Source organism: Pseudorhodoplanes sp. (assembly GCF_059499825.1).
The window spans coordinates 114752-171831 of the sequence record NZ_JCABZI010000020.1; the positions used below are offsets into that span (position 1 = coordinate 114752).

Sequence of the window (57080 nt, forward strand, 5' to 3'; positions counted from 1 at the left end):
TCGCGGAACTCGGCATCGACCAGATCATCGTCGACGAGGCGCAGGAGTTCCGAAAGCTCTCCTTCGCCACCAACATGTCGACGCTGAAAGGCGTCGATCCCAACGGCTCACAGCGCGCCTGGGACCTTTTTGTGAAGTCCCGCTTCGTCGAGACGAAGAACCCCGGCCGGGCGCTCGTGCTGGCGTCGGGTACGCCGATCACCAACACGCTTGGCGAGATGTTTTCGGTGCAGCGCCTGATGGACCATGCCGCGCTTCGCGAGCGGGGGCTGCACGAGTTCGACGCCTGGGCCTCGACCTTTGGCGACATCACGACCGAACTCGAACTGCAGCCATCGGGCAAATACAAGCCGGTCTCGCGCTTCGCCAGCTTCGTCAACGTCCCCGAGCTCATCGCGATGTTCCGGAGTTTCGCTGACGTCGTCCTGCCTGACGATTTGCGGCGGCATGTGAAGGTGCCGGCGATCTCGACCGGCCGCCGTCAGATTTTGACTGCCAAACCGACATCGGCCTTCAGGACCTATCAGCGCCTGCTCGACGAGCGCATCAAAGCGATCGAGATGCGCGACCGGCCGCCGGAGCCCGGCGACGACATCCTGCTCTCAGTCATCACCGATGGCCGCCATGCCGCGATCGATTTGCGCATGGTCGATCCCGGCAGCGACAACGAGCCGGAGAACAAGCTCAACCTGCTGATCGGGAACGCCCTGCGCATCTGGCGCGAGACGACGGGCAACGCTTATGTCCGGCCTGACGGCAAACCCTATGAGGCGGCGGGCGCGGCGCAGATGATCTTTTCCGACCTCGGGACGATCAGCGTCGAGAAGAGCCGCGGGTTCTCGGCCTATCGCTGGATTCGCGACGAGCTGGTCCGGCGCGGTGTCCCGGCCTCCGAAATCGCCTTCATGCAGGACTTCAAGAGATCGGAGGCCAAACAGAGGCTGTTCGGCGATGTCCGCGCCGGCAGGGTTCGATTCCTGATCGGCTCGTCGGAGACGATGGGCACAGGCGTCAATGCCCAGCTTCGGCTGAAGGCGCTGCATCATCTCGACGTGCCCTGGCTGCCCTCGCAGATCGAGCAGCGCGAGGGTCGGATCGTGCGGCAGGGCAATCAGCACGACGAGATCGACATTTTCGCCTATGCCACCCAAGGCTCGCTCGACGCCACCATGTGGCAGAACAACGAGCGAAAGGCTCGCTTCATCGCTGCTGCGCTCTCGGGCGACACCTCGATCCGCCGGCTCGAGGATCTCGGCGAGGGGCAGGCCAGCCAGTTCGCGATGGCAAAGGCGATCGCGTCGGGCGATAAGCGGCTGATGCAGAAGGCCGGGCTGGAGGCCGAGATCGCCCGGCTCGAACGTCTTCGCGCCGCACATCAGGACGATCAGTTCGCCGTGCGGCGGCAGCTTCGCGATGCCGAGCGCGATATCGAGACCTCCACGCGTCGCATCGATGAGATCGACCGTGACATCAAGCGCCTACTTCCGACCGCTGGCGACGCATTTGCGATGACCGTGACCGGCAAATCCTATGGCGAGCGCAAGGATACCGGTCGCGCTCTGCTCCGGGAAATCCTAACGCTCGTGCAGATGCGGCAGGAGGGCAAGGTGACCGTAGCAACGATCCGCGGGTTCGACCTGGAATTCATCGGGGAGCGCGCCGGGCGCGACGGCTATCGCTATGAGACGATGTTGCTTCGCAGCGGGGCTGAACACGAGATCGATCTGCCAGTCACGGTGACGCCGCTTGGCGCGGTGTCGCGGCTCGAACACGCGCTCGGGGATTTTGAATGCGAGCGGCAGCGGTATCGTCATCGGCTCCCTGAGGCGCAGCGGCGGCTGGCGGCGTATCGGTCGCGCGAGGCCGGGGAGTTCACCTTTAGCGAGGAGCTGGCCGAGAAGCGAAGGCAGTTGGTCGAGATCGCGACGGCGCTGGCAAGCGATGTCGGCGGCGCGGCCACGGCCAACGCGGCTTAAAGGTGCCTTCGGGCGACCTTCCGGGCAATGGGCGGTCTTTGGACCGAGTCCTCTAAAGTTCGCGATCGGAGGGCGATCATGTTGACAGGCGCTTCTCGTCGTCGATCAGCACAAGACGCGATGGACCCGATCCGGCCCAAGTCCATAGAACCAGATTGAGGTCGTCTGCGCTCGCGCCCGGCGCAAAGCTTCTGACGAGCATGCCACTATAGCCTGTCGCCTTCAGCCGGCGCGAAAAGGCTTGCGTCCTGGCCTCGCCCTGGTTCTTCATCTGATCACGCCAGGACGCGTCTGCGAGCCCGGCTGGGTCCATCGTCTCCGCCGCCAGCGCAGTCTCGTCGCGACAATCGAAGATCGTTTCGATCTCGGCCTCATAGGAGACGAGCGTCGTCGGCTGAAGACTGCCGGCCCGATTGGCTTCGCGCAGCGCTGTCATGATCGAGAGCGACGCATAGAGCGCCGGCATTCCCTTCGGATTGAACCGGCCACCATGGAGCTCGGCGCCACGCCCTGACAAAGGCTCGCGCGCATAGACCGGGTTCAACGCCCGATAGAGTTTGCCTCGGTAGCGGATCGGCACGGCTCAGGCGTGAACGCCAACGTCGATCGCGTCGATATAGTCGAGCACCTCGTCGGTCCGCCCTGCACGCACGAGCTGCATCGCCGTCTGGCCCGAAAAACCCGACAGCGGTTCGGACCGATACCAGGCGTATGCCATCATCGCCGATCCGAACCGCGGCTCGACCTTGTTGATGACTTCGATCATTTCGCGCAGGCGCCGCTGGGTCTTGTCGGACACGACCCTGTCCTTCCGCTGGATCGCGTCCTTGCCCAGCCCGGCCGTTCGGGCAATTTCTTCGCTGGTCGTCCGGAAGGCATCCGCGACGCGGCGCGGAGCGATCAGCCCGTTATCGGCATATTGGGCGAGGCCCATGTCGCGATCCCCTTAATCGCCATTTATTCTGACGCAAAATAGCGTCAGATGGAGAGAAGCACAAGGGGAGGCGAATGAAGAACATCTTGCTCGCCGATCGGCCATTCCGGTGGTGCTGGCGCTCAACCGCCGCCGTCGCGATCCCGGCCCATCGTCCTTCGCAGGGCTTGCGCCCCGCTTGGCCATCCGGGCCGAGATGCTCGACCGCAGTTGCACCGGCCTGTCCGCTCCGCGGGCTTGGGAGGGGTCTTCGGGAAGAAGACTGAACCGGACAGGTCGAGGCCTTGGTCCGGCTACCTCTGAAGGAGCAGTCCCATGCATCTCATGAAAGTCGATCCGCGCGCGCTGAAGGAGAATTCCGATCGCTCGCGCCAGACCAAATCCACTCCGCAGGCCGACGCATTGCTGCTGGCGACGATCAAGGCGGTCGGGCTGGTCCAGCCGCCGGTGATCGCGCCGGAGATCGATGGCGGCAATGGCTACATCATCGATTCCGGGCATCGCCGGGTGAAGCAGGCGATCGCGGCCGGTCTGGAAGAAATCGAAGTGCTCGTCGTCGATGCCGCCAACGACAATGGCGCGATGCGCAGCATGGTCGAGAACATCGCCCGCGAGCCGTTGAACCCGGTCGATCAGTGGCGGGCGATCGAGCGGCTCGTCGCGCTCGGCTGGACGGGAGAAGCGATCGGCATCGCGCTTGCCTTGCCGGTGCGCCAGATCAAGAAGCTCAGGCTGCTGGCGAATGTGTTGCCTGCGATGCTCGATCACATGGCCAAGGGCGACATGCCCAATGAGCAGCAGTTGCGCGCGATCGCATCCGCCAATCTCGACGAACAGCGCGAAGTCTGGAAGGCGCAGAAGCCCGGGAAGGCCGACCCGCAGGTGTCGTGGTGGAGCGTGGCGAATGCTCTCTCGAAGAAGCGCATGTATGCGCGCGACGCAAGCTTCGGCGACGATCTGGCCCAGGCCTATGGCATTGCATGGGTCGAGGATCTGTTCGCGCCGGCCGACGAGGACAGCCGCTACACCACCGATGTCGAAGGGTTTCTTGGCGCGCAACAGGAATGGATGACCATCCACCTGCCCAAGCGCGGCGTCATCACCGACGTCAACAATTATGGCCAGGTCGTGCTGCCGCCGAAGGCCGAACGCGTCTACGGCAAGCCGGGCAAAAGCGACCGCACCGCGATGTATCTCGACCGTGACGGCAAGGTGCAGAGCGTAAACTTTCGGCTGCCGGAGCAGAAGAAGAGCAAAGCCGCCGACGAGGCGGAGGGCATTGAGGCGATCGTCATGGCCAAGCCCCGTCCGGACGTGACCCGCAGGGGCGTCGAGATGATCGGCGATCTGCGAACCGATGCGCTGCACGAGGCGCTGGCGCGGGCGCCGATCGAGGACGACACGCTGATGGCGCTGCTCGTGCTCGCACTCGCGGGCCGCAACATCTCGGTTCAGTCGGGGGCGTCAGACGACGTCTACGGATTTGCCCGGATGGAGCGTCATGCCGTGCAACTGGTCGATGGCGACGGGAAACTCGTCTTCGACCGGGACACGCTGCGCGTCGCGGCCCGGTCCGCCCTGATCGACGTCCTCTCGGCCCGCGAAAACCGGACGAACAGCGGCATCGTCGCTCGCCTTGCCGGCGACGCGATCGGTGCGGACGGGTTCCTGCCCACCATGGGCACGGAAGAGTTCCTGTCCTGCCTGTCGCGCCAGGCGCTGGAGCGCTCCTGCAAGGATACTCCCGTGCTTCCTCGCGCCCGGGTGAAGGACACGCGCGCCGCGCTCGTCGAGCACTTCAAGGAGCAGCGCTTGGTCCATCCGTCGGCGGCGTTCGCGCCGGCCGCAGCCGAGGTCGCGACCTGGCGCTCGAAGAGCGCGGTCGGCATGGATGACGACGCCGACGTCACGGCGGACGATGCCGATATAGGGTCCGGCGATGCCGCTGCATTCGACGACGTCGATCCTGAAACGATCGACGAAGCCTACCGGGTCGCTGCGGAATAGTTACGACCTCCTCACTCACGTCCGATCGACATCCCGCCGCCGGCCTCGTGCCGGCGGCGGTTTCGTTTCCAAGCAGCGCCATCACGGAGGACGAACATGTCCGCGCACGCAATTTATGATCATGCACCCATCGGCTCGACCATTATCTGGTCCGACGGCACGCCGCGGCCGCCGGAGCGCTTCACCAGGAAACTCGCGGCCTGGCTGACCAACAACGGCACGGGCCGCCTGATCCGAAAGCTGCCTGGCAGGAGCATGGGCACTCTCAGCCTGTCGGCCAGCTTCACCCTGCATGAGGCTGATTTCGGCGCCGGCGTCGTCGTCGCGATCCGGGTCCATCGCGCCTTCTCGCTGGACTCGACCCTCGACTTCAGCGTTGTCGAGCGCCTGGCGATCGGGTCCGTGCGTGTTTTCGATCGTGCAGGCGAGGGTGCCGAACTGGTCCATCTCGCGCCGCATCGGCCAGCAGCGGAGGAATGGCTCTCCCGCCATAGCTATCCTCAAGCAGTGCTCGAAGAGATCACAGCGGACGAGGTTGGCGCTGCCGTCATCGAGGGGCGGGCGGCATGAGCGACGTACATTCTTGTGAAGCTACCGCTGCGACGCCTGGAACCCCGGAGATCGAGTTCGGCCGATCGGCAGATAACCTCCCTGTCGCACGGGTGGCTGAGACGGCTTTCGCCATGCTGCCGGCGCGCGACGGTCATCATTATCTCGCTACGGGCTGGCGCATTCCGCGCCCACTCACCGAATGGCGTCGGTCCTACTTTTACGGCCATGCCGGCAGCCTGGATAATGAGGCCGCGTTTCACGCCAAGGTCCGGGAGTACGCAGAGCATCAGTGCGAAAAGAGGGCGCTCGGTCGCAAGGAAATCCGCAGCAGGGCGCAGACGCCATGGGGCATGTCGCAGGGCATGACTGTCTACGCCGAGGGCGTCGAATCCTATTCGACCGCCGGACATGGCGGCTACAAGCTCTCGACCGAGCGCAACGGACAGGTGCATCCGCTCCTGCGCGCGGAAGACGGATGGTACGAAGAAGACTGCGCCTGGGCGATCGTCGCGATCACCTTCCCTGACCTCTTCACCGGTTTCGAGCGGCGCTGCGCCGAACGCTCGGTCAAGGATAGCTGGCCCGACGCATGGGAGACGATCTTCGGCGTCTTGCTCGGACCAGGCGAATCCTATGAGAAGGACCGGCGGGCTTTTCATGATGCACATGCCGGCGACTGGATCGTGGTTTCGGCGATCACGTCCGAGCATCAAAAGGGGTTTGTCGAATGCGTCGCCACGCTCGGCGACCGGCGCGGCACCGGGACCGAAGAGCGCCGCTTTCTCGTTCCAGCGGACGAGTATGCGGTCGGCCGGTTCGGCTTCGTCATCGATCCGAGCCGTCATGCTGTCTATGGCGGTCCTTCCAGCTTCCTCGGCTGGCAGCGCGGAGCGTTGTCGTGATCATCGCGCCCGAGGCATTGGCGCAGCTCTCCCGCATGGAGGAGGCGCGCCGTCAGGTCCAGCGCCAGCTCGAGCTGATCGACCGGCAGATTACGCGCCGGGCGATCACGTTGGTCCCGCAGCAGCGCAAACGCCATGGCGATCGTCGAGGCAACTCGTCCGGCATGTGCACGGTGCTGGAATGTTATCGCTCGACGCTTGCCGCGCTGACAGCCGAGCGCCAGCCGGAGATCGAGGCGCTGTCGCGCAAGCTCGCGCGGCAGGACCGGGCCATCGCCGCCCATTGCGAACGTCATCGGATGTTTGCTCCGGGCGCGGCGTGACCGGGCGATGTGGGGGTCGGCCGTTGTAGGTCCGTCAGATCCGAGGCGATCGGCGGCGCATGGCTGCGAGGCCCAAATGTCCGTTTCGTTTACGTCGCTGACGCAAGGCCGGGCTGGCCCTCGTCCTCTCGGGTTTGCCGCGGTCTGAACCGTCGGCCAGGCGCTTCAAGGCCGCGTTCCGCGCCGCGTGGCGGCCGGCCTTTGGCGATCTCGCAGACGAGGCGCAGCGTCCTTCGCAAGGGCAATCGCCCTGCTTGGCCGCAGGCCTCGTCCGCTCGCCTGGCATAGGCCGGGCCCTGATGCGCCAGGGCTTTCGACGGTCCGGATCGACCGCACCCGAGGGGACGACGGCCAGGCGCCGATCCGGCTCCGAGGGCGCAACCGAAGAAAGGACTTTTCCCATGGCCAAGACCGTACATTCACCCCGGCAGACCGCCCGCGTCGTGCCGTTCCGCAAGAGCACGACCATCGAAATGACCCGGCTCGCCTGCCCCGACACGCAGCAGGCGCTCCTCATCTCCGAGAGTTTTGGGCTCCCTGTCCTCGATGGCGAGGGCATCCGCGACATGCACGAGCGGCTGATCGTGGAGACGGCCACCAGCCTGCAGGATGGGCTCGGTGAGCGGGCGATGCAGATCCACCTGCAACGCATCGTCGGCGCGTATGTCGGCTCGGCCCATGGCGCCGGACAGTTCTACTCCCGCGCGGTCACCGAGGCCCGCGACGCCACTGCCAAATCGGCCTGCGACGCTCGCAATGAGGATGTCGATGGGCCGGTCGGCTTCGACGGCCCCGCTCAGCGAAAGCGAGAATTCGCCGCCGACATGGGCGTCCAGGCGCACGCTCTGCTGATGGCGGCCGAGGGCGCAGTCACCGCCTACGAGCAGGTCATCGGCGAACGGTGGAAGCCCTTCGAGCGAGCCGCCGAGACGACCGGCCCATCCGTTGACCGCAAGGCGGCCGCGGCCCAGATGGCGGCGTTCGGCTGAGCCGGCGTGAGCGGGGCGCCATCCCCGCTCACTATCTCATTGGCCAGTGCGACCGGTCATTGTTCAACGCGCTCTTTTCCCGGCAGGCCTAAGCGGAAACCGGTCCGGGTCATCGTTCCACGGATCGAACACCACCGCGCCTGTCGCGCTAACGACTTTGGTGTTGCGCGTCACGAGATAGAGTTCGTGCTCGATCGCGGTCGCCGCCAGCATCGTGTCGATCACCGTCGGCGGATGACCGCTCGCCCGCCTGATCTCTCCGGACAACCGCCCCCAGGCCAGCACGACCGGGTTGCCAACCCCGAGCATTCGGTCCTTGAAGCGCATCGCCAGAGCATCGCGGGCGGCCTTGTATCTCGGCCGGTCGGGATGGTCGGGAGCCAGATTGTGGATCCCCTTGTCGTATTCGGCCAGCGTCAGGACGCTGATGAAGAAGCTGTCCTCCTGCTGGTTGCGCGCCCATTCCTTGACCGATGGAGCGCCATTGGGATTGATCAGCGCGGCGACGACGTTTGTGTCGAGCAGCCAGCCTTTCAAAGCTCGACGTCCCGCCCGAAATCTGCCTCGCGCGCCAAGTCGAGCCCGTCCAGATGCAGGCTCTCCATGAACTCGACGAAGGGTGCCTGCGGTTCTTGCGTAACCAGACGCTCGAACTCCTCGACGCTCATGACCACGACCGCGTCATGGCCGCGCACGCTCACCCGCTGCGGCCCCTCGGTCCGTGCGTGACGCACGACTTCGCTGAAGCGCGCCTTGGCGTCTTCAAGCTTCCATCGTCCTCGGGGCAACGCCTTGGCCATTCGCGCAGTTCTCTTCACCATAATGATTAATCTAGTCAGATAGTCAGAAGATAGCGGCTATCGGCCCCCGGCGCCAGCCCTCGGACGCGAGATAGGACTGTCAGGTCCGATCGGCCGATCGCGACCCGTCCCGGACGACGGTCTTGGCCGGGACGGCATTGGCTGCAACGGCTTCGCCGTCTTCCACTTCGTTCCAGCCCGCCGGGTGCAGCCATTGCCCGGGCTCCCGGCTGCTCGACCTCCGTGACGGGGTCGCAACGGCTGCGACCTCTACAATGGAGGTTGAATCATGGGCAGGTCAGACAAGAAGCCGCGCGCGGATATCTACGCGAAGATCACCGACAGGATCGTCGCCGATCTAGAGAGGGGTGTGCGTCCGTGGATGCAGCCATGGCGTTCTGGAAACGGCGGTGGAGACATGACACGGCCGCTGCGGCATAACGGCCTGCCCTATAGCGGGATGAACGTGCTCCTGCTCTGGTCCGAAGCTGCAGCGCGCGGATACGCCTCGCCGATCTGGATGACGTTCAAGCAGGCGCTCGAACTTGGCGGTGCTGTCAGCAAGGGCGAGACCGGCTCGACGGTCGTCTTCGCGAGCCGCTTCAAGAAAACCGAAACCGATGCCTTGGGCGATGCGGTCGATCGCGAGATCCCGTTCCTCAAATCCTACACGGTCTTCAACGCCGAGCAGATCGACGGCTTGCCCGCCAACGACCATAACCCGTCTGAACCGCTTTGCGATCCGATCGAGCGGATCGATCATGCCGATCGCTTCTTTGCTCAGACCGGCGCCGTCATCCGACATGGCGGCGATCGCGCCTACTACTCTCCGGCGACGGACCACATTCAGATGCCGCCCTTCGCGGCGTTTCGCGATGGCGGTTCTTATGTCGCGACACTGAGCCATGAGGCGACGCATTGGACGGCAGCTCGGCATCGCGCGAACCGCGATCTCAGTCGCTACGGCAAGGATCGAAGCGAGCGGGCGCGCGAGGAGCTGATCGCGGAACTCGGAAGCTGCTTCCTCTGCGCCGATCTTGGCATCATGCCGGAGCTGGAGCCGCGTCCAGGTCACGCCAGCTATCTCGCTTCCTGGCTCGAGGTTCTGTCCAGCGACAAACGCTTCATCTTTGCAGCCGCGGCGCATGCACAGCGGGCCGTGGCTTATCTTCACGGGCTGCAGCCGCAGACCAGCTCGATCGCGGAGGCTGCTTGAGGTGATCGAGCTCGATGATGTCGAAGCCAGTTCGTGATCACTGAAGGGCGCTGCCACCATGCGGTCCCCGGCTGTTTCCAAGGGCGTTTCCGTCCACTGCGTCCTCGTTGGGCATGTCTGACCGGAGGCCGTCGGCGCTGACGCGCCGTCTCGCTCTCACACCTGCAACGGCCGGGCGCGACTTTCTTCCCCTGGGCCCTGCGGTCCCATTCCTCGCGGGACAAGAAAGCCACTCCCGGCCGTCCTCCACTACGTTGCGGTCCCTTCAGGATGCAGGTCGAGCGCCTCCAGTTTTTCGACTGCAATCGAGGCCGCGATGGGCGATAGCCTCGAGCAACCAGAAGGAACTACGACAATGGCGATCATCGGCAGCTTCACCTCGAACGGCGACGGCTTCAACGGCACGATCAAGACCCTCAACCTCAACGTCAAAGCCAAGATGGTGCGCCCGGAGCGGCCGTCCGAGAAGGGTCCGGCCTTCCGCATCCTCGCAGGCGCTGTCGAGTTTGGCGCGGCCTGGCAGAAGACCTCGGATGAGGGGCGAGACTATCTCTCAGTCAAGCTCGACGATCCGAGCTTTCCTGCCCCCATCTACGCCAACCTGATCGAAGTCGAAGGCACGGAAGGCCTCCAGCTCATCTGGTCCCGCCCGAACCGCAACTGAGTTCCCAGCCCAAGATGGCCCCGCCGCGAGGCGGGGCTAATCATTCCGCCTCACAGCCACGCCTGCGAAATCACCCCGCCCTTTTTACCTCCTCTGTTTGCTGTTGTTTCAAACCACAGCCGGCCCCAAAGAGCCCTCAGCGCGGCTTGTGGTTCAAACCACATCCGACTCAATGGAGCGATCGGCGGGCGCTTTGTGGTTCAAACCACATCTCGGCATTTGTTGGTTCAAACTACACCTTAGCCATTGCGCGATCTGCGCCGTGTCAGCCGCCCTGGTGCTTCCCGCGCGAACTGGAGGGGCTCTCTGGTCGTGCCATGGTACGGCCGGCGGAGCCCGCCTCAAGGACGCGCGGTGCCCCCAAAATGCTGGCGCATTTCGGCTCCCCCACGCGCCGCCTACGGCGGTCGGCTTACGCCGATCCTTGACCCGGTCTCCACCGACGCGTGGGGCGCCTTCGTCCATTCGAGACGAAGGAGGTTCTCATGACCATGCCGATCGATCAGCAGATTGCCGAACTCAAGGCCGAACTGAACAATACCTGCCTGACGCCGCGCGAGCGGCGCGAGGCGAAGCGCGAGCTTGAATTCCTGACGGAGCAGGACCGCAGCGATGCGGAGACGGGATACTTCGCGGATATCGAGGGCTGGGCCCCGATGCACGCCGCCGAGCTTGCCGCACTGCCATTCTGAGCATCACGATCCGAGACGGCCGGTCTGACGCCACGTGCGTCGGGCCGGCCTTTTCGCATGTCGCCTGGCCTGCGCGTGCTCCGCTACGCGCAGGCCAGGAGGCCGTTGGTCTATCGCCGAGGGTGTGGTTTGAACCACACCGTCACGTCATCGCCGCGATCTCCCGCCAGAACACGCTCCGATTGAAATCGTCGGGACTGTGTCGCGTTCGCATGAAGACCATCGTGATCAACAACCAGAAGGGCGGCGTCGGCAAGACGACGCTGGCGGTTCATCTTGCCTGGCACCTGGCCGAAACCGGCGGCCGGGTGCTGCTGATCGACGCGGATGCCCAAGGCAACGCCACCGATACGATGAAGCGTCATCGTGGCGACGTGACGGCTGCCGAGCTGTTTCGACAGGGCGGGGCCCGGGCCCCGATCACCGGCGGCACTGATGGCGTCACGCTTGCGGCCTCGGACAGCTCCCTCACCGATGTCGATCGAGGCGACGCGGCCGGCATCCAGCAGTTCCGCGACAATCTCCGCGCCGGGAGCGCTGCGTTCGACGTCTGCGTCATCGACACCCCGCCCTCGCTGGGATTGCGCAGCGTGGCAGCCCTAGTTGCGGCGAGCCATGTGCTGTCGCCGATCTATCTCGAGGATTATTCGGTGAAGGGCGTGAAAGGCCTGCTCCAGACCGTGATCGGCGTGCAGAAGCGCTATGGCCGATCCGACATGAAGTTTCTTGGGCTCCTGCCGTCGAACTTCAACACGAAGTCGCCCCGCCAGCGGGCGCATCTCGACCAGCTTCTCCGCGAGGCGGGAAAGTACGTCTTTCCCGGTCATATCGTGGCGCGTGATGGCTATGCCGAGGCGGTGGCGGAGGGTGTGCCGGTGTGGAAGCTGAAGAAGCGCTCGGCGCAGGAGGCCGGCCGCGAAATCCGCCTCGTTCTGTCGCGCATCGTCGAGCAGATGGGCTGATCGCATGGCGTTGGATCTGAGTTTCAAGGACCTGGCGGATGCCGCCGAACAGGGCGCCCCGAATGGCCGCGCGCTCAGGGTCGCACTGGACCTGATCGACGAGGATCCCGGTCAGCCAAGGCAGGAATTTCCGGAGGACGAATTGCAGAACCTTGCGGCGTCGATCCGGATCGACGGCATTCTCCAGCCGATCGTGGTTCGGCGCTCCGATCAGGCCGGGCGCTTGATCATCGTGATGGGCGCGCGGCGCTACCGGGCTGCGAAGCTCGCCGAGTTGGTCGAGGCGCCCGTCTTCGTTCAGGACGGCGCTGACGCGAGCCCTTACGCCCAGATGGTCGAGAACATTCAGCGCGACGATCTGAAGCCCAGTGAGATCGCGCGCTTCATCACGGCGCGGCTCGAGGCCGGCGAGAAGCAAACCGAGATTGCTCGGCGTCTGGGCAAGCCGCGCGACTGGGTTTCGCGCTATGCGGCGGTGCCGAAGATGCCGGGCTTCTTGCAGGACGAGCTGGCCACCAGTTCAATCCGTGCGGTCTACGAGCTCTACCAGGCGTGGCGGCAGGAGCCATCCTACGTGGAGCGAGCCGTCAAGGAGCGCAATACCTTCACCGACGCGCAGGCCCGAGAGTTTGCATCCGCTGTCCGGTCGCCCGTCGCGCCAGCGGCAGCGCACGACACAGCAGCAGGGGATGGGGCCAAAGATGCCCGAGCGCCGGAGAACGATCGCGCATCAGCTCGCGAGAAGCCAGCCTCAGGTTCAGCCACAGCGCTGACCGTCCCGGGCAAAAAAGGCGCGATAGTGCGGGTGCGCGCAGGCCAGCGCATCGGCCAGTTGGTCCTCGACGCAAGGCCGGATGCTGAACAGGCGCGCCCCCGCGTCGCCTTCGATGATGGTGGAAGTGAGGACGTGCCTGTTCGCGAGCTTCGGATCGACGCCGTGCTGGTGGGCTGAGCAGCGCGGGCCAGCGCACTGCCAGTGTGTGGTTTGAACCACGCTTCTTCCCCGGCCCGGTTGATCCTCCAGACCTCGACGTGGTGGTTCGCTGTGGGCTGTTCCCATACGGCAGCAGTTGCACCTTTTCGAATCGTTAACCGAGGTGGATGGTGGAGAGTCTTTGGGTTCTATCCTAGTGCAGGATAGGCTTGCCGCCAGCGGATTATTACGTCAAATTGGCGTTGCGATGCGCTTCGGCGCGTCGCTGGTTTTTGCCGCAGCGATGGAGCGCTCGGATGCCAACGCTGACATTGCGGGTTTCGGACGAGTTGGCGCTGCAGTTCGCTGCTCTGGCGGCGACCGAAGGCGGCAAGTCGGCCCTGATCCGCCGGTTGCTCGAGAGCGCTGTCGGCGCACCGGAATCGAAGCGCGCACCGGTCGCGGTCGGCGCCCCGCAGAAGGTGACGGTGCGCTTTCGGGAGAGCGAGTTGCGTCAGCTTGGCGAGATGGCTGCGGCGCGCGGGATGACGCGGACGCAATGGATCACGTCGCTGGTTCGGTCGCGACTCGGCGCTCCGGCGCAGCAGTCGGACGGAGAGCGCGAGGCGTTGCGGTCGATTGCGCGCGAGCTCAATCGGATCGGCGGTAACATCAACCAGATTGCCAGGGCCGCGAATAGCGGCGACGGCACGGCGGGCGGCTCCAGATCCGGGCTGGATGATGCGCGCGGGGCGTTGGAGGCGCTGCAGGGCGAGTTAAAGGAAGTGCTAGACCGAACCAGCACCTACTGGGAGGGTCGCCGATGAGCAGCAAGGGTGCTCAGGAACTGCTCGATGACCTGCCGCCGATCTCCTATGTCTGGCGGACGCCGGTGCGACGGCCACGCGTGTCCGAGGCCGACATTCCCGATCCGGTCGCTCCGCAGCGGGGCACGCCGGCGATGCGGGCCCGTCTCGAGCGCATAGTCGGCCGTGCGCCGGAGGTGATGGTCAAGATCACCGGGCGCACCAAAGACGCCGGACATCTCAAATCCCATCTCGAATACATCATGCGCAATGGCGAGCTGACGGCGGAGACCGAACAGGGCTCGCTCATGCAGGGCAGAGAAGGTCTCAAGGACCTGCAGTCGCGCTGGACTGAGGACACTGTGCTCGACGATAAGCGGCGTCGCGACGGCACGGTCTCGGTCAATATCATCCTTTCGATGCCGCCGGGAACCGATCCGATCGCGGTGAAGGATGCCGTGCGGGCGTTCGCGATCGAGACCTTTGGAGCGAATTACGACTATGTCTTCGTCCAGCATCTCGACGAGAAACATCCGCACGTTCATCTGACGGTTCGTTCGCAGGGCTACAGCGGGAAGCGCCTGAATCCGCGAAAGGCTGATCTGGCAACCTGGCGCGAGCGGTTCGCCAGCGAGCTTCGGATACGCGGCGTTGCGGCTGAGGCGACACCGCGTCGGACGCGAGGCAAGGTGCGCAAACACGACAAGGGAACGGTAGTGGCGCTGCGGCGTCGCGGCGTCGTTCCCGAGACGGACAAGAATGCTCGGGCAGATGTCGTTCGAGCGGCGAAGGGCGGCGCCTTGGAATCGCGACCATGGGAGGCGAAGGCTCGTGAGCGGCAGGTTAAGATACGGGCTCAGTATCTCGCTCATGCCAAGGAACTCGAGAGGACAGGAAAGGCCAGCGATCGGGCTCTGGCGTTGAAGGTGAGGGATTTTGTGGCGAAGATGCCTGATCCGGAGACCCGGCGGGAGCAATTGATGCGGAAGCTAAACTCAGTAGCGCGGCAAGCTCGGCTGGATCTCGAGGCTTCAACCAAGCCAACGGCGCGTATCGACAAGAAGCGGTGATTGTGGTTTGAACCGCAAATTATACGCGCGGCTAAAGCAAGTCACTCGATCGATGAATGTCTTATGAAACGCTAAATGGAATTAGCCGCGATCTGCTGAATTGGCCGAGCCTGAATTGCAGACATCATGCTCGACCTAACGATGATTCGGCGGAGGATCTGCACCCACGCCATGATCCTCAAGGCCAAGACCAGCACGGCCTCAGCCAGCAAAGCGGGTCGGTGGCAAGCCGCGGCAGCCGAGCCCATGGATCGACAACACCGAGCCCGCCAGCGGCTGGCTTGCGCGCTCGGTTTCACTGAGGAACGTACTCGCTGTGGTGATGTAGAGTATGTCGATATCGGGCCCCCCGAAACAGCACATCGTCGGGCAGTGCGTCGGCAACTGCACCAGACGGTCAGGCCGCCCTTGCGGATCGAAGCGCGCGACCGACCAGTCGTAGACGAGGGCGCACCAGTAGTAGCCTTCGTCGTCGAAATTGGCTCCATCGACCCGCCACGGCATATGGCGGGTGTCGATAAACGTGCGCCGGTTCTTGACAGCGCCCGTATCAAGCTCGAAATCGTAGCGGTATAGCGTTTCGCCGGCCGAATCGCCCTAGATCAACACCGGCTCTGTGGGCGAGAACGCCGTGCCGTTGGAGATGATGATGCCCGTGTCCATGCGATGGCATGTCAGATCGGGATCGAGGCGATACAGCGATCCGGTTCGATCGACGCCCCTTCCATCGCGCGAGCCGCACCAGAACCGCCCCTTTGCGTCGCATTTTCCGTCGTTGAGCCGGTTCGCGGGCCTGTCTGGCTCGGGTTGTGGATCGGCGTTACGACGCCCGTATCGAGGTCGATGAAGTCGAACCCGTTCTGCATTCCGGCGACGATGCCACCGGTCGCGCGAAAGGCGAACGCGCCCATTCCCGTCGGAAGGGACCAGGTATGCGGGTTGCCGCCGTCCTGCTGCCGGCGGATCAAGGGACGGCGCGTATCAACCCAGTAGAGTGCGTTCTCCTCGACGTTCCAGGTGGGGCACTCGCCGACGAGGTCATCTCCCTTGTGAAAGACCCTGATATCGTGCCGTACGTCCTTCATGTCGCGCCTCCTGTGGCTTGATATGAACAACCGGGCTCGATGTCACGAACCGGCCATTCGCCCACCGACGCTTCGCGTATCGCCTTTCGCCCGAGTCCTTCAAACCTGCGAACGTCGATCTCCATCCACCCGCGATGCTGGGACGATCCGGCTCGCATCGGTCGAAAGATGGAGGAGGCAACGATGATGTTTGCTGTTTGAAAAAATTGATATTGTCTATTTTATAGCAAGAGAAAAAGACGCTTCTGTCTTCAATGTTTCCATGGCAAACATGCTTCTTGCGTCATATATACCATCTATGCCATTTATTTTCTTCATGAGAATTGCGCTGTAATCTTGCATATCTTTAGCGATGACTTCTGCGATCATATCATGCTCGCCGCTTATGATATAGCATGAAATTACTTCTGGTATCTCGGCCACTTTCGACCAGACTTCGTCCTTATTATAATCTCTTTTCCTGGTCGCGAAAACGAAGGCTCTGATCGAATAGCCAAGTTTATGGTAATCTATAACGGCCTTATATCGCTTGATATATCCTTCTTTCTCAAGCAAGGCGACGCGCCGCAAGCATGGAGTCTGCGTCAGATTGACCTGCTTTGCGAGGTCTTTGTTGGAAATCCGCGCATCGTCCTGCAACGCCATCAGGATGCGAATGTCGCGTTCATCGACACGTTTCCCTGCCGGTTCCGTCGCGTCCATGATCTCTCGTCCTCGTCGCTATGGTGACAAACCCATGGGTTCGATGTCGCTTCGCCTTTGGTGAGTTACGCCAAATCGCAGCCCGTGGCCCGAGGTGGCATTGGTCGCCTGAGTGCTATACGGTTTCAGTTGGAATAATAATCCAATTTTGTGGCGTTTGCATCGATAAAGTCGAAAATCGTTACGCCTTGCTAGCATTGCAATCCCTTGGCTCGTGATCTAGCTGGTCAGTGTCTTGGCCCTCTTGGCCCCACTTGACCCGTGTCGGACGCTGAGACGCGAAGGCCTACTGATGTTTCGGGCTGGATCTGTGCCCGGATATCCGTTCACGTCGAGCGAGTTGAGAATTCGGAGGCTATCTGACGATGCCAACGCAACGCGGCGACGGTCTTGGGTCGGAGGACGGCACGCAGCGCGGCGCGGATGCTTTGGTGTCGATGACGCCGGTGCTGTCGGTGCAGGCCCTGAAGACGTCCTTCAAAGGTGCCGAGGGTTGGCTCCCGGTCGTGCACGACGTCTCGTTCGACGTTGCGGCGAACGAGACAGTTGCGATCGTCGGCGAATCCGGCTCGGGCAAGAGCGTCACCGCGATGTCGATCATGAGGCTCCTGAGGAAAGGGCAGTCGCGGATCGAGGGCCGCATCGCACTCCAGGGTCGCGATCTGCTCCCCCTGACCGAAGCGCAGATGCGGTCGGTGCGCGGCGACGAGATCGGCATGATTTTCCAGGAGCCAATGACGAGCCTCAATCCGGTCCTGACCGTGGGCCTGCAGATATCGGAGGCGTTGCGCACGCATCGCTCGCTGTCGCGATCCGCCGCCGAAGCTGAGGCGGTACGCCTGCTCGATCGTGTTCGGATTCCCGATTCCAAGTCCCGGGCAGGGCAGCATCCCCATATGATGTCGGGTGGCATGCGCCAGCGCGTGATGATCGCCATGGCGCTCGCCTGCAGCCCGAAGCTGTTGATCGCCGACGAGCCGACGACGGCGTTAGACGTGACCATCCAGTCGCAGATCCTCGATCTCATCCGTGCCTTGCAGGCGGAAGAGCATATGGCGGTCCTGTTCATCACGCATGACATGGGCGTCGTAGCCGAGATCGCCGACCGGACGATCGTCATGAACAAGGGGCGGATCGTCGAGGCGGGATCGACGCGGGACATTTTCCGCCATCCCCGCGTGGCCTATACCCAGACGCTGTTGGCCGCTATTCCCAAGCTCGGCTCCATGGCAGGGGAGGCGCTGCCGAAGCGCTTTGCGGCCGCTGCGCCGGCGGCGCCGGGGGCGACGCCCGCAGCTGACACGCGCCAAACCGCCTGCCCCCCGATCCTGAAGGTCGAGAACCTGCAAGTGCGTTACCCGATCCGGGCCGGGCTCATGCAATCCGTGATCGGACAGGTCCATGCGGTCGAGAGCGTGTCCTTCACGATGCAGCCGGGCGAAACGCTGTCGGTCGTCGGCGAGTCGGGCTGCGGCAAATCCACGACCGGCCGTGCCATCGTCGGCCTGGTGAAGCCGACGGGCGGTGCGATCGCCTTGGGCGCGACTGAGCCCGACGAGGCAGGCGCGCCGGCAGAGGAAGGCCTGGCGCGCCGCATCCAGATGATCTTCCAGGATCCGTTCGCCAGCCTGAATCCGCGCAAGACGATCGGCGAGGCGATCGGGCGTCCCATGCGCATTCACGGCCTCGCGGCCAATCTTCGGCAGGCGGAGGACAAGGCGGCGGACATGCTGCAGCGCGTCGGGATGAGCGCCGACATGATCTGGCGTTACCCCCACGAGTTCTCAGGCGGTCAGCGTCAGCGTATCTGCATCGCGCGCGCGCTGTGCCTCGGCCCCAAGATACTGGTCGCGGACGAAGCCGTTTCTGCCCTAGATGTGTCGATCAAGGCTCAGGTCGTCGATCTCATGCTGGATCTTCAGCATAGCCTCGGCCTGTCGTATCTGTTCATTTCGCACGACATGGCGGTGGTCGAGCGGGTCAGCCACCGCGTCGCCGTGATGTATCTCGGCGAGATCGTCGAAATCGGGCCGCGCTCAGCCATCTTCGAGAATCCGCGCCACGCCTATACGAAGCGGCTGCTTTCGGCGGTGCCGGTCGCCGATCCGGAGTTGCGCGGCACACGCGCCTCGCCGGCCGACGAAGAGATCAAAAGTCCGATCCGGCCTCTGGGCTACGAGCCCGTGCGCCGGCGCTACGAGCAGGTCGGCGAGGGACATCTGGTCTTGTGCGACTGAGAGCTGCTTCGAGAGGCCGGCGACGTGCCGGTCCCCTGGCATGCCGGCATGGCCGGCCATTTCCGACCCTGAGGGTGACATCATGACCGCGCTCGATCCCATCACGAGATCCGTCGTTCAGCATCGGTTGCGCGCGATCGTCGATGAGGTCGGCGAGGCGATGCTGAGGACATCCTACTCGCAGATCCTCAATTCGAGCCGGGACTACTCCATCGCGATCTGTGATCGAAACAGCCGGCTTGTCGCGCAGGCCGATCATATCCCGATCCATATCGGCGCCCTGTCCTATGCGGTCGAGGCCGTCGAAAAGCGTTTCGAGACGATCGGACCGGGCGACGTCTTTCTTCTTAACGATCCTTATCACGGCGGCAGCCACCTGCCGGATCTCACGGCGTTCGTACCCGTCTTCGACGGCGAGCAGAGGCTGCTATGGGCTGTCGTGCGCGCGCATCACAGCGACATCGGGGGCGCCACCTATGGCGGCTACAACGCCGGGGCAACTGAAATCTACCAGGAAGGGCTGCGCGTGCCCCCGCTGCTGCTCTGCGAGGGAGGGCGGCAGCGCGACGATCTCGTCGATCTCCTGGCGCTCAACGTGCGCCATCCGCGCGATTTCAAGGGCGATCTCGCAGCCATGGTGGGCTCGGCCCGCCTGGGCGAAAAAAGGCTGATCCAGCTCTTTCGCGAGTTCGGCTCCGCTCTCGTCATGCACGCCATCGATGCGATCCTCGATTCCTCCGAGCGCCAGGCCAGGCATCAGATCGAGGGTTGGGAGGACGGCGTCTTCCACGGCGAGGCCTTTCTCGACGATGACGGGCGAGGCAATACCGATCTGCGGATCGCCGCGACGGTGACCAAGCGTGGCGGCGATATCGAGGTGGACCTGACGGACTCTGCCGCGCAGACCGAAAGCTTCGTCAACTCGCCCTATGCCAACACGCAGTCAGCGGTCGTCATGGCGCTGGCCTACTTGCTCGATCCTGCTATTCCGAAGAACTCCGGTACGTTCCGGGTCCTGTCGGTGAAGTTGAAACAGGGCACCATCGTCCTTCCCGATCCCGGTCATGCCGTGACCATGTGCACCAATCACCCGGCGAGCGAGATCGCCGAGGCGGTGATCAAGGCGCTGAGCCAGTCCTGTCCGGGGCAGACAATGGCCGGCTGGGGCAAGCGCTTCAGGATCGCGATACAGGGTGTGGATCCGCGCACGGACAAGGACTTCATCTGGCATCTCTTCCACGCCCGGCCGGGCGGCGGCGGATCGTCCTCGGGCGACGGCTGGTCGTCGGTCGGAGACTGGCCGAGCGCGGGCGCCGCGAAGTTCGGCAGCATCGAGGATGCCGAAGTCCGGTTTCCACTGTTCTTTGAGCGGCATGAATTCCTGCCGGACAGCGGCGGCGACGGCAAATATCGCGGCGGACTGGGCGTGGCGCTCGATCTGTGCATCGAGACGCAGCAGCCGGCGAAGGCCAATACGGCCGGCGACGGCGTGAAATACGGCGCGACGGGAATGCTGGGCGGCCAGGACGGCGCGCCGCATGCGTATCGCCTTCTCGCGGCAGGAATGGAGCCGCGCGTGTTTCGAACTAAGGAAGTCGGAGTTTCGATCCCCGCCGGCGCTAAGATCGAGGTCAGGTCGGCCGGCGGCGGCGGCTGGGGAGCTCCGGACGAGCGCGATCCTCAGGCTCGGCGCCTGGATGCCCTGAACGAGATGACGACCAGCGCCGAAGTCGGAGAAGGCTGAGCCATGTCCACCACCTACGTTCTGGGCGTCGATGTCGGCGGCACTTTCACCGATCTTGTCGCGATTTCCGGCGAAGGCGTCGTCACCTTTACCAAATCGCCCTCGACGCTCGAGGATCAATCGGCCGGCGTCATCGCCGGCATCGAGGACCTGGCGCGGCATCTTGGCCTAACGGCCGGCGAACTGCTGTCTCGAACCGAACGTTTCGTCCACGGGACGACAGTCGCAACAAACGCCTTGCTGGAACGCAAGGGGGCGGAGGTCGCCTTGCTGACCACGCAAGGGCATCGTGACATCTTGGAGATGCGAGAGGGGCTGAAGCCGGATCGCTACAACCTCCGCATGGCGCCGATCGAGCCGCTGGTTGCGCGCCACCGTCGCCTCGGCGTCGTCGAGCGCATCGATGCCGCCGGCGAGGTTCGCACGCCGCTGGATCGCGCCTCGCTCTCGCAGGCCATCGAGAAGATCAAGGCGCTGGGCGTGAACTCGGTCGCTGTGTGCTATCTGCATGCCTATCGCAACCCGCGGCACGAGATCGAGACTGTCGAGGCTCTGCGGAAGGCCCTGCCCGAGCTCTATGTCTCCCGGTCCAGCGAAGTTCTGCCGGAGATCAAGGAATACGAGCGCATCTCGACCACGGTCGTGAACGCCTATGTCGGCCCGGCGGTGCAGAAATATCTCAGGCGGCTGAAGAACCGCCTCGGCGAACACGGGTTTTTCGGCAATCTGTTCGTCATTCTCTCGCATGGCGGCATGGTGCCGATCGAGCAGGCCGGCCGTCTCGCGGCGGCGACCGTCCTCTCGGGCCCGGCCGGCGGCATCGCCGGCGCGCTGCGCTGCGCCGCCCTTCTCGACACGCACGACATCGTGCCCTTCGACATGGGTGGAACCAGCACCGACGTGTCGCTGATCGCCGGCGGCGTCACGTCGCTGACGTCGGCTGGCGGCCTCGCCGGTGAGCGCATTGCGCTGCGAAGCCTCGACATCGCCAGCGTCGGAGCCGGCGGTGGCTCCATCGCCAGCGTAGATGCGGGCGGCACGCTGCATGTCGGGCCTGAAAGCGCGGGTTCCGTTCCCGGGCCGGCCTGCTACGGCCGGGGCGGGACCAAGGCAACGGTTACCGACGCCAACCTGGCGCTCGGCTATCTCGACCCGGCCAAATTTCTCGGCGGAAAGCGGCAACTGGACCGGCAGGCGACCGAGCGCGCGATCGAAGCCCTGGCGGGCCAGCTGGGCCTGTCGAGCCATCAGACGGCCGCCGGAATATATCGCCTGATCAATCAGAAGATGGCCGACGGCGTGCGCATCGTCACCTTGCGGCGCGGCGTCGATCCCAGGCGGTTCGCCCTGTTGAGCTTCGGCGGGGCGGCCGGGCTGCATGTCGCCGAGGTCGCGCGCGAGCTCGAGATCAAGCGCGTCCTCGTGCCGAACGTCGCCTCGGTGCTCTCGGCCTGGGGCATGCTCCAGAGCGATCTGCGTTTCGAACTCTCGCAGACCTTCTTCAATGCCGGGGGGCGCCGTGCCGACGCGGCCTCGTTGCGTTCGCTGTTCGACGATCTGGAGGCGCGGACCCGCGATCAGGTAAAGGGCTGGTTCGACGGGCCCCTTCGCTTCGAGCGCTGGGGAGAGATGCGCTATGGCGAGCAAATCTTTGCGATCGACGTGCGGCTCGACGACATGGCCTGGGACGGCGACAATCTGGTTCAGGACATCGAGAACGCCTATCATCGCCGGCACGCCGAACTGTACACCTACTCCTCGCCCGAGCAGGAGGTGGTGTTCGCCAATGCCAGGGTCGCGGCAGTGGGCATATCGTCCGCCGGAAACGAGCTGATGACGGTCGCAACGTTGCGCAAGCCGGCCGAGCCCAGCTATCGCGACGCCTTCTTCGGCCGCTGGAGGCGGACCGCCGTATACCAGCTCCCCGATCTGGCGGCGCGTCAGCACATCACAGGACCCGCGATCGTCGAATCCGAAACGACGACCGTCGTCATCGGCGAAAACGATGTGGCGCGTGTGGACGACAAGGGCTGGCTCGACATCGCGATCGGCTGAACGCGAGGCGAAGGCGGATCGCCTGCCGCTCGGCCGTCCATCGCCGGCATGAGGTGTCGCGAGCGCTCATTCACAGCGGAAGGCGAATTTCGTGGCCTTCCGCCTTCGTGATTCAGGCGTGCCTTCCTCGACACATCGCCGAAGATCGTCTCGCGGCGACGACCTGACCCGCTCCACGCATCGCCATGCCTGCGAGCCCTTTGGTGCAAGCGTGACGCGCGCGGCCGGACAGCAAACTGCCGCTGCGACGGTATGCCATGGCGCCGTGTCTCGATGAAGCGATCTTCGGGAAAGACGGCGCGACAGCCAGGAAACGGGCTTGTCGTCGCCCAACGGGTCCCTGCGCAAACCGTGCGGCAGGCAGCTTCCATGATGTCCCCAGATCGCGGTCCTGGCCTCGCGGTGAACGAAAAATCCAAAAGGCCGGACATGTGATCCCTTGCGGGCCAGCGGACGGACCGTAATGCTCTCGAATTAGTTCGAAACGCTAAAATAGGCCTTATAAAAAATACGATATTCCATTTTGGGCGCTCAACTTGATAAAATCCGTGTCAGGCGACGTCTGAACGAAGCCTTTCGGTCGTCACCAGATCCGGCGCCGTTTGAACGATGAAACGAGACATCATGGCAGGCAGTCCAGCCGAACCCGGTCGTGAGGCGCTCAACGGCGTTTTCTGTGCGGCTGCGACGCCGCTCAACGCCGACCTCTCTGTCGATCACGCATTGCTGGCGCTGCATGCCGAAAATCTGCTTGTCGACGGTTGCGACGGTATTGCGCTGTTGGGAACGACTGGCGAGGCGACCTCCTTCACGACGCGCGAGCGCATGGAGATACTTGAAAAGGTCGTCGCCGCGGGTATCGAGCCCGCCAGGCTGGCGCCCGGCACCGGCGCCGCATCGGTGTTCGACACGATCGAGCTCACGCGTCATGCGCTGTCCTGCGGCGTGAACCGCGTGCTGATGCTTCCGCCGTTCTACTACAGAAACGTGGCGGAGGACGCGCTCGTGTCGAGCTATTCCTTCATCGTCGACCGCGTGAACGACCCGGCTTTACAGGCGGTGCTCTATCATATTCCGCAGATGAGCGGCGTCGCCATCACGCCGGCGGTGGTCCGGCGGTTGCTCGACCGGTTCGGCGGCGTCATCGCGGGCATCAAGGACTCATCTGCCGATCTTGCGAATGCGACCGCTCTGATCGAGCAGCTTCCGGGCTTCCCGGTTCTCGTCGGAGCCGATCCCTTGATGTTGCCGACCCTGGCGATCGGCGGCGCCGGCTGCATCACCGCGACCAGCAATTTCGTCGCGCGCGACCTTGCCGAGATCTATCGACATAATTGCGATCGGGCTCAGGCCGAGCGTGTCGACGCCCTGCAGCGGCGCATTACCGAAGCGCGTCGTTTGACGTCCGGCCATGCCCAGATTTCCTCGGTCAAGTCGGCTTTGGCCCATCTTCACGGCCAAGCCGGCTGGCTGCGTGTCCGGCCGCCGCAGATGAGCCTTGATCAGGCCCGGGCGGGCGAGGTCGGCCGGGCCGTCGGCGCGTTGTTGTCTTCGCCGCTCGCCGCTTCTTGCGTTGCATGAGATGAGTGCCATGATGCCGCAAATTGCCGCCTTGGATGCCAAGTTTTCCAACGAAGCCGGGCTCGTCTTGTCGCGTGCGCTCGAAAGCGTCGAGGAGCCGGCGACCATTGGCATGAGCGCGAGGGCGCGCACGCTGGCGGCCCAAGGCCGCAGCGTGATCTCGCTGAGCATGGGCGAGCCCGATTTCGACACGCCCGAAAACGTCAAGGATGCCGCGATCGCCGCCATTCGCCGCGGTGAGAACAGATACACGCCGATTGCCGGCATTCCGGCTCTGCGGAGTGCCATCGCGCAGAAATTCAGGCGCGATAACAGCCTAGATTACGCCGCGAACCAGACGATCGCCAGCACCGGCGGCAAGCAGATCATCTTCAACGCGATGGTCTCGACCCTGAATGCCGGCGACGAGGTCATCGTTCCCGCGCCTTATTGGGTGTCCTACCCGGACATCGTGACATTCTGCGGCGCCGTACCGATTTTCGTGCAGACCGCCGAGAGCGACCGTTTCAAGCTGAGCGCCGAGACGCTGGAAGCGGCGATCACGCCGCGCACGCGCTGGCTTATCCTGAACTCGCCGTCGAACCCGACCGGCGCCGTCTACGGCAAGGCCGAGCTGCAGGCGATCGCCGATGTCCTGCTGCGGCATCCCGATGTCTGGATCCTAACAGACGACATGTATGAGCACATAATCTATGTCGATCAGCCTTTCCGCACGATTGCCGAAGTCGAGCCGCGCCTTTACGACCGGACCCTGACGATGAACGGGCTGTCGAAAGCCTATTCGATGACGGGCTGGCGGCTCGGCTACGCTGCCGGTCCGGTCAAGCTGATCGAGGCCATGGAGAAGGCGCAGGTCCAGCAGACCTCGGGCGCCTCGGTAATCACTCAATGGGCAGCGGTCGAGGCGCTGACGGGGACGCAAGACGTCATCGCCGAGCGCCGCGACGAGTTCCGGCGGCGGCGCGATCTCGTCGTCGGTCTGCTCCGTCATATCCCCTTGCTGGACTGCGGATCGCCTGAAGGGGCGTTCTATGCGTTCCCGGCTTGTGGAAAGGTCGTCGGCCGCCGCGCCGTCTCCGGAAAGATCATCGCCGACGATTATGATTTCGCGCTCGAGCTGCTGAGCGAAGCGGGCGTCGCCGTCGTTCCGGGCATCGCCTTCGGCGTCGCTTCGCATTTTCGGGTTTCGTTCGCCGGATCCGACAATCAGCTCACCGAAGGTTGCGCGCGCATTCGAAATTTCTGCTCCAGCTTGTCATAAGGCAGCCGCCTATGAAGCGTGTCGCGTCACTGCTTTATTCCCTGGTCCTCATGACCGCCGTTGCGGCCATGAAGGCGGTTCCCACGATTCTGGGGATCGTGATCCTCTGTTTCCTGTTCCTGCAGCTGGTGCCTGGAGATGCGGCTGATGTGCTCGCTGCCCAGTCGGGCTCTGCTACCGCGGAAAGCATGGCGGCGCTTCGCGAGCGGTTCGGTCTCGATCAAGCCGTTCTGACGCAGCTTTTCAATTACATCGCACACCTCGTCCGGCTCGATCTGGGAACCTCGACCCGCTATGGCGGTCCCGTCACCGCGTTGATCGTCGAGCGGCTGCCCAACACCCTGGCGCTGATGGTCTTCGCCCTGGGCTTGGCCCTGGTGATCGGCGTCGTCCTGGGGGCGATCATGGCGGCCAATGTCGGGCGATGGCCCGACCAGCTACTCTCCTTCGTCGTGCTGGTGCTCTATTCCACGCCGGGGTTTTGGATCGGCCTGATGGCCATCATCCTGTTCTCGGTCAAATTGGGTTGGCTCCCGGACCATGGCAGTGAGACGCTCGGGGTCCAGTTGGACGGCTGGGCCTATTACGCGGACCGGGCCCGCTACCTCGTCATGCCCGCCTTGGCGATGTCGTCCTTCTTCATCGCGATCTATGCGCGACTGATGCGCGCCACGCTGCTGGAGGTCCAGATGCAGGACTACATCCGCACGGCCGTCGCCAAGGGGCTCAACCCCCTGCTGATCTACAGGCGGCATGCGGTCAGAAATGCGCTGATCCCCGTCACGACGATGGCCGGACTGCATATCGGCAACCTGTTGGGCGGCGCGATCGTCGTCGAATCGGTTTTCGGCTGGACCGGCATGGGTCGTCTGGCAGTCGAGGCCGTGGAGGGGCGCGACTTCAATCTGCTCCTCGGCGTCCTGTTGCTGTCCGCCATGCTGGTGATCATCGCTAATTATACGGTCGACCTGGTTCAGGCACTGCTCGACCCTCGGATACGAGACCAGACATGACCACCGATTCAGAACATTCGGGAGCGTCCGTCGGCGTGCATGGTTCGAGCCGGGGCAGCCAAAGCGTGCTGCGCAGGGTCGGCCGTATTGTGGTCGGGAATCCCGCCTTCCTGATCGGGACGATGATCTTTCTCCTGGTCGTCGTTCTCGCCATCGGCGCGCCTTGGCTGGCTCCTTACGATCCGCAGGATATCGTCACGGACGCCTTGATATGGCCGGGGACCGCCGCGGGTTTCCCGCTCGGCAGCGACAGCCTCGGACGCGACATCGTATCGGGGCTCGTTTGGGGCGCCCGCGTTTCGCTCTTCGTCGGTCTCTCGGCCGCGAGCGTCGGCCTGGCGATCGGTGTGCTGGTCGGCGCGTTCAGTGGTTATTTCGGCGGCCGCGTCGATGCGGCCGGCTTGCGGCTGATGGAGCTCTTCCAGACCGTCCCAAGCTTCCTTCTGGTCATCGTGATCGTGGTGATCGGGGGGCCCACGATCGGGATGATCGCCTTCGCCGCTGGCTTGTCCTCCTGGCCCGTGATCGGCCGTCTGGTTCGAGCGGAATTCCGCGGACTTCGCGGGGCCGAATTCGTTCTCAGCGCCAAGGTGCTCGGCTACTCGGTGCCGCGGATCATCTTCGGTGAAATCCTGCCGAACATGATGGCGCCCATCGTGGTCACGATCTCGGTGCTCGTCGCGAACGCTATCCTTATCGAGGCGGCGCTGTCGTTCCTCGGCCTCGGGGACCCCAGCGTCGTGAGCTGGGGCACGATGATCCGCGACGGCCGGCTGCTGCTTCGCTCCAGCTGGTACCTCTCCGCGATCCCCGGTCTGGCCATTTCGCTGACCGTGCTTTCGCTCAATCTCGTCGGAGACGGACTGAATGATCTGCTCAATCCGAGGCGTGGAAACAGCTGAACGCGCACCGATCTCTTTGCCTTCGACCGCAGCAGCACCAGGGGAGCACACAATGGAAAAGAGTTTCGACCAATTATCGCGCCGCGAGGCGATCGCCTTGCTCGCCGCATCGGCCGCGATCGGCATCGGCCCGGCTCAGGCGCAGGACACGCCTCCGCAGCCTGTCCGCGGCGGCACGATGACGTTGCTGTTCGACCGGGAGCCGACATCGCTGGTGTCGTTCGCCGACACCAACAGCCTGCATGTCAGCGCCAAGGTCACGGAGGGGCTGCTCTGGTTCAACCAGGCGATGGAGCCGCAGCCTCAGCTCTCGACGGCCTGGACGGTGAGCGCCGACGGCCTCAGCTACGAGTTCAAGCTGCGTCCCAACGTGAAATGGCATGACGGACGCGATTTCACCTCCGCCGACGTCGCCTACAGCCTGATGAAGATCCGCGAGGTGCATCCGCGCGCGCGCAGCACGTTCGCGCAACTGGACCGGGTCGAGACGCCGGATGCGCTGACGGCCATTCTGAAGCTGAACCGGCCGGTGCCGTATATGATCCGCGCCTTGTGCGCGGCCGAGACGCCGATCGTGCCCAAGCATATCTATGAGGGGACCGACCCCGCGTCGAACGCCAACGTGCGCGCGCCGATCGGCACCGGACCCTTCAAGTTCAAGGAATGGGTGCGAGGCAGCCACGTCGTCTACCTGCGCAACGAAGCGTACTGGGACCAGCCCAGGCCCTATCTGGACCAGCTCATCATCAAGTTCGTACCCGATGCGGCAGCCAGCGCCGTCGCGCTCGAAACGCAGTCGGCCGATGCGACCTATCGGACTCTGGTCCCGCTCAACGATGTGGAGCGGCTCAAGAAAGTGCCGCATCTGCGCTTCACGCAAGACGGCTACGCCTATTCGAACAACGTCATACCGATCACCTTCAATCTCGATAACCCGATCCTGTCGAACGTGAAGGTTCGCCAGGGCCTGGCGCGGGCGATCAATCGCGACGTCATTTGCCGCGTCGTCTTCTACAACATGCTGGCGCCCAACGAGTCTCCGATCGCGCCGTTCCTCAAAGCCTATCACGATCCGACGCCTGGTCCCTGGACCTTCGACGTCAAGGCGGCCGAGGCCCTTCTGGATGAGGCGGGGTATCCCCGCGGGAAGGACAACGTCCGCTTCCGGATGAATTTCGACGTCAGTCCGCTCACCGGCGAGAGCGTTCGGCTGGGCGAGTTCCTCCGCGCGGCGTTCAACCGGGTCGGGGTCTCGCTTCAGCTGAGAAGCTCGGACGCGTCGGCCTATTCGAAGCGCATCTACGGCGATCGGGATTTCGAGATCACGGCGAGCACGATCAGCAACCTGTTCGATCCGACCGTGGGTGTTCAGCGCCTGTACTGGTCCAAGAACATCCGCAAGGGCGTGCATGCGAGCAACGGGGCGGGTTACAGGAACGCCCGCGTCGACGAGCTGCTGGAGGCAGCGGCCGTGGAACTCGATGAGAAGAAGCGGCGCGAGCAATTCGTCGAGTTCCAGACCATCATCAAGACGGAAGTCCCCGAATACGTAATCGGAGTCCCCGTCTGGACGACCATCTACAACAAGCGCGCCTGGGGCCATTCGGTGACCGCCGACGGCCTGGAGGGCAACATGGCGCACGCCTTCGTCGTCCCCGGCTGAACGGCGCACGCCATCGGCCAGCATCAACGTGTCCGTACTCTCCAGCCGGATGCCGCCATGTGCCGGCATCCGGCTGGTTTCTCTCTATAACGAAAGCCATTGCCGAGCAGGTTCGGAGACGGAACGGAATGAGGATTGTCACCGAAGGCCTGCGCTTTCCCGAGGGGCCGGTCGCGATGCCCGATGGCGGCGTCGCTCTCGTCGAGATCGCGGCTCAGCGCATCGCGCGTGTCGGGCCTGACGGTTCGACCTCGACGATCGCCGATGTGCCGGGTGGTCCGAACGGACTCGCGGTCGGGCCGGACGGCCTCTTCTACGTCTGCAACAATGGCGGCTTCACCTTCGCGGAGACGGACGGTAATCTGCGCCCCGTCGCGCCGTCGGCCGATTACGAAACCGGCCGGATCGAGACCGTCGATCCCCGGACGGGCGAGGTCAAGCGTCTCTACGACCGCGTCGGCGATCACCGGCTTCGCGGCCCCAACGACCTGATGTTCGACGGCCAGGACGGTTTCTGGTTCACCGATCTCGGAAAATCCCGGCCGCGCGATCGCGATCACGGCGGCCTCTATTGGGCCGCGGCCGATGGATCCCACATCGTGGAGGCCGCCCACCCGATCCCCGGCGGCGGGAACGGCGTCGGCGTGTCCCCGGACGGCAAGACCGTCTATGTTGCGGAAACCGAGACCGGGCGCCTCTGGGCCTGGGACATTGGCGGCTCCGGCGTGCTCAGGAAGCGGCCTTGGCCGAGCCCGCATGGCGGGCGCCTCGTCTGCCAGCTGCCCGGCTATCGCCGCCTGGACAGCCTGGCCATCGCGGCCTCCGGCAATATCGTGGTCGCGACCCTGATAGCCGGCGAAATCACGACGATCTCTCCCGATGGCGACATCCTCGACGTCATGGCGATGCCCGACATCATGCCTACCAATATCTGTTTCGGCGGGCCGGACATGCGCACCGCCTGGATCACGCTGTCCTGCACGGGCCGTCTCGCAGAACTGACCTGGAGGGAGCCCGGCCTGCGTCTTCCCTTTCAGACAATACACTGAAACGGCGCAAGTAGCTTCCCAAGCGATAGAGAGATGCTCATGACCACGACCGCGGCTTCCGCCATCGCCTCACCGTCGCTCAAGGACGGAACCCTCTTTCGTCAAGCCAACCTGATCGGCGGCGAATGGATCTCGGCCGATGACGGCGCGACCATCGCCGTGACGGACCCGGCCAATGGCGCGGTGATCGGATCCGTTCCGTCTTTGGGCCGCCCGCAGGTCGCGAAGGCCATCGCGGCCGCCCACGCCGCGCAGGCGGCCTGGCGCGCCCGCACGGGCAAGGAGCGCGCGGCCATCCTGCGTCGCTTCTTCGAGCTGATGCTGGAGAACCAGGACGATCTCGCGCGGATCATGACGGCCGAGCAGGGCAAGCCTTTCGCCGAAGCCAAGGGCGAAATCGCCTATGCCGCGGGCTTCATCGAATGGTACGGCGAGGAGGCCAAGCGCATCTACGGCGACACGATACCCGCGCATCTGCCCGGCAAACGCATCATCGTGCAGAAGGAGCCGATCGGCGTCTTCGCCGCGATCACGCCCTGGAACTTCCCGGCGGCGATGATCACGCGCAAGGCCGGTCCCGGTTGGGCCGCCGGTTGCACCGGCGTGATCAGGCCCGCGAGCGAGACGCCTTTCTCGGCGCTGGCCCTCGGCGTCCTCGCCGAGCGGGCCGGCATGCCGGCAGGCGTCTGCAACATCGTGACCGGTCCGGCATCGGAGACAGGCAAGGAGCTTTGCGAGAACCCTCTGGTGCGCAAGCTCTCGTTCACGGGCTCGACGCGCGTCGGTTCGATCCTGCTGGCGCAATGCGCCCCGACGGTCAAGAAAACCAGCATGGAGCTCGGCGGCAATGCGCCCTTCATCGTCTTCGACGACGCCGACCTCGACGAGGCGGTCAAGGGCGCGCTGGCCTCGAAGTTCCGCAACACCGGCCAGACCTGCGTCTGCACCAATCGCTTCCTCGTCCAGAGCGGCGTCTACGAGCGCTTCGCCGAAAAGCTCGCGGCGGCAGTGGCGCAGTTGAGCGTCGGCGACGGCATGACGGAAGGCGTGACGCAGGGGCCGCTCATCAGCGAGGCCGCGCTCGGCAAGGTCGAGGCGCATATCGCGGACGCCCTCTCGCGCGGCGCCCGCATCCTAGCCGGCGGAAAGCGCCATGCGCTTGGCCACAACTTCTTCGAACCCACGATCCTCGCGGATGTGCCGGGCTCGGCGCAGCTCTTCCGAGAGGAAACCTTCGGCCCCCTCGCGCCGCTGATTCGGTTCGACACGGAAGACGAGGCGATCCGGCTGGCCAACGACACCGAGTTCGGCCTCGCCGCCTATTTCTACACGCGCGACGTCGGCCGGGTCATGCGCGTATCAGAGGCGATCGAGGCCGGCATCATCGGCATCAACGAGGGGCTGATCTCGACCGAAGTGGCGCCCTTCGGCGGCGTCAAGGCATCGGGCCTGGGGCGCGAAGGCTCGAAATACGGGATCGAGGACTATCTCGAGATCAAATACCTCTGCCTCGGCGGACTTTAAAAACGCCTTCCATCGGAACTCCTGCAATGTAGTTCGGCACGAAACCCTGCGATGGAAAAGAATATAGAGTCACGCTCAGCCGTTTTTTATCGTTGGCAAAGCCGTCACGATCCGCTTCACCTCACCACGCCGACGAATCGTTCTCATCTGCAATGACGTCTCCGCTACGTGCACTTCTGTTCAACTACCCACTCGACCTGAAGGAATTCGATAAATGACGATTCAACGCATTCAAACCGGTGCCCGCATGTCGAAGGTCGTCGTGCACGGCAATACGGTCTATCTGTCCGGCCAGGTCGCGACGCAGAATGCGGGCAAGAGCGTGACCGAGCAGACCTCCGAAATTCTGGCAATCATCGACGGCCTTCTCGCCGAAGCGGGTACCGACAAGTCGAAGGTTCTTTCGGCCAATATCTGGCTCAGCGACATCGCGACCTTCGGCGAGATGAACGCGGTCTGGGACAGCTGGGTTTCGCCAGGACAGGCGCCAGCGCGGGCGACGGTGGAGGCGAAGCTGGCGGCACCGAAGTACACGGTCGAGATCGCCGTGATCGCGGCGCGCTGATCCGTTTCAACCGGCGCTCCGCCCGTCACGATACCGTGCCGGGCGGAGCGCCAAATGCGGTAGCGACCCGCTCTCAGATGATACTGATGGATAAGTATGCCGCTAAGCTCGTTGTTTAGGAATTGAATGAAGTAATCGTTTCGTATAAACGTGCTCGGGTCTGTTCCAGATATCGTCGTAATTGCCGCGTTCGACAACTTCGCCTTTCAGCATCACGATGATCTCGTCGCAAAAGAACTGCACGATCGACAGGTCGTGAGATATAAATAGATACGACAGTTTGAATTCCTGCTTCAACGCGACGAGCAAGTTCAAGACCTGGCTTCGGATCGAAACATCCAGCGCGGAAACGGGTTCGTCCAGAATGACCAATTCCGGGCGCAGGATCAGAGCGCGGGCGATCCCGATCCGTTGTTTCTGGCCGCCGGAAAATTCATGGGGAAAGCGCTTCAGCGCATTCCTGGGAAGACCGACCGCGTCGAGGATCGTCCCGATCCGCTTTTGCCGCTCGGAGGAATCTCGCACGCCATGGACACGCAGCGGCACGTCGAGAAGCGTCTGCACGGATCGCCGTGGATTGAGAGAGGCGGACGGATCCTGGAAAACCATCTGCATGCGTCGTCGATAAGGCCGCATTTCGCGGTCGCCGAACCTAGTTATGTCGACGCCTGCAAAGCGGATCGAACCGGACTGGCACTCGACGAGACGCATGATCGCCTTGGAAAGCGTGGATTTCCCGCAACCCGACTCGCCGACCAGCCCGATTGTTTGGCCGGCATCGACACTTATGGAGACATTGTTCAAGGCGTGGTGCACCGCGCCCCGCTGCCGATACACGACGTTGAGGTTCTCGACGGAAAGCAGTGTCACGTATCGACCTCGGGATGAAAGCAGGCGGCGGAATGTCCCGGTCCGAGCAGGCTGAGAGACGGGTGCCGATCGCGGCATGTAGGCTCGGCGCGTCCGCAGCGCGGCGCAAAACTGCAGCCGGGCTGATACCGGGCGGAAAAGGCCGTGCCTGGAATCTCGTAGAGCCGGGCCGTGTCGTAGTGTCCGACATGGCTGGCGCGCGACGCGCCGATCAGGCCGCTGGAATAGGGATGCGCGGGCGAACGGAAGATCCGGGCGACCGAAGCCGTCTCGACGATGCGCCCGCCATACATCACGCAGACCCGGTCGGCCCATTGGGCGACGACTCCGAGATCGTGCGTGATCAGGATAACCGACATGGAGAGCTCGCGACGGAGCGTGTTCAGGAGATCCATGACCTGGGCTTGAATGGTGACGTCGAGCGCCGTCGTCGGCTCATCGGCGATCAGCAGGCCGGGATTGCAGGATATCGCAATGGCGATGGCGATACGCTGACGCATTCCGCCCGAAAAATGATGCGGATACTGGTCGAAGCGTTTGCCCGGCTCGCGAATTCCGACCAGTTCGAAGATCTCTTGAACGCGTTTGCGCGCTGCTGATTTGGACAGGCCGAGGTGCCGAAGCAATGGTTCGGCGACCTGCGTCCCGACCGTCAGAAGCGGATTGAGCGAGGTCATTGGCTCCTGCAGGACGAGCCCGATCTTTCGCCCCCGAATGTCCCGCATGTCGCGTTCGGTGGCAGCAGCGAGATCGACGCCGCCGAAGTCGATGCTGCCGCCGGTGATCTGCGCGCCTTTGGGCAGAAGGCGGGTGATCGCGAAAGCCGTCAGCGACTTGCCGCAGCCGGACTCGCCCACCAGCGCGAGCATCTCGCCGCGCTCGACCTGGAACGTCACGCCTTTGACAAGCGGGACCGCCTTGATCCCGACATGGAGATCGCAGACGCGCAACGTCGGATCATCGCTCATGACTGGTTCTTCCGCGGGTTGAGAGCGTCATTCAGCCCGTCGCCGATCAGATTCATTGCGGCTACCAGTATCGTCGTCGCAGCGCCGGGGATGGCTGCGACAGACCAGGCGGTACGCAGCAGCGAGCGCCCGTCCCCGATCATCGATCCCCAACTGATCATGTCGGGATCTCCGAGGCCGAGGAACGACAGGCCGGCCTCTGTCAGGATCGCGTTCGCTGCGAGAAAAGACGTCGCCACGATGACGGGCGGGAGCGCGCTCGGCAGCATCTCGAGAAAGATGATCCTGAGCCGGCCGTATCCCAAGGCCTTGGCGGCGAGCACGAAGTCGGCTTCGCGTAACGATCTGAACTCGGCGCGGACCAGGCGCGCGATCATCGGCCAGGACGAGACGCCGATCGCGATGGCGATGATCGGCAGCGAGGGCGACCAGATCGTCACAAGGACGATCACCAGCAGAAAAGAGGGAATGGTCTGGAACACCTCGGTGACGCGCACGGTGGCGTCTTCCACGACCCCGCCGAGATAGCCGCCGACCGCGCCGACCAGCGTGCCGATGACGAGCCCCACCAACGCAGCCGACAGACCTATGAACAGGGACGCTCTCGCGCCATGGGCAAGGCCCGCGGCGAGGTCGGTGCCTAGAGAGCCCGTGCCCAGCAGAAACGCGCCGTCCTCGAACGGGGGCAGCATCGGCGTGCCGATCATCTGCCGGGGATCGCCGGGGAAAAGCCAGGGAGCCAGCAACGCCATGAGCGCGACGCAAGCCAGAACAGTCAGGCCGACCATGAGCGGGACGTTGTGTAGCACGCGCGTCAACCCCGTGCCTTGCGTCGGCAAGAGCGGAACGTCGCCGGGAGCGGTGGCGGTGAGCGAATTGCCTGCAGTCATGATCGCCTCTGAAGAGGATGACATCTCGCGCGACATCAACGCGACGCGATGCGCGGATCGATCCACATCTGAAGCAGGTCGATCAGCAGGTTGGCGAGCACGACCACGATGGACGAGAAGAGCAGCATCCCGAGAATGATCGGGAAATCGCGGGTCATCACCGAGTCCAGGGCAAGCCTGCCGAGGCCTGGCCAGTCGAAAACGGTCTCGACGACGATGGCGCCCCCGAGGATATTGCCGAAGTGAAGGCCGAGCATCGTGGTGATCGGCAACAACGCGTTGCGCAGCGCATGCCGAGACTGGATGGTGAAGGGATGCAGGCCTTTCGACCTGGCCATCCTGATGAAGTCCTGCTGCTGAACCTCGATCATGGAAGCCCGGGTCAGGCGCGCGTAGATAGCAGCGTAGAACATACCCAAGGTTGAGACCGGCAGGACGAGGTGATGCGCCCTGTCCAGTAACAGCGCCCAGCCGACATAGCCGGCGCCGAGCGTCATGCTTCCGCCGGTGGGAAACAGGCTCAACTTCACGGCGAATAGGACCACGGTCATCAGCCCCAGCCAGAAGGCCGGCATCGAATAGGAGAGAAGGAGCGTGGCCCACAGGATGCGATCGGGCCAGCGCCCCTCGAAGACGGACATGACCCAACCGCAGACGACGCCGATGCATACGGCGAAGACCAGCGCGAGCAGGACGAGGGACAGCGTCGCCGGAATGCGTTCGAGGATCAGAAAAGCGACCGGGGTATTATATTTCGTCGATATTCCCAGGTCGAAATGAAGTAGCCGCCCGAGATGCGATAGGAACTGTTGCAGAAGGCTGGTGTTCAATCCCAGTCGTTCCCGCATGGACGCCATCTGCTCCGCATTGGCCGAGCCGGCTGCCATCATGACGCTGTCGACGACGTCGCCCGGCAACATCTTCAGCAGGAAAAAGCTGACCAGCACCACGCCGAAGATCGTCAGCAGCGCCTGGCCGACAAACGCCATGAGCTTCCCGAATAAACTCGCCCTAAGCATGGTCATCCTTTAGGCAGCGGCCCGGCGCTCGATGCAAGCGCACGTTCATCGCGGCCGAGATCGAACGCCATTCAGGTCCACCGCAACCGATCGCCGGCGTCTGATCCAGCCCCGTCTCGCCGGCAAGGCCGAGCCTGTTCCGCGCCCCTTTCAGCTTCATCGAGAAATTATGATCAAATTCATTAATGTGTCAAATTCCAACTCGCGAGCATGAGTTCTGCTACTTGTTAGCGAAAAAAATAATTTTATAAAACAGATACTTATGTAAATTACGGCAGTAGAATGCCAAAGGTCCAAGTGCGGCACTTGACATAATAATGAACAGGTTCATTATTTTAGAGGTCGCACTATCGGCCCATCCACGCTGTCGTGCAACGAGACGTGATGCGTTTCAGGAAGCAGGCCGATGGTCCGTGTCGAGAGCTCAGCGCGCAGCTTGGGAAGGGGAGAGCAGTCCATGCAGCGACAGCCGTACCGCCCGGCGAAGCGAGCTCAAGGCCTGCGTCACATCCTCGGCGCCTTTCCCGACCCACTGCCGCAAATTGCCTTGGTGGATGAACCAGATGAATTCGGCGATTTCTTCCGGGGAGGCGAGGGGAAGAACCGTTCCTTCGATTTGTGCCGCTTCGATGCGGCGTGCGATGTTGAGCTTGATGCGGTCGATGAAGTCATCGTACTCGCGCGATTGCTTCCCGACAAAAAACAAGAATTCGCTCAACATGATTTTCCCGAGCTCCGGCTCACGGCTGTAAAGAAACAGGAACGGCAGGAATATCTGCATAAGCTGCTCGACGACCGGGCCGGCCCGATGAACGCCTTCGCTATCGGCCAGAGCCGCCTGAAAATCTTCGCGCATCGCCAGGTAGATCAGGTCGCGCTTGTTGTCCGCGTGCAGGAAAACAGTTCCGGACGCGACGCCCGCAAGTTTGGCGATGTCCGCAATCTTCGCGGCGTCGTAACCCTGCTTCGAGAATACATGGCGCGCCGCGCGCGCTATCGCGGTCAGCTTTTGCTGTTTGTTTGCGGCGCGCTTGCCGTGAAGCTTTACGTTCTTGTCCGTCTTCATATCCATAGTCTTGGATCATTCCGGCTTTTCAGGGATTTCGTCGGTAACTCAGCGGGATCATGAGCGTATAATTCAGGATATGTAATCGACCGGCAAATGTTTATCAACAAAAAAATCTGGCGTTAATTCAATAGTATAACTCAGGTTCACAAAAAGAAAGGGGAAGTCCATGCAATACTCTTCCAATATGTCTCGGCGTCAAATGCTGTTGTCTTCTGCTGCCGCGGCCGCGATAACGATAACTTCGACATCGTCGGCGCAGACGGCCGGCCCCGTGCGCGGGGGAACCTTGACGATCCATCCGTCATGGGAACCGCCCCAATTGGTCTCGTTCACGCATGTCGGCGCATTGTCGTTGAGCGCGAAGGTCACCGAAGGCCTGGTGTGGTTCGACCGTCAATTGAATCCTCAGCCGCAGTTGGCGACGGCCTGGACCGTGTCCGACGACAAGCTGACATATACGTTTCAACTGAGGCGCGGCGTCAAATGGCACGACGGTCGAGATTTCACCGCAGCCGATGTTGTGTACTCCATCAACACGCTGAAAACGAAGCATCCGCGCGGGCGCATCTCGTTCGCGCAGGTGATCGATGTCCAGGCGCCGGACGACTTCACGGTCGTGGTCAAGCTGGTCAAGCCGACGGCGTTCCTCATCATGGCCCTGTCGGCCGCCGAAAGCCCGATCGTTCCCCGGCACATCTATGAAGGTACGGACCCGACGCTCAACCCCGCCAACAACGCTCCGATCGGGACGGGCCCGTTCAGGTTCAAGGAATGGGTGCGCGGCAGTCACGCGTCCTATGTGCGCAACGAGGAATACTGGGACACGGGCAAGCCCTATCTGGACGGCATCATCGCCCGGTTCATCCCCGATTTTGCGTCGGTCGCGGCGGCGTTCGAAGCCGGCTCGCTGCATGCCGGGTTTCGCACGCCGGTTCCTCTCGCCGACATCGCTCGCCTGAGGAAACTGTCCATCCTGAATTTCGAGCGGGGTGGCTACGAATATTCGCCGCCCAACAGCATTCAGCTCGATTTCAATCTGGACCGCCCGACATGGGCGAACCACAGGGTTCGCCAGGCCATCGCGCATCTGATCGACCGGGACGCAATCTGCCGGGCCGTCTTCTTCGGCGAGGCGGTGCCTTCGCCATCGCCTGTCGTGCCTCAGCTGAAGGAGTTCCATAACCCCGCTCCTTCGCCCTATCCGTTCAACCTGGCCAAGGCGAAGCAATTGCTCGACGAGGCCGGTTTCAAGGCGGATGGCAAAGGGGCGCGACTTTCGGCGATCATCGACCTGCCGGCGGATGACTGGTTTCGCCGTCTCGCGGACTATCTCCGTGCGACGTTCGCCCAGGTCGGCATCGCTGTGCAAACGCGGCCGGCCGACTACGGCACGCTCGGGAAGCGCGTTTACGGCGATCGCGATTTCGACATGATGATCTCGTCCAGCAGCCCGCTTTGCGACCCGCAACTCGGGGTGCAGCGGCTCTACTGGTCCAAGAACTTCATCATCGGCGTGCCGTACTCCAATGCGACCCACTACAACAATCCCGAGGTCGACAAGCTGATGGAAGATGCTGCCGTCGAGGCGGATCAGGCGAAGCGGGTGGCGCTGTGGAAGCGCATGCAGGAGATCGTCATGGTGGAAGTGCCTTCCATCAATATCGCGATGCCGCTCTGGAGCACGGTCCACAACGTCAAAGCTCACGGGCTCGCCGACACGGCGTCGGGGTTCGAGGGCAACTTCGCGACGGTCTATCTGACCAAATAGACGTCGACCCATCGCCTCGCGGTTCGCCGCGGAGCGATGGCCGACGGCAACCTATGAAAGGCCATGTGCGGCATCTGCGCATGGCCTGTCCGTCACGCTTGTTCTCTTCATCGACCAGCCGCATGGCAGGAATGCATCTGAAATGAAACAGTCAGTAGATCCGATTACGTTGTCGGTCGTCGAATATCGCCTCTCTTCGATCGTCACGGAGATGGGAGAGGCGATGCTCAGGACATCCTACTCCCAGATCCTGAACTCGAGCCGGGATTTCTCGGTCGCGATCATGGATACGCAGAGCCGGTTGATCGCGCAGGCGGATCACATTCCGGTCCATGTCGGGGCCTTGCCCTGGGCCACGAAGGCCGTCGAGGCGCGCTTCGGCGATGTAGCTCCCGGCGACGTCTATCTGATGAACGACCCCTATCGCGGTGGCTCCCATCTCCCCGACCTGACGATCTTCGTTCCGGTTTTCGACAAGCTCGACCGGCTGTTCTGGACCGTGGTGCGGGCGCACCAGAGCGACATCGGCGGAGCGACGCATGGCGGCTACAACCCGTCCGCGACCGAAATCTGGCAGGAAGGCCTTCGCGTTCCGCCGATCAAGCTTTGCGAACGCGGTGTGCTGCGTGACGACATCCTCGACCTGCTGGCGCTGAACACGCGAAACGACAAGGATTTTCGCGGTGACCTTCTGGCCATGATCGGAGCCGCCAAGCTGGGGGAGAAGCGCGTTCTCAAGCTTCTCGACGAATGCGGCACGCCCATCGTGGTGCAAGCGATCGAGACGATCCTGGATTCGGCCGAACGAAGGGCTCGTGCGCTCGTCTCGAGCTGGAAGGATGGCGTCTTCCACGGCGAAGCGTTCCTGGACGATGACGGTCATGGCCGCTCCAATGTCCGCATCGCGGCCAAGGTCACGAAATCGGGCAGTTCGATCGTGATCGATCTGTCGGAGTCAGATCCGCAGACGACCGGCTTCGTGAACTCGCCTTATGCCAACATGTGGTCGGCCTGCATGATGGCGTTCGCGTTTCTGATCGATGCCGGCATTCCGAAGAACTCCGGCTCGTTCCGTCCGGTCGAGGTCGTCGCCAGGCAGGGAACCGTCGTCTGGGCGGACGAGGGCCGCCCGATTGGCCTGTGCACCAGCCACCCGTCGAACGAGATCATCGAAGCCGTCATGCGAGCCTTGTCGGAATGCTGCCCGGACAGGGCGATGGCCGGCTGGGGAAAACGCTTCCGCATCGCGCTGCAAGGAACCGACCCGCGCAGCGGCCGGGATTTCATCTGGCACCTCTTCCATGCCCGACCGGGCGGCGGAGCATCCATCGCCGGCGATGGCTGGTCCTCGATCGGCGAATGGCATTCGGCGGGCGGCTTGAAGTTCGGCAGCGTCGAGTTCGCGGAGACGCGGTTCCCGCTTCATTTCCGCCAGCATGAATTTCTGCCGGGCTCGGGCGGCGATGGCCGCTATCGCGGGGGGCTCGGCGTCGCGCTCGATCTGGTGGTGCAGACCGATGAGCCCGCCGTCGCCAACACGGCAGGCGACGGTGTCGTTCATGCGCCCTGCGGCATGCATGGCGGCATTGCGGGCTCTCCGCATGCCTACCGGCTCTTGTCCTCTCGCGCGGCGCCGCGTGACCTGAAGACCAAGGAAGTCGGCATCGTCGTGTCGCCCGGCGACGTTATCGAGATCCGCTCCAGCGGCGGCGGCGGTTGGGGGCCGCCGTCCCAGCGAGATCCGCGCGCAAGGGAGCGCGATCTGCTCGACGGTCTCGTCATCGCTCAGGGAGCCTGATCTGTGTATTCTTTCACTATTGGAATTGATGTCGGCGGAACGTTCACGGACCTCGTCTCGATCGACGAATCCGGTGCGACGATCATCGCGAAATCCCCGACGACGCCTGCCGACCAGTCCATCGGCGTGATGGCGGGCCTGGACGTCCTCGCCCATCGCCACGGATTGACGCTGCGCGAACTTCTCGGTCGGACCGAGCGCATCGTTCACGGCACGACGGCGGCGACGAATGCCCTGCTGGAGCGCAAGGGGGCCAAGACCGCCCTGTTGACCACCGCTGGCCATCGCGACGTGCTGGAAATGCGCGAGGGTCTGAAGGATGATCGCTACGATCTGCGCTCCGTTCCGCCCGAGCCTCTCGTGCCCCGCCATTTGCGGTTCGGCGTGAAGGAGAGGATGCAATCCAACGGCACCGTGCATGTGCCGCTAGACCAGGCGTCTCTCGGTGAGGCGATCGTCGCCGTCCGCGAATCCGGTGCTACCGCGGTCGCCGTCTGTTTCCTGCACGCCTACCGCAATCCCGCTCACGAACTCGAAGCCGTCGAGCGCCTGAAGCGGGAGCTGCCGGACGTCTACCTGTCCCGCTCCAGCGACGTGCTGCCCCAGATCCGGGAATACGAGCGCGTCTCGACGACCGTCGTGAACGCCTATGTCGGCCGCATCGTCGAGCGCTATCTGAACAATCTCCGCGATCGGCTGAAGGAAGCCGGGCTGACCGGCAGCCTGTTCATCATGCTTTCGCATGGCGGCATGGCGCCGGTCGAGGAGGCCGGGCGGCTGGCGGCGGCGACGGTTTTGTCCGGCCCCGCGGGCGGCGTCGCCGGAGCGCGGCGTTGCGCCCAGATGCTCGGCGTGCCCGATCTGATCCCCTTCGACGTCGGCGGCACCTCGACCGACATCTCGCTGATCGCGAACGCGCAAGCCTTCCTGTCCTCCGAGCGTGGACTGGCGGGGCAGCGGATCGCGCTGAAATCGCTCGACATCATGTCGATCGCGGCCGGCGGCGGCTCGATCGCCGGGTGGGGCGTCGGCGGAGGCTTCCATGTCGGGCCGGAAAGCGCCGGCGCCGTTCCCGGACCCGCCTGCTACGGCGGTGGCGGCGTCGCGGCCACCGTGACCGATGCGAATTTGATATTGGGCTATCTCGGCACGGAACGGCTGCTCGGAGGCAGCAAGCGCCTCGATGTCGCGGCAGCCCATGATGCCATCGACCGAGAGGCCGGCAGGCTAGGACTGACGCGCGAAGAGACGGCGCAGGGCATCTATCGGCTGGTCAATCTGCAGATGGCGGAGGGAGTCCGCCTGATGACCCTGCGGCGCGGGGTCGACCCGCGCAAATTCGCATTGCTGTCTTTCGGCGGCGCTGCCGGGCCGCATGCCGCCGACGTCGCCCGCGAACTGGAAATTCCCCGCGTCATCGTGCCGACGGTCGCCTCGGTGCTGTCCGCCTGGGGGATGCTGTCGAGCGACCTGCGTTACGAGACCGCCTGCACCCATGTGGGCGACAAGCACGCGCTCGACGACGAACGCATCCGTTCGGGCTTTGCCGAGATCGAACGCGACGCTCGCGAGCGGCTCGGAGGCTGGTACAAGGGCGATATCAGCATCGAACGGTCCGCCGAAATGCGTTACGGCGAGCAGGTCTTCGAGATCGACGTCCCGCTCGACGGGCTCGACTGGCACGCGCCCGACCTCGTGAACCGCATTCACGAGCGTTTCCATGCCCGTCACGAGGAGCTCTACACCTATGCGTCCCGCGATCAGGAGGTGATCTTGGTCAACGCCCGCGTCGCCGCCATCGGCACCGTGCCCGCACCGGCACAATTGTCCGAACACGCCTCTCCGCGAGCTGCCCGGACCATGACCGAGCGGACGATCTTCTCGGGTGGCGACTGGCGAATGGTGCCGGTCTATCAGATCGACAGCCTCGTGCCCGGAGAGACGATCGCCGGCCCGGCGGTCCTCGAAATGGAGACCACGACCATCATCGCCCATGCCGGCGACAGGGTCGTCGTCAACGCGATGAACTGGCTGGAGATCGAAATCGGCCAGGCCACGGTCGATCTCGAAGCCGCCGCTTGAAAAGCGGTCTGAACGCCATGAGGCGTTGAGAGCGGCGCGTGCGGGATCATTGATCCAGGCGCGCCTCGTCGGGGCCGGCAATCGCGCGCGCGGCCGAGATCGCGGCGGTCATGCAGATTACGCATCACCCTTGGAAGGGCGCATTGCCGATTGCTCGGGCGTGACCCGGGGGCGATGCCCCACTCTTCACACTCAGAAGCGGTCCGCGCGATAGGGTGTGGTATCCAGGAAGGGCTGCTCGCCCGTGATCAGTTCGGCGAGCAGCCGGCCGGTGGTCGGTCCGAGTGTCATGCCCTGGTGACCGTGGCCGAAGCCGCACCATAGCCCCGTGGTTCCAGGCAAGGGACCGATGACCGGGATCATGTCCGGCATGCACGGCCTGACGCCGGTCCATGGCGCGTCGTCCACGCGCTCCCTCAGCGGCAGGAGACGCCGTGCGATCGGTTCGGCACGCGCAAGCTGGACCGGGTTCGGCGCGCTGCCCTCTCGGGCGAACTCCACCCCCGTGGTCAAACGGACACCCCGGCTCATCGGAACGAACAGGAAGCGGCTGGCATGATCGACCAGGGGACGATTCAATGTCGCGCCCGGCGCCATCCGATAATGCATATGATAGCCGCGCTTGCCGAATAGCGGCGGCGCGTAACCGTACCGCCGCGTGATCTTCGCCGAGTCCACGCCCAGCGCCACGACCGCGTCGGAGCCCTCGACCACGCCGTCGCCGACCGGCAGACGCCAGCCCGAGCCCTTGCGTTCGAGCCTCTGCGCATCGGCCACGACGATCGTGCCGCCCATCTGCCGGAACAGCGCGACATAGGCGTCGATCAATGCGCCGGGGTCGCTCAGCGACAAAGAATCGGTCCAGTGGATCGCGCCGATGCGCTCGACCTGGAGATCGGGCTCCGCCCGCGCCAGTTCAGTGCCGTCGAGCAGGTCGAAGTTCACGCCGAACTCGCGCTTGGCCTGCTTGGCCACAACGAGTCCCGCATCGAGGTCTCCGGCGGAGCTATAGGTGCGCATCCACCCGGTCGGCCGCAGCAATGCCTTGGCGCCGGCGGCCTCGGCGAGATCGAGGTGCTCCTCGAGACAGGTCGCGATGAGCGCGGCTTCGCGCTTCACGACCTCCGCATAGGAGCCGGGAGCGGAGTTGCGCCAGTAGCGAAACAGCGTCGGCGCGAGGCGCAGCAACGCCAAGGGATCGTAGGTCACGTCGACGGCGCGATTTCCGGCAATCCGCAGCAGGTCCCGGATGTCGCGAGGGAACCGATAGGGAAACACCGCTTCGCGCTGGATGAGGCCGCCATTGCCGAAGGAGGCGCCGCTGCCCGGCGCGCTCCTGTCGGCCAGCACCACCGGGACACCCCGCCGCCGCAGATGGACGGCGGTGGAAAGGCCGACGATGCCGGCGCCGAGAACCAGGACTTGCTTGGCTGTCATGTCGTGTACGCCATGTGAGGCTTCGTCCGCATGCGAACGCTGTCATTACGGGCACAAGCCGGTCTCCCGCCAATGCAAACATTGCATTGGCGGGAGACCGGTTGGCGGGAATAAAATCTCGTCAATAAGGGGAACAAACCGCTTGGAAACGAAATGGCTCGAAGATTTTCTCGCTCTTGCCGAGACGGGAAACTTCACGCGTGCCGCGCAAGCGCGCAACGCGTCGCAAGCCGCCTTCAGCCGCCGCATCCAGGCGTTGGAGATGGCTGTGAATGCGAACCTCGTCGATCGTAGCATCTACCCGACCAAACTCACGCCCGCGGGGGAAGCCTTCCGCGCGAGGGCGGCCGAGATTCTGGCCCGGCTGCGTGAGGCCGTTCAGGATATATCGGCGGGCGGCCCGGGCGGGGCGCTTCGCATCGCCTTGCCCTCCGCATTGGGGGCGACTTTCGCCGGCCGCTGGCTGAAGCTGTGGGCGCCGGAAAAGCTGCGCTACAGCATAGAGCCCGGCGGCGTGCACGACATGTTCACGGCCTTGGCCTCGGGCCGTGCCGATTTGCTGATCACCTATTACAGCCCGCTGCAGCCGATCCAGATCGACCCGCAGCGCTTCGAAAGGCTGCTCGTCGGGCAGTCGCATGTGCGCCCCTATGCGCATCGCGATGTGCGCGATGCGCTGCGGTTTCCGGGGACGCCGAAGCGGCCTGTTCGGCTCCTCGATTTCCCGCCCACCGTCTATTTCGGCCGTCTGATCGAAACCATTATCGAGCGCGCTCCGCAAAAGCTTCATGCCGATCGTATCGTCGAATGCGAGATGGCGGACGTCCTGCGTGACGCGGCTCTATCAGGACTGGGCATCGTCTGGCTTCCGGCCTGCGTCGTCGATCCGATCGCTCACGCCGGGCTCGAGCCCGTCGATGACGGGTCCTGGACGCTGGATGTCGAGATCATGGCGTTCCGCGACAGGGAGTCGTCGAACCCGGCCTTATGCCGCTTATGGGAGCGCCTGAAGGCCGCTCCAACGCTCGTGCCGTCACCACACTGAACAAGGAAAAAGAGATCTCATGCGCTATCTGTCTTCATTCTCGCTCGTCGCCATTCTGCTCGTCGCGCCGGCCCATGCTGAGGAACTGACCGGAACATTGAAGAAGATTAAGGAGAGCGGAGCGATCACGCTCGGGACTCGCGACAGTTCCGTGCCGTTCAGCTACAATGACGAAAAGCAGAAGAACGTGGGCTATGCCATGGATATCTGCCTGAAGATCGTCGATGAGGTCAAAGCTGAGCTCAAGCTCGACAAGCTCGAGGTCAGGGAAAACATCGTCACGTCGTCCAGCCGGATCCCCTTGATGGCGAACGGCACGATCGACCTCGAGTGCGGCGCGACGACGAACAACGCCGACCGGCAAAAGCAGGTCGGCTTCACCAATACGCATTTCCTGACCGCGACCCGCTTCGTGTCCAAGAAAGCGCTGAAGATCGAGAAGATCGACGACCTCAAGGGCAAGTCGGTCGTCTCGGTGTCCGGCTCGACCAATCTGATCCAGCTCAACCGCGCCAACAGCTCGCGCTCGCTGGGCATCAATGTGTTGACCGCCAAGGATTCGGCGGAAGCCTTCCTGATGGTGGAGACCGACCGCGCTCAGGCCTTCGTCATGGACGATATCCTGTTGGCGACCTTCGTCGCTGCTTCGAAGGAGCCGTCGCTCTACGCTATCAGCGCCGAGACCATGTCCGATCCCGAGCCCTACGGCATCATGCTGCGCAAGGGCGACGACGCCTTCAAGGCCGTCGCCGACCGCGCGACGAGCAAGCTTTTCAAGAGCCCCGAGATCGTGAAAATCTACGACAAGTGGTTCACCGCGCCCATCCCTCCGCGCGGAATGAACATCAACGCGCCGATGCCGGACTCGATGAAAAAGTCGTTCCAGAACCCGTCGAACAATCCTGATCCGGCTTCTTACGCGGGCTGAACCCATGCAGTATAATTGGGATTGGAGCATCTTCTGGCAGATGTCCGCCAATGGCGACGGCACTTATCTCGAGATGCTGTCCAGAGGATTTTTGATCACGATCTATACTGCCGTTCTGGCCTGGTGCATCGCCTTGCCGCTTGGCTCGCTCATCGGCGTCTTGCGCACGATGCCCGGGCGCGCTGCGGCCGTCGTATCGGGCTTCTGGGTCGAGTACTTTCGCAACTGCCCCCTGCTCGTTCATCTGTTCCTGCTGTATTTCGTTCTGCCGGAACTTTTGCCCTTCGGGTGGGGGGCGTGGCTGAAGCAATTGCCCAATTCGGCCTTCGTCACGTCGGTCGCCGGGATCGGCCTGTTCATGTCGGCCCGCATCGCCGTTCAGGTGGAGGCCGGCATCCGCGCCTTGCCGCGTGGGCAGCGCGCCGCCGGCATGGCGCTCGGCCTCACGACGATCCAGAACTATCGCTATGTGCAGTTGCCCGTCGCCTACCGCATCATGCTGCCGGCGCTGACGAGCGACCTGATCAACACGATCAAGAATACGTCGGTGGCCCTGACGATCGGCTTGGTGGAGCTCACGGCTTCCGCGCGCGCCATGCAGGAGCTGTCCTACCAGGTATTCGAGGCCTACACCGCGGCGACGATCGTCTATGTCGCGATCAACCTGTCGGCGACGGCCCTCGCGGTCGCGCTCGAGCGCCGCCTGCGGCTTCCGGGGCATCGTTGACATGATGAACTTCGATTTCGACGTCGTCGTTAGCAATCTCCCCTATGTGATCTTCGAAGGCCTGCGCTTCACGGTGCTGCTGACGCTCATGTCAGCGCTCGGCGGCGTCGCCTTCGGCACGGTGCTGGCGTTGATGCGCCTGTCGAAGAACCGCGCTCTGGCGAGTTTCGCGGCCGGCTATGTCAATCTGGCCCGGTCGCTGCCGCTGGTGCTGGTGATCTTCTGGTTCTATTTCCTGGTCCCCTACATCGCCCAGTGGATCACGCGCAGCGAAAATCCCGTCCAGGTCGGCGCCTTGGCGTCGGCCCTCATCACCTTCATCGCCTTCGAGGCGGCGTTCTTCTGCGAGATCGTGCGCTCGGGCATCAACAGCGTCTCGAACGGCCAGATGATGGCGGGTCAGGCGCTGGGGCTGCGCAAGGCGCAGATCATGATCTACATCATCTTGCCGCAGGCATTCCGGGCGATGATGCCGGTGCTTCTGACGCAGACGATCATCCTCTTCCAGGACACGTCGCTCGTCTACGTGCTCGGCCTGACCGATCTGCTCGGAGCCGCCAGCAAGGTCGCCCAGCGCGACGGGCGTCTGGTCGAGATGTATGTGACGGCCGCCGTGATCTACATCGGCATCTCCTTCGTCGCGTCACGGCTCGTAAAGCGCCTGCAGTCTTCGATCGCGGTATCCCGTTGAGGTCATCATGAGCGACATCGTCATCGAGATGAAAGAGGTCTCCAAATGGTATGGAGGCTTCAAAGTGCTTAGTGACTGCTCGCTGCTGGTCAAGCGCGGCGAGGTCGTGGTGGTCTGCGGCCCCTCGGGCTCCGGCAAAAGCACATTGATCAAATGCGTCAACGCTTTAGAGCCGATCCAGCAGGGCGATATCAGCGTGGCCGGTACGAGCGTCTGCGCCAAGGGGACCGATTTGCCAAAACTGCGCGCCCGCGTCGGTATGGTGTTCCAGCACTTCGAGCTGTTCCCGCACATGTCGGTCCTCGACAATCTCTGCCTCGGGCAGACAAAGGTGCTTGGCCGTTCGAAAGAGGAGGCGCGCGAAAAGGGGCGTAAGCTTCTCGAACGCGTCGGCCTGACCACTCACGTGGACAAGTTTCCCGGCCAGATATCCGGCGGCCAGCAGCAGCGCGTCGCCATCGCCCGTGCGTTGGCGATGGATCCCATCGTCATGCTGTTCGATGAACCGACTTCCGCGCTCGACCCGGAAATGGTCAGCGAGGTGCTCGACGTCATGGTCGAACTTGCGCAGGGCGGAATGACGATGCTCGTCGTGACGCACGAGATGGGCTTCGCCCGTAAGGTGGCGCACCGCGTTGTCTTCATGGACGCCGGTGAGATTGTCGAAGATGCGGGCAAGACAGCCTTCTTCGAAGGCGCAAACAGCGAGCGCGCCCGCACGTTTCTCTCGAAAATCCTATCGCACTGAGATGGGATATCTTCAGTGCATTTCCGGCGAGGATTGAAGCGCTTATGAAGTGTTGCGGTACCCATGCTTGATTTCACCGCGGCCTGATTTCCGAGGTGATCGTCGAAGATGTCAGCGACGGCGGGCACTGAGCGATTATCCGCGCGGACTGATTTCGACTTTGGCGGATGGGCTGTCGGCGCGATCGTCGATCTCTTCACAAGCTGGATGCGCGATCTGCAATTGTCTGCCGTCAGCGCTCTTAAGACAGTTCAGGGTGTGCAGGGCGGTGACAAAACCATCAATTGGAGTGCCGCCGTTTGTGGTCGCGCGGGCGGCGTAAAAGTCGGCCACTGGATAGGCTGATCCCTTTTGGGGTTGGCGGGGATGTTCGCTGTGGAGGTCTACGCGGCGGTTGGTGATTTTTGTTTTCCTTCAGGGAAAGAGCCGTCGCGAGGCGGCGCGTGTTTTTGGTCTGAGCCACGAGACGATCGCAAAGATGTGCCGGTTTTCGCTGCCGCCGGGGTACACTCGAACGAAGCCTGCCGAGAAGCCGAAGCTCGGCCCGCTACTGCCGGTGATCGACGCGATCCTGGAGGCTGACCGGGGCGCGCCGGTGAAGCAGCGCCACACGGCGAAGCGGATTTTCGAGCGCTTGCGCGACGAGCATGGCTTTGCTGGCGGCTACACCGTAGTGAAGGATTATGTGCGGGTCGGCCGGACGCGAGGGCGCGAGACCTTCGTGCCGCTGGCGCATCCGCCCGGGCACGCCCAGGTCGATTTCGGCGAGGCGATCGCCGTGATCGACGGGGTCCGGCAGAAGATCCATTTCTTTTGCATGGACCTTCCGCAGTCGGATGCCTGCTTCGTGAAGGCCTATCCCCGCGAGACGACGGAAGCGTTCTTGGACGGGCACGTTTCGGCGTTTTGCTTCTTCGATGGGGTGCCGCTGTCGATCCTGTACGACAACACGCGCATCGCGGTGGCGAAGATCTGCGGCGACGGCAAGCGCGAGCGAAGTCGCGCCTTCACCGAACTGGGCAGCCATTGCCTGTTCCGGGACCGCTTCGGTCGTCCCGGCAAGGGCGACGACAAAGGCAAGGTCGAGGGGCTGGTGAAGTACGCCCGCTCGAGTTTCATTACGCTGATCCCGGTGGCGGCGAGCTTCGAGGCGCTGAACGCCAGACTGGCCGAGCAATGCGGGCTCCGGCAGGGCGAGCGCGCCGGACGGCATGCCGGGACGATTGGGGAACGGCTTGTCGCCGATCTGGCGGGGTTGCGCGACCTGCCGGCCGTGCCGCTGGAATTGTGCGAGAAGCGCAGCGGCCGGGTCTCATCGACCGCATTGGTCCGCTACCGCTCCAACGATTACTCGGTGCCGACCGCTATGGCTTCGAGGACGTTGTGGTGAAGGGCTTCGTCGACGCGGTCGTGATCCTGTGCCGCGGGGCCGAGATTGCCCGTCACCCGCGTTGCTACGGCGAAGGCATGTTCGTCTCCAACCCGCTGCATTATCTCGCTCTGATCGAGACCAAGCCCAATGCACTCGACCAGGCGGCGGCGCTGCAAGACTGGGCTCTGCCCGAGGTCTTCCAGCATCTGCGCCATCTGCTGGAGGCGTTGCCGCTTGAGGTCATGACCTTCGCCGTGACCGAGGCGATCACGCTCGGCGTTATCGGCTTCGACGCGGTCAAGCTGATCGCGCTGGCGCGGATCGAGCGCAGGCCAGCTCGTCTATCTGTCGGCCTATCCTCATCTGCCCAGGACGACGGTGAGGACGACCTCGGCTGCCGACTATGCCGTGCTCCTGCCGGAGGAAGCGGCATGACCGGCACCACCAGCGACGCGATGCCAACGGAAACGACTAGCGGCACGCCCCAGGTCCTCTTGGCCCACCATCTCAAGCAGCTCAAACTGCCGACGGTGCTGCGCGAGTATGACAAGGTCGCCCGCGAATGCGCGCGTGATGGTGTCAATCATCCCCGCTATCTGCTGCGCCTGATCGAGCTAGAACTCCTTGATCGCGAGCGCCGCACGGTCGAGCGGCGCATCCGGGCAGCGCGGTTCCCGGCGGTGAAGAGCTTCGACACCTTCGACTTCACCGCCATCCTTGGCCTCAACAAGATGCTCGTGCTGGAGCTGGCGCGCTGCGGTTATCTCCTGCGCCGTGAGAACATCATCGCGCTCGGCAACAGCGGTACCGGCAAAACCATGTCGCGCTGGCGCTTGGGCTGGCGGCTTGCCAGAAGGGCTCTCCGTCACGTTCACGACGGCGGCCTCGCTGGTCAACCAGTTGCTGGAGGCGCGCGACGAGCGCCGCCTGCTCAAGCTTCAGCGCGATCCGCAGGCGGTCAAGCTGCTGATCGTCGACGAACTCGGCTATGTTCCGTTGTCGCCGATTGGTGCCGAACTCCTGTTCGAGACGTTCTCGCAGCGCTATGAGCGCGGCTCGACCATCGTTACCTCGAACCTACCCTTCGAGGACTGGACCTCGATCCGGGGATCGGAGTGTCTCACGGGCGCGCTGCTCGACCGGCTCACCCACCACGTCAGCATCCTCGCCATGAACGGCGACAGCTATCGGCTGAAGCAATCCGCCGGCCGACGGCGTAGCCTCGCCGTGGCGGAGCAAAACCAGGCCACTGCTGAGCACGTCGATCCCGAAACCGGAGAGATCACCACAGGCTAATAAGAAACGAGCAGGACGATATGCAAAGGGCCCCGATCGGGGCCCTTTGCATATCGTCCTCCCGGGCCGCCACTGGCCTGCTTTTACTCTGCCCCGATGGCCTGGAATCCGACCGCCGTTGACACCGTGTCATCGCCTTTCCGACGATCACTCTGACATCAGGCGAAGGCGAAATCAGGCAGCAAACACTACTGCACTTCACGAGCAGTTTGATCCGTGCCGGAAATCCCCTGAGCCGAGTCTATCCAGCTTTGCCGGGACGGCGCTCGCCACCGCCGGATCTGCGGTCGCCATCACCGCTTCAAGGCCGGCGACCCGGTTGCTGTGAGGTCAAGGTAGCGGGTCACGGAACGTCAAGGTCGAGAAGCCGCACGGCATTCTCGGACGTTATCGTTCTGATTTCGGCCTCTGTATAACCAAGTCGAAGGCACATATCGATCGCCTGCCGCATGCCATCGATCGGATTGACAGTTCCAGCCTGGCCTAGGTCGCTGCACAGGATCGTGCGGTCCACGCCGGCCGCGTCGATCTGCTTGCGCAAATCGTCTTCCGAGAAAATTTTGAACTTCGAGCCTTCGACGAACAATCCCATGGAATGTTCGATATAGGCTCCCAGAGCCGCCAGTCCCGCCACGTCCTCGAGTGATGCGCCGATGACCTCCTCGGGGTGATTCACGATGAGCCGCTCCACACCACGCTTTTTCGCCTCTTCGAACAGCGTCCAGATCTCACCGACATGCAGATGTCCGGCTGCCAGCGTCATGGCCGTCCTTGCGACGATATCAAGGATCTCCTTGACATCGTCGCGCAGGCTCCTGTCCGGGTTCAGGACCGACAGAGGCATCGCGGGTCTGCTCCCGTTGCCGACGCCGGGATGGGCGAAATGCGCTGTTCTCTGCCACCGAATATGGTTTTCCGCAGCCAGCGTCGGCATCCAGACGATCTTTCCACCCATCGATGCGGTGTGCTCGACGGCGTAGGGGTTGAAGCCGCCGACCGTATTGTTCAAGACTATGCCGGAAAATATCTGCGTCGAGAGCTCGGAGAAGTTTTTCCGCACAAGCTCCGCGGTGGCGACGCCACTATAGTCGTGGTCTTTCGTGACAACGGCACGGTAACCTGCCGCAGACGCCAGCCGAAGTAGTTCGACATGGTCCAGGCCCCGGGCGGCAGCCGATGGTCCGCTGTGGATATGAGGATCGACGCAGCCTCTCAGCAATTCAGACGCCGTCGTGTTCGATCGTGATGTGGCCACGCCGTATCTCCTCGCCTGAGCGCGGCGGCCGACCCCCATGACGCCCTGCTCAGGCGCTGTCGCGTCGCCCCGGCCAACCTATCGTTAAACATTGCAAAAAAATATTTTTATGCAATAAAAAGATTTCAAAAACGGCCTTGAGTGCGGCGAAAAACAATCTTCGGAGGCGGAACCGACATGACGGCAGGCGTGTCCGGGCTGCTCTGCCAGTCCGGTTGCTCGCGATCGCCGAGAGCGCCTTGCCTGCCGATCAAGATGTCGGGCGGAACCCGCGCATGAAGGCATGGGACTGCTGACGACGGCGAAACGCGGATGAAGACGACATCGACGACGTCGCGTCCTAAAATGCCTGACGGTATAGCGCGCTCAAATAGAATAAAATAACGCAGAACTGGAGGAAAAGATGAGTGCTGTTGCTGAAAATTCTTCCGGAACAACTGATGTGAAAACTCAAGCGATCATAGCCGGAATTGTCGGAAATGTTCTGGAGTGGTACGATTTTGCGATATACGCTTTTCTCGTTCCGATCATCTCGCAGATATTCTTTCCGACCACATCGCCTGCGAACGCGGTTCTTTTTTCTTTGGCGGTGTTCGGGTCGGGATTTGTCATGCGTCCGGCCGGCGCAATCGTGTTCGGAATCTGGGCCGATAGGTTCGGTCGCCGCTCGGCTCTGTCGGCGGTCATGATCGTCATGGGGTTGGCGACCTTCGGGATCGGCCTGATCCCGACTTATGGGTCGATCGGCATCCTTGCGCCGATTCTGCTGGTTTGCCTTCGCCTGCTGCAGGGGCTGGCCTCCGGCGGTGAATGGGGCGGCTCGGCTTCGTTCATGGTCGAGTATGCGCCTCTGGCCAAACGGGGCTTCTACGGGAGCTGGCACGTCGCGGGGCTCGCGCTTGGGATTTTGCTCGGCTCGCTTTTCGTCTCCGCGCTGACCGCCGCCGTCGGGACGCCGGCGATCTCCGCCTGGGCCTGGAGACTGCCTTTCCTGTTCGGCGTCGTGGTTGCGCTCGTCGGCCTGTTCATCCGTCTTAAACTTCCCGAAACGCCTCATTACGCCGAGGCGGAAGCCAAGGGCGAGATCGACCAGACGCCGCTTCGGTCGGTCTTCAGAAACGATCTCGGGACAGTCCTGCTCGCCTTCTCGATCACGACCTTCCAGGCGATCACGTCCTGGCTGCTTCTGACCTATATGGTGACGTACCTCACCACGGTCGCCGGCCTGCCGTTCCAGACAGCTTTGATGATCAATACGGTTGGCTTGGTTGTGCTGATCGCGGCGATCCTGGCTTCGGGCGCGCTGTCCGACAGCTTCGGCCGAAAGCCGTTGATGATCGCCTCGTGCATCCTGATCTTCATCGCCGCGATCCCGGGCTTCATGGGCATCCTAAGTGGATCGACGGCGATCATCGTCTTGTCGTATTGCGCGCTGCTCGTCAGCTTCTCGCTTTATGCCGGCGCTATGGGGGCCGCGATGGTCGAGCTTTTCCCAACCTCCGTTCGGGTCACCGGCCTGTCGATCGCCTATAATTCGGCGCATGTGATCTTCGGCGGCTTTGCTCCCCTGATCGCCCAGTCCCTGGTCAACATCACCGGAAACTCACTCGCTCCGACCGGCTACATGATGGCTGGCGCGGTCGTGTCACTGTTGGCTCTCATGAAAGCCCGCGAAACCGCCTTTACGCCATTGCGGTGAATGCGCGTGGGACAGGCGGGGCCCGGCCGTGGCGCCCGGCCTTGCGCCGTGTCAGGGGTTCGACCGATCCGACGAAGCGATCGACCTGATCGCTCGGCTACCCGTTCTTCATGCACAGCCAGTCGAGGATGGTCTTCATCGTCGAGTTGAAGTGCTCGGTCAGGATCAGGCTGGCGGCTTCCAGGTCGCGCACCACGACGGCTTGCGCGAGCGCATGATGTTCCGCCGCGATATCGCGGGTGCCGTGGACCAGCGTGTGGCAAAGGCGGCGATAACGCTCCGATTGATCGAAGAGGAGTTCGCGGATGCGTAGAAGCCAGGGGCTCTGGCACCCTGCGACGAGCGCGGAGTGATAGGCGCCGTGAGCGGCGGCCCACTCCGGCGACGGCGCCTCCATGTCGTCATAGGTCGGCGTCCTCGACAGCTGATGCAGCGTCGCGAAAATCTGCCCCTCCTATGCGATCGAGCCGTGACTCATCGACTCCCGAAGCGCGATCGTCTCGATCTGGATGCGCGTCCAGGTGATGTCTTTGATCTCGTCGATCGAGACTTCCGAGACCCGGAACCCGTGCTGGGCCTTGGCCGTGACCAGGCTTTCAGCGGTCAGGCGCGACAGCGCTTCGCGAACCGCACCCGGATTGACGCTCAACTGCTCCGCAAGTGCTGCGATCCGCAGCTTGGACCCCGGAGCCAGGACCCCTTCGACGATGTTCCGGCGCAGGCGGATGACCGTCGCTTCGGTCAGGCTGCCCGATTCTCCCGTTTGCCGATTCTCAAACAAGGTCGATCAGCGCCTATGTGACGCCTGTCCCGCTCGGAGGGACCGACGTTCTGACGCTGCCAATGCTGATCTACTCAGCAGGTCAGCGCAAGTTTCAACACGGGCTTTGCCGGCGCGCTGGGTGTTGTACTGCTCTGCGTCTCGCTGCTGATCATCTTTTACGACAACAAGATGATCTTCAAACCTTCGATCAAATATCGGCCGCGATGCCTCGCAGGAAGAGCTCGACGGCCGAAGTTACCATCCGATCGATTTCTGGCCAATGCGGCGCGTCATCGACGCGAAACAGCAGGCGGGTACGGGTCGGGGCGATGACGAGCGAAGCGTACTGCCCGGCCGCGAGATCGCAATCCGCGCAATCGATCTCTCCGGCATCGGCGCGCTCCTGAAGGAAGGCTTCAAGTGCCCTGTGAGCCATCGCCGGCCCCTGTTCGAAATACCGCCTGCTGACGGACGGAAAGCGGAGCGCTTCGCCGACGCAAAGGCGGTGCAACGCAACGACCTCGGGCGCGAGCACGGCACGCGAATAGTGATGGGCGTGATTGCGCAGCACCTCGGCGATCGGCCGACCCCGTGCATCCTCGCTCACCAGCGGCTCGATCAGCCGTGCGCAAGCGGTTTCGAGGATGTGCAGGAAAAGCCGTTCCTTGTCGCCGAAATGGGCGTAGATCGTCGGCTTCGAAACACGGGCGCGACGCGCGATTTCATCGACGCTGACGCCGGCAAAACCATGCGCGACGAACAGATCCTTGGCGACCATCGCCACGCGTTCGCGCGGGGAGTTCGCTAAGCGCTTCGGCTTCACCGACATTTGGGCTGTCATGCGGCGGCGACGCTGTTCCTGGCGATGAAGGAGATCACGGCCGCATCGAACTCGCGCGGCTTCTCGATGTTCACGAGATGACCGGCGCCGGGAATGATCGTTAGCTCGGCTCCGGGGATCAGAGCCGCAATCTCGCGCGCCATCTCGGGCGTCGTGAGTTGATCCTCGCCTCCGCAGACGACATGCGTCGGCACCGCGATCTCGCCGAGCCTGTCATGGGTGCCGGTGCGCACCGAGGCTTCGATGCTCTTGATGTAACTCTCCTTGTGAAGGCGGCTCATGCTGTCGATCAGTTTGTCCAGCGCCTCCTGGCTCGCATTGGCGCTGACCAGCGTCTTCGCCACGGGACCGGCGATGTCCTTGGGCTCGCCGCCGTTCACCAGCGGCTCCTTCCTCAGGCGGATGAACTCGGCCTTCTTTGCCTCGCTGAAATGCGAAAAGCCGCGATGCGTGTCGCAGAGCGAGAGCGTCAGGACGCGCTCGGGATAGGTCTCCACGAAATCCATGGCGATCCGCCCGCCCATGGACAGGCCGACGATATGGGCCTTGGCGGCGCCGAAATGGTCGAGCACGCGAGCCAGATCATGGGAGAAATCGCGGAAGACCAAGTCGCCCTCGTAGTCGTCGCTTTCCCCATAGCCGCGTGCGTCCCAGGCAACTGCATGAAAACGCCCGGCGAAGGCCGGCAGGTTGTCGTGCCAGTTGCGCTTGTTGCCGCCGATACCGTGCATGAGGACGACGAGGTCGCCCTCACCGGCGTGATCTACGGCGATGAATGGCGCCGGCCCGATGCGGGTTGTCGTCAAGGCTGTCATGAGGTTCCTCCCTGATTGCGCGAATAGGCCTGCGCCAGCGGACGCAGCAGCAGCCGGTCCAGCGCGAAGACGATAACGACGATGACGAGGCATATGGCGAAGAGCATCGCGGCGTTGGCGTTGGACTGCGCCTGAACGAGCAGGTAGCCGAGCCCGGTCTGGGCTCCGAAGAGTTCGGCCACGAGCGCGATCTTCCAGGCGATCCCCGTCGCAACGCGCAGACCGGCGATCAGGAAGGGCGCGAGCAGCGGCAGCGTGACCTTCGTGAAACTGAGCCAGCGACGCCGTGTGAAGCTGCGGCCCATCTCCTCCAGTTCGCGGTCGATCTGCCGGAACCCCTCAAGCACGGCGATAAGGCAGAAGGGCAGCACGATCGCGACTTGGATGAAGACGACGGTGCCGTTCGAGACGCCGAACCACGTCACGCCGAGGATCGCCCAGCCGATGCCGGGAAACGAGTTCAGCACGAGCAGGATGCGCGCCTCCAGAACCAGCGCGAAGAGCTCGGAGCCCCGCGCCGCCAGCCCGAGGCCGATCGCCAGCGCCATGGTGAGCACGAGCGCTGCCATGATCCGGGCGAAGCTGACGCCGACATGAACGAACAGCGAGGGCTCGATGAGGAGCGTGGCGAAGGTCTGCAGCACGTCCCACGGCCCGGGCAGCACGAAGGCGGGCAATCCCCGCGCTGTCGACCACCACAGCAGAACAAAGAGCAGGATCGCGCCCTCGGCAAAGCCGTGCGAGATCAAATTGGCGGCGCCTGCACGGGCTGTTGGCGGCTCAATCATGGCGATAACGCCTGTCGAGCCGGC

General features: G+C 63.4%; 52 protein-coding genes and 3 pseudogenes (2 of these 55 running past the window's edge). 35 read left to right on the forward strand and 20 right to left on the reverse strand.

Annotated elements, in window-relative coordinates; all coding sequences use genetic code 11:
- On the forward strand, positions 1 to 1976 hold the final stretch of the coding sequence (locus AC5I5I_RS24580) for a helicase-like domain-containing protein (RefSeq protein ID WP_495977563.1). Its footprint begins 3121 nt before the window's first position; 1976 of the gene's 5097 nt are visible here — the last part of the coding sequence; its start codon lies off the left edge, out of view; the stop codon is at positions 1974 to 1976.
- 76 nt (positions 1977 to 2052) lie between these two features.
- On the opposite strand, the gene AC5I5I_RS24585 is transcribed toward AC5I5I_RS24580, so the two are convergent.
- Positions 2053 to 2550, reverse strand: coding sequence for an RES family NAD+ phosphorylase (locus AC5I5I_RS24585; RefSeq protein WP_495977723.1), 498 nt, complete (start codon positions 2548 to 2550; stop codon positions 2053 to 2055).
- A gap of 9 nt (positions 2551 to 2559) precedes the next feature.
- Positions 2560 to 2910: an antitoxin Xre/MbcA/ParS toxin-binding domain-containing protein gene (locus AC5I5I_RS24590; RefSeq protein ID WP_495977565.1), complete on the reverse strand. Its 351-nt coding sequence runs from the start codon at positions 2908 to 2910 to the stop codon at positions 2560 to 2562.
- 315 nt (positions 2911 to 3225) lie between these two features.
- Here AC5I5I_RS24590 and AC5I5I_RS24595 point away from each other — a divergent pair, with 315 nt between their 5' ends.
- From AC5I5I_RS24595 to AC5I5I_RS24615, 5 genes are all read left to right on the forward strand, one after another.
- Positions 3226 to 4917, forward strand: coding sequence for a ParB N-terminal domain-containing protein (locus AC5I5I_RS24595; RefSeq protein ID WP_495977567.1), 1692 nt, complete (start codon positions 3226 to 3228; stop codon positions 4915 to 4917).
- A gap of 96 nt (positions 4918 to 5013) precedes the next feature.
- A complete protein-coding gene (locus AC5I5I_RS24600; RefSeq protein WP_495977568.1) occupies positions 5014 to 5487 on the forward strand; it encodes a UCP036055 family protein in 474 nt (157 codons plus the stop codon).
- Positions 5484 to 6371, forward strand: a complete 888-nt coding sequence (locus AC5I5I_RS24605; protein WP_495977570.1) for a DUF7007 domain-containing protein — start codon at positions 5484 to 5486, stop codon at positions 6369 to 6371. Before AC5I5I_RS24600 ends, AC5I5I_RS24605 begins: the two co-directional genes overlap by 4 nt.
- Entirely contained in the window at positions 6371 to 6694 is a 324-nt protein-coding gene (locus AC5I5I_RS24610; RefSeq protein WP_495977725.1) for a hypothetical protein, read from the forward strand. Before AC5I5I_RS24605 ends, AC5I5I_RS24610 begins: the two co-directional genes overlap by 1 nt.
- Before the next feature lie 401 nt (positions 6695 to 7095).
- Positions 7096 to 7683, forward strand: a complete 588-nt coding sequence (locus AC5I5I_RS24615; RefSeq protein ID WP_495977572.1) for a hypothetical protein — start codon at positions 7096 to 7098, stop codon at positions 7681 to 7683.
- Positions 7684 to 7746: 63 nt separating this feature from the next.
- On the opposite strand, the gene AC5I5I_RS24620 is transcribed toward AC5I5I_RS24615, so the two are convergent.
- Together AC5I5I_RS24620 and AC5I5I_RS24625 are read right to left on the reverse strand one after the other, a co-directional pair.
- The gene (locus AC5I5I_RS24620) at positions 7747 to 8220 is read right to left on the reverse strand and encodes a type II toxin-antitoxin system VapC family toxin (protein ID WP_495977574.1); all 474 of its coding nucleotides are present in this window, start codon (positions 8218 to 8220) and stop codon (positions 7747 to 7749) included.
- A complete protein-coding gene (locus tag AC5I5I_RS24625) occupies positions 8217 to 8483 on the reverse strand; it encodes a type II toxin-antitoxin system Phd/YefM family antitoxin (protein ID WP_495977576.1) in 267 nt (88 codons plus the stop codon). Before AC5I5I_RS24625 ends, AC5I5I_RS24620 begins: the two co-directional genes overlap by 4 nt.
- Positions 8484 to 8772: 289 nt before the next feature.
- On the opposite strand from AC5I5I_RS24625, the gene AC5I5I_RS24630 reads away from it, so the two are divergent.
- The 7 genes from AC5I5I_RS24630 (at position 8773) to AC5I5I_RS24660 (ending at position 14806) form a co-directional block, all read left to right on the forward strand.
- A complete protein-coding gene (locus AC5I5I_RS24630) occupies positions 8773 to 9699 on the forward strand; it encodes an ArdC family protein (RefSeq protein ID WP_495977578.1) in 927 nt (308 codons plus the stop codon).
- Between the two features lie 355 nt (positions 9700 to 10054).
- Positions 10055 to 10363 carry a DUF736 domain-containing protein gene (locus tag AC5I5I_RS24635; RefSeq protein WP_495977580.1) on the forward strand — a complete coding sequence of 103 codons (309 nt, stop codon included), beginning with the start codon at positions 10055 to 10057 and terminating at the stop codon, positions 10361 to 10363.
- A gap of 485 nt (positions 10364 to 10848) precedes the next feature.
- Positions 10849 to 11055, forward strand: coding sequence for a hypothetical protein (locus AC5I5I_RS24640; RefSeq protein ID WP_495977581.1), 207 nt, complete (start codon positions 10849 to 10851; stop codon positions 11053 to 11055).
- A 212-nt stretch (positions 11056 to 11267) separates the two neighbouring features.
- A complete protein-coding gene (locus tag AC5I5I_RS24645) occupies positions 11268 to 12017 on the forward strand; it encodes a ParA family protein (protein ID WP_495977583.1) in 750 nt (249 codons plus the stop codon).
- 4 nt (positions 12018 to 12021) lie between these two features.
- Positions 12022 to 12969 (forward strand): ParB/RepB/Spo0J family partition protein, encoded by a 948-nt coding sequence (locus AC5I5I_RS24650; RefSeq protein ID WP_495977585.1) that lies wholly within the window; start codon positions 12022 to 12024, stop codon positions 12967 to 12969.
- A 278-nt stretch (positions 12970 to 13247) separates the two neighbouring features.
- Positions 13248 to 13757: a plasmid mobilization protein gene (locus tag AC5I5I_RS24655; protein WP_495977587.1), complete on the forward strand. Its 510-nt coding sequence runs from the start codon at positions 13248 to 13250 to the stop codon at positions 13755 to 13757.
- Positions 13758 to 13936: 179 nt separating this feature from the next.
- Positions 13937 to 14806 carry a relaxase/mobilization nuclease domain-containing protein gene (locus AC5I5I_RS24660; protein WP_495977589.1) on the forward strand — a complete coding sequence of 290 codons (870 nt, stop codon included), beginning with the start codon at positions 13937 to 13939 and terminating at the stop codon, positions 14804 to 14806.
- A gap of 201 nt (positions 14807 to 15007) precedes the next feature.
- On the opposite strand, the pseudogene AC5I5I_RS24665 reads toward AC5I5I_RS24660, so the two are convergent.
- Positions 15008 to 15891, reverse strand: a pseudogene (locus AC5I5I_RS24665) (SMP-30/gluconolactonase/LRE family protein).
- Between the two features lie 216 nt (positions 15892 to 16107).
- A complete protein-coding gene (locus AC5I5I_RS24670; RefSeq protein ID WP_495977591.1) occupies positions 16108 to 16593 on the reverse strand; it encodes an Lrp/AsnC family transcriptional regulator in 486 nt (161 codons plus the stop codon).
- Positions 16594 to 17030: 437 nt separating this feature from the next.
- On the opposite strand from AC5I5I_RS24670, the gene AC5I5I_RS24675 reads away from it, so the two are divergent.
- The 11 genes from AC5I5I_RS24675 (at position 17031) to AC5I5I_RS24725 (ending at position 32187) form a co-directional block, all read left to right on the forward strand.
- Positions 17031 to 18830, forward strand: a complete 1800-nt coding sequence (locus AC5I5I_RS24675; RefSeq protein ID WP_495977727.1) for an ABC transporter ATP-binding protein — start codon at positions 17031 to 17033, stop codon at positions 18828 to 18830.
- Between the two features lie 82 nt (positions 18831 to 18912).
- On the forward strand, positions 18913 to 20574 hold the full coding sequence (locus tag AC5I5I_RS24680; protein ID WP_495977593.1) for a hydantoinase B/oxoprolinase family protein: 1662 nt from the start codon (positions 18913 to 18915) through the stop codon (positions 20572 to 20574).
- Positions 20575 to 20577: 3 nt separating this feature from the next.
- On the forward strand, positions 20578 to 22629 hold the full coding sequence (locus tag AC5I5I_RS24685; protein WP_495977595.1) for a hydantoinase/oxoprolinase family protein: 2052 nt from the start codon (positions 20578 to 20580) through the stop codon (positions 22627 to 22629).
- Between the two features lie 624 nt (positions 22630 to 23253).
- Complete coding sequence (locus tag AC5I5I_RS24690; protein WP_495977597.1) at positions 23254 to 24210, forward strand: dihydrodipicolinate synthase family protein; 957 nt, start codon at positions 23254 to 23256, stop codon at positions 24208 to 24210.
- A 13-nt stretch (positions 24211 to 24223) separates the two neighbouring features.
- Complete coding sequence (locus AC5I5I_RS24695) at positions 24224 to 25471, forward strand: pyridoxal phosphate-dependent aminotransferase (RefSeq protein ID WP_495977729.1); 1248 nt, start codon at positions 24224 to 24226, stop codon at positions 25469 to 25471.
- An 11-nt stretch (positions 25472 to 25482) separates the two neighbouring features.
- Positions 25483 to 26484 carry an ABC transporter permease gene (locus AC5I5I_RS24700; RefSeq protein WP_495977599.1) on the forward strand — a complete coding sequence of 334 codons (1002 nt, stop codon included), beginning with the start codon at positions 25483 to 25485 and terminating at the stop codon, positions 26482 to 26484.
- The gene (locus AC5I5I_RS24705) at positions 26481 to 27386 is read left to right on the forward strand and encodes an ABC transporter permease (RefSeq protein ID WP_495977601.1); all 906 of its coding nucleotides are present in this window, start codon (positions 26481 to 26483) and stop codon (positions 27384 to 27386) included. The genes AC5I5I_RS24700 and AC5I5I_RS24705 overlap by 4 nt, the downstream gene beginning before the upstream one ends.
- 52 nt (positions 27387 to 27438) lie before the next feature.
- Entirely contained in the window at positions 27439 to 29049 is a 1611-nt protein-coding gene (locus AC5I5I_RS24710) for an ABC transporter substrate-binding protein (protein WP_495977603.1), read from the forward strand.
- Positions 29050 to 29177: 128 nt separating this feature from the next.
- Positions 29178 to 30098: an SMP-30/gluconolactonase/LRE family protein gene (locus tag AC5I5I_RS24715; protein ID WP_495977605.1), complete on the forward strand. Its 921-nt coding sequence runs from the start codon at positions 29178 to 29180 to the stop codon at positions 30096 to 30098.
- 39 nt (positions 30099 to 30137) lie between these two features.
- Positions 30138 to 31622, forward strand: coding sequence for an NAD-dependent succinate-semialdehyde dehydrogenase (locus AC5I5I_RS24720; RefSeq protein WP_495977607.1), 1485 nt, complete (start codon positions 30138 to 30140; stop codon positions 31620 to 31622).
- A 214-nt stretch (positions 31623 to 31836) separates the two neighbouring features.
- Positions 31837 to 32187, forward strand: a complete 351-nt coding sequence (locus tag AC5I5I_RS24725; protein WP_495977609.1) for a RidA family protein — start codon at positions 31837 to 31839, stop codon at positions 32185 to 32187.
- A gap of 102 nt (positions 32188 to 32289) precedes the next feature.
- On the opposite strand, the gene AC5I5I_RS24730 is transcribed toward AC5I5I_RS24725, so the two are convergent.
- From AC5I5I_RS24730 to AC5I5I_RS24750, 5 genes are all read right to left on the reverse strand, one after another.
- Positions 32290 to 33057 (reverse strand): ATP-binding cassette domain-containing protein, encoded by a 768-nt coding sequence (locus AC5I5I_RS24730; RefSeq protein ID WP_495977611.1) that lies wholly within the window; start codon positions 33055 to 33057, stop codon positions 32290 to 32292.
- Positions 33054 to 34025, reverse strand: coding sequence for an ABC transporter ATP-binding protein (locus AC5I5I_RS24735; protein WP_495977613.1), 972 nt, complete (start codon positions 34023 to 34025; stop codon positions 33054 to 33056). Before AC5I5I_RS24735 ends, AC5I5I_RS24730 begins: the two co-directional genes overlap by 4 nt.
- Positions 34022 to 34915, reverse strand: a complete 894-nt coding sequence (locus AC5I5I_RS24740; protein WP_495977614.1) for an ABC transporter permease — start codon at positions 34913 to 34915, stop codon at positions 34022 to 34024. Before AC5I5I_RS24740 ends, AC5I5I_RS24735 begins: the two co-directional genes overlap by 4 nt.
- Positions 34916 to 34950: 35 nt before the next feature.
- Positions 34951 to 35904 (reverse strand): ABC transporter permease, encoded by a 954-nt coding sequence (locus AC5I5I_RS24745; protein WP_495977616.1) that lies wholly within the window; start codon positions 35902 to 35904, stop codon positions 34951 to 34953.
- Positions 35905 to 36358: 454 nt separating this feature from the next.
- The gene (locus AC5I5I_RS24750; RefSeq protein WP_495977618.1) at positions 36359 to 37000 is read right to left on the reverse strand and encodes a TetR/AcrR family transcriptional regulator; all 642 of its coding nucleotides are present in this window, start codon (positions 36998 to 37000) and stop codon (positions 36359 to 36361) included.
- Positions 37001 to 37322: 322 nt separating this feature from the next.
- Between AC5I5I_RS24750 and AC5I5I_RS24755 the strand changes: the two genes are divergently transcribed.
- The 3 genes from AC5I5I_RS24755 to AC5I5I_RS24765 all read left to right on the forward strand — a co-directional run bounded on the left by AC5I5I_RS24755 (position 37323) and on the right by AC5I5I_RS24765 (position 42651).
- A complete protein-coding gene (locus tag AC5I5I_RS24755) occupies positions 37323 to 38771 on the forward strand; it encodes an ABC transporter substrate-binding protein (protein ID WP_495977620.1) in 1449 nt (482 codons plus the stop codon).
- 142 nt (positions 38772 to 38913) lie between these two features.
- Complete coding sequence (locus tag AC5I5I_RS24760) at positions 38914 to 40569, forward strand: hydantoinase B/oxoprolinase family protein (protein ID WP_495977622.1); 1656 nt, start codon at positions 38914 to 38916, stop codon at positions 40567 to 40569.
- A 3-nt stretch (positions 40570 to 40572) separates the two neighbouring features.
- Positions 40573 to 42651 carry a hydantoinase/oxoprolinase family protein gene (locus AC5I5I_RS24765; RefSeq protein ID WP_495977624.1) on the forward strand — a complete coding sequence of 693 codons (2079 nt, stop codon included), beginning with the start codon at positions 40573 to 40575 and terminating at the stop codon, positions 42649 to 42651.
- A gap of 192 nt (positions 42652 to 42843) precedes the next feature.
- Here the strand turns inward: AC5I5I_RS24765 and AC5I5I_RS24770 are convergent, their stop codons facing one another.
- Complete coding sequence (locus tag AC5I5I_RS24770; protein WP_495977626.1) at positions 42844 to 44088, reverse strand: NAD(P)/FAD-dependent oxidoreductase; 1245 nt, start codon at positions 44086 to 44088, stop codon at positions 42844 to 42846.
- A 142-nt stretch (positions 44089 to 44230) separates the two neighbouring features.
- Between AC5I5I_RS24770 and AC5I5I_RS24775 the strand changes: the two genes are divergently transcribed.
- From AC5I5I_RS24775 to AC5I5I_RS24795, 5 genes are read left to right on the forward strand one after another with little or no spacing between them, the layout of a single operon-like run.
- Complete coding sequence (locus AC5I5I_RS24775) at positions 44231 to 45133, forward strand: LysR family transcriptional regulator (RefSeq protein ID WP_495977628.1); 903 nt, start codon at positions 44231 to 44233, stop codon at positions 45131 to 45133.
- 19 nt (positions 45134 to 45152) lie between these two features.
- The gene (locus AC5I5I_RS24780; RefSeq protein ID WP_495977630.1) at positions 45153 to 46061 is read left to right on the forward strand and encodes an amino acid ABC transporter substrate-binding protein; all 909 of its coding nucleotides are present in this window, start codon (positions 45153 to 45155) and stop codon (positions 46059 to 46061) included.
- Between the two features lie 4 nt (positions 46062 to 46065).
- The gene (locus AC5I5I_RS24785) at positions 46066 to 46788 is read left to right on the forward strand and encodes an amino acid ABC transporter permease (protein WP_495977632.1); all 723 of its coding nucleotides are present in this window, start codon (positions 46066 to 46068) and stop codon (positions 46786 to 46788) included.
- 1 nt (position 46789) lies between these two features.
- Complete coding sequence (locus tag AC5I5I_RS24790) at positions 46790 to 47479, forward strand: amino acid ABC transporter permease (RefSeq protein ID WP_495977634.1); 690 nt, start codon at positions 46790 to 46792, stop codon at positions 47477 to 47479.
- 7 nt (positions 47480 to 47486) lie between these two features.
- Complete coding sequence (locus AC5I5I_RS24795; protein WP_495977636.1) at positions 47487 to 48227, forward strand: amino acid ABC transporter ATP-binding protein; 741 nt, start codon at positions 47487 to 47489, stop codon at positions 48225 to 48227.
- 135 nt (positions 48228 to 48362) lie between these two features.
- On the opposite strand, the gene AC5I5I_RS24800 is transcribed toward AC5I5I_RS24795, so the two are convergent.
- Complete coding sequence (locus tag AC5I5I_RS24800) at positions 48363 to 48560, reverse strand: hypothetical protein (protein WP_495977638.1); 198 nt, start codon at positions 48558 to 48560, stop codon at positions 48363 to 48365.
- 33 nt (positions 48561 to 48593) lie between these two features.
- On the opposite strand from AC5I5I_RS24800, the pseudogene istA reads away from it, so the two are divergent.
- Both istA and istB read left to right on the forward strand, forming a co-directional pair.
- Positions 48594 to 50034 (forward strand): annotated as a pseudogene (gene istA / locus AC5I5I_RS24805) (IS21 family transposase).
- A gap of 20 nt (positions 50035 to 50054) precedes the next feature.
- Positions 50055 to 50895, forward strand: a pseudogene (gene istB / locus AC5I5I_RS24810) (IS21-like element helper ATPase IstB).
- Between the two features lie 343 nt (positions 50896 to 51238).
- Here the strand turns inward: istB and AC5I5I_RS24815 are convergent.
- Positions 51239 to 52150 (reverse strand): DUF6282 family protein, encoded by a 912-nt coding sequence (locus AC5I5I_RS24815; RefSeq protein WP_495977639.1) that lies wholly within the window; start codon positions 52148 to 52150, stop codon positions 51239 to 51241.
- A 403-nt stretch (positions 52151 to 52553) separates the two neighbouring features.
- On the opposite strand from AC5I5I_RS24815, the gene AC5I5I_RS24820 reads away from it, so the two are divergent.
- Positions 52554 to 53849, forward strand: a complete 1296-nt coding sequence (locus AC5I5I_RS24820; RefSeq protein ID WP_495977641.1) for an MFS transporter — start codon at positions 52554 to 52556, stop codon at positions 53847 to 53849.
- A 97-nt stretch (positions 53850 to 53946) separates the two neighbouring features.
- Here AC5I5I_RS24820 and AC5I5I_RS24825 read toward each other — a convergent pair whose 3' ends face one another.
- The 6 genes from AC5I5I_RS24825 to AC5I5I_RS24850 all read right to left on the reverse strand — a co-directional run.
- The gene (locus tag AC5I5I_RS24825) at positions 53947 to 54246 is read right to left on the reverse strand and encodes an FCD domain-containing protein (RefSeq protein WP_495977643.1); all 300 of its coding nucleotides are present in this window, start codon (positions 54244 to 54246) and stop codon (positions 53947 to 53949) included.
- 57 nt (positions 54247 to 54303) lie between these two features.
- A complete protein-coding gene (locus AC5I5I_RS24830; protein ID WP_495977645.1) occupies positions 54304 to 54630 on the reverse strand; it encodes a GntR family transcriptional regulator in 327 nt (108 codons plus the stop codon).
- A 190-nt stretch (positions 54631 to 54820) separates the two neighbouring features.
- Complete coding sequence (locus AC5I5I_RS24835) at positions 54821 to 55441, reverse strand: TetR/AcrR family transcriptional regulator (RefSeq protein WP_495977647.1); 621 nt, start codon at positions 55439 to 55441, stop codon at positions 54821 to 54823.
- Positions 55442 to 55449: 8 nt separating this feature from the next.
- Positions 55450 to 56268, reverse strand: coding sequence for an alpha/beta fold hydrolase (locus AC5I5I_RS24840; protein ID WP_495977649.1), 819 nt, complete (start codon positions 56266 to 56268; stop codon positions 55450 to 55452).
- Positions 56265 to 57056 (reverse strand): ABC transporter permease, encoded by a 792-nt coding sequence (locus AC5I5I_RS24845; RefSeq protein ID WP_495977651.1) that lies wholly within the window; start codon positions 57054 to 57056, stop codon positions 56265 to 56267. Before AC5I5I_RS24845 ends, AC5I5I_RS24840 begins: the two co-directional genes overlap by 4 nt.
- Positions 57049 to 57080, reverse strand: partial view of an ABC transporter permease gene (locus tag AC5I5I_RS24850; protein ID WP_495977653.1) — the final stretch only. 718 nt of this gene lie beyond the right edge of the window; the window shows 32 of its 750 coding nt (coding positions 719-750); its start codon lies beyond the right edge, outside the window — the gene reads right to left on this strand; it ends in the stop codon at positions 57049 to 57051. Before AC5I5I_RS24850 ends, AC5I5I_RS24845 begins: the two co-directional genes overlap by 8 nt.

Excerpts from the sequence above, each read along its gene's own strand:
- AC5I5I_RS24590 (WP_495977565.1), bottom strand. The coding sequence starts at position 2,910 with ATGGGCCTCGCCCAATATGCCGATAACGGGCTGATCGCTCCGCGCCGC.
- AC5I5I_RS24595 (WP_495977567.1), top strand. The coding sequence starts at position 3,226 with ATGCATCTCATGAAAGTCGATCCGCGCGCGCTGAAGGAGAATTCCGAT.
- AC5I5I_RS24600 (WP_495977568.1), top strand. The coding sequence starts at position 5,014 with ATGTCCGCGCACGCAATTTATGATCATGCACCCATCGGCTCGACCATT.
- AC5I5I_RS24605 (WP_495977570.1), top strand. The coding sequence starts at position 5,484 with ATGAGCGACGTACATTCTTGTGAAGCTACCGCTGCGACGCCTGGAACC.
- AC5I5I_RS24615 (WP_495977572.1), top strand. The coding sequence starts at position 7,096 with ATGGCCAAGACCGTACATTCACCCCGGCAGACCGCCCGCGTCGTGCCG.
- AC5I5I_RS24625 (WP_495977576.1), bottom strand. The coding sequence starts at position 8,483 with ATGGCCAAGGCGTTGCCCCGAGGACGATGGAAGCTTGAAGACGCCAAG.
- AC5I5I_RS24630 (WP_495977578.1), top strand. The coding sequence starts at position 8,773 with ATGGGCAGGTCAGACAAGAAGCCGCGCGCGGATATCTACGCGAAGATC.
- AC5I5I_RS24635 (WP_495977580.1), top strand. The coding sequence starts at position 10,055 with ATGGCGATCATCGGCAGCTTCACCTCGAACGGCGACGGCTTCAACGGC.
- AC5I5I_RS24640 (WP_495977581.1), top strand. The coding sequence starts at position 10,849 with ATGACCATGCCGATCGATCAGCAGATTGCCGAACTCAAGGCCGAACTG.
- AC5I5I_RS24645 (WP_495977583.1), top strand. The coding sequence starts at position 11,268 with ATGAAGACCATCGTGATCAACAACCAGAAGGGCGGCGTCGGCAAGACG.
- AC5I5I_RS24650 (WP_495977585.1), top strand. The coding sequence starts at position 12,022 with ATGGCGTTGGATCTGAGTTTCAAGGACCTGGCGGATGCCGCCGAACAG.
- AC5I5I_RS24655 (WP_495977587.1), top strand. The coding sequence starts at position 13,248 with ATGCCAACGCTGACATTGCGGGTTTCGGACGAGTTGGCGCTGCAGTTC.
- AC5I5I_RS24660 (WP_495977589.1), top strand. The coding sequence starts at position 13,937 with ATGGTCAAGATCACCGGGCGCACCAAAGACGCCGGACATCTCAAATCC.
- AC5I5I_RS24670 (WP_495977591.1), bottom strand. The coding sequence starts at position 16,593 with ATGGACGCGACGGAACCGGCAGGGAAACGTGTCGATGAACGCGACATT.
- AC5I5I_RS24675 (WP_495977727.1), top strand. The coding sequence starts at position 17,031 with ATGACGCCGGTGCTGTCGGTGCAGGCCCTGAAGACGTCCTTCAAAGGT.
- AC5I5I_RS24680 (WP_495977593.1), top strand. The coding sequence starts at position 18,913 with ATGACCGCGCTCGATCCCATCACGAGATCCGTCGTTCAGCATCGGTTG.
- AC5I5I_RS24685 (WP_495977595.1), top strand. The coding sequence starts at position 20,578 with ATGTCCACCACCTACGTTCTGGGCGTCGATGTCGGCGGCACTTTCACC.
- AC5I5I_RS24690 (WP_495977597.1), top strand. The coding sequence starts at position 23,254 with ATGGCAGGCAGTCCAGCCGAACCCGGTCGTGAGGCGCTCAACGGCGTT.
- AC5I5I_RS24695 (WP_495977729.1), top strand. The coding sequence starts at position 24,224 with ATGCCGCAAATTGCCGCCTTGGATGCCAAGTTTTCCAACGAAGCCGGG.
- AC5I5I_RS24700 (WP_495977599.1), top strand. The coding sequence starts at position 25,483 with ATGAAGCGTGTCGCGTCACTGCTTTATTCCCTGGTCCTCATGACCGCC.
- AC5I5I_RS24705 (WP_495977601.1), top strand. The coding sequence starts at position 26,481 with ATGACCACCGATTCAGAACATTCGGGAGCGTCCGTCGGCGTGCATGGT.
- AC5I5I_RS24710 (WP_495977603.1), top strand. The coding sequence starts at position 27,439 with ATGGAAAAGAGTTTCGACCAATTATCGCGCCGCGAGGCGATCGCCTTG.
- AC5I5I_RS24715 (WP_495977605.1), top strand. The coding sequence starts at position 29,178 with ATGAGGATTGTCACCGAAGGCCTGCGCTTTCCCGAGGGGCCGGTCGCG.
- AC5I5I_RS24720 (WP_495977607.1), top strand. The coding sequence starts at position 30,138 with ATGACCACGACCGCGGCTTCCGCCATCGCCTCACCGTCGCTCAAGGAC.
- AC5I5I_RS24725 (WP_495977609.1), top strand. The coding sequence starts at position 31,837 with ATGACGATTCAACGCATTCAAACCGGTGCCCGCATGTCGAAGGTCGTC.
- AC5I5I_RS24735 (WP_495977613.1), bottom strand. The coding sequence starts at position 34,025 with ATGAGCGATGATCCGACGTTGCGCGTCTGCGATCTCCATGTCGGGATC.
- AC5I5I_RS24740 (WP_495977614.1), bottom strand. The coding sequence starts at position 34,915 with ATGACTGCAGGCAATTCGCTCACCGCCACCGCTCCCGGCGACGTTCCG.
- AC5I5I_RS24745 (WP_495977616.1), bottom strand. The coding sequence starts at position 35,904 with ATGGCGTTTGTCGGCCAGGCGCTGCTGACGATCTTCGGCGTGGTGCTG.
- AC5I5I_RS24750 (WP_495977618.1), bottom strand. The coding sequence starts at position 37,000 with ATGAAGACGGACAAGAACGTAAAGCTTCACGGCAAGCGCGCCGCAAAC.
- AC5I5I_RS24760 (WP_495977622.1), top strand. The coding sequence starts at position 38,914 with ATGAAACAGTCAGTAGATCCGATTACGTTGTCGGTCGTCGAATATCGC.
- AC5I5I_RS24770 (WP_495977626.1), bottom strand. The coding sequence starts at position 44,088 with ATGACAGCCAAGCAAGTCCTGGTTCTCGGCGCCGGCATCGTCGGCCTT.
- AC5I5I_RS24780 (WP_495977630.1), top strand. The coding sequence starts at position 45,153 with ATGCGCTATCTGTCTTCATTCTCGCTCGTCGCCATTCTGCTCGTCGCG.
- AC5I5I_RS24785 (WP_495977632.1), top strand. The coding sequence starts at position 46,066 with ATGCAGTATAATTGGGATTGGAGCATCTTCTGGCAGATGTCCGCCAAT.
- AC5I5I_RS24790 (WP_495977634.1), top strand. The coding sequence starts at position 46,790 with ATGATGAACTTCGATTTCGACGTCGTCGTTAGCAATCTCCCCTATGTG.
- AC5I5I_RS24795 (WP_495977636.1), top strand. The coding sequence starts at position 47,487 with ATGAGCGACATCGTCATCGAGATGAAAGAGGTCTCCAAATGGTATGGA.
- AC5I5I_RS24820 (WP_495977641.1), top strand. The coding sequence starts at position 52,554 with ATGAGTGCTGTTGCTGAAAATTCTTCCGGAACAACTGATGTGAAAACT.
- AC5I5I_RS24825 (WP_495977643.1), bottom strand. The coding sequence starts at position 54,246 with ATGGAGGCGCCGTCGCCGGAGTGGGCCGCCGCTCACGGCGCCTATCAC.
- AC5I5I_RS24835 (WP_495977647.1), bottom strand. The coding sequence starts at position 55,441 with ATGTCGGTGAAGCCGAAGCGCTTAGCGAACTCCCCGCGCGAACGCGTG.
- AC5I5I_RS24840 (WP_495977649.1), bottom strand. The coding sequence starts at position 56,268 with ATGACAGCCTTGACGACAACCCGCATCGGGCCGGCGCCATTCATCGCC.
- AC5I5I_RS24845 (WP_495977651.1), bottom strand. The coding sequence starts at position 57,056 with ATGATTGAGCCGCCAACAGCCCGTGCAGGCGCCGCCAATTTGATCTCG.